The sequence below is a fragment of the Bradyrhizobium sp. SSBR45G genome (assembly GCF_030159255.1).
GTDB lineage: Bacteria > Pseudomonadota > Alphaproteobacteria > Rhizobiales > Xanthobacteraceae > Bradyrhizobium.
On the sequence record NZ_BSCT01000039.1, the window covers coordinates 1 to 56,995 of the forward strand.

At 66.2% G+C, this 56,995-nt stretch carries 50 protein-coding genes and 1 tRNA gene; 21 read left to right on the plus strand and 30 right to left on the minus strand.

Annotation, left to right across the window (positions count from 1 at the left end; translation table 11 throughout):
- Nucleotides 1–177: 177 nt before the first annotated feature.
- Nucleotides 178–1,230 (plus strand): LLM class flavin-dependent oxidoreductase, encoded by a 1,053-nt coding sequence (locus QQL87_RS30955; protein ID WP_284422979.1) that lies wholly within the window; start codon nt 178–180, stop codon nt 1,228–1,230.
- Between the two features lie 182 nt (nt 1,231–1,412).
- Here the strand turns inward: QQL87_RS30955 and QQL87_RS30960 are convergent, their stop codons facing one another.
- The gene (locus tag QQL87_RS30960) at nt 1,413–3,524 is read right to left on the minus strand and encodes a tetratricopeptide repeat protein (RefSeq protein WP_284422978.1); all 2,112 of its coding nucleotides are present in this window, start codon (nt 3,522–3,524) and stop codon (nt 1,413–1,415) included.
- A 421-nt stretch (nt 3,525–3,945) separates the two neighbouring features.
- Here QQL87_RS30960 and QQL87_RS30965 point away from each other — a divergent pair, with 421 nt between their 5' ends.
- A complete protein-coding gene (locus tag QQL87_RS30965; protein ID WP_284422977.1) occupies nt 3,946–7,482 on the plus strand; it encodes an autotransporter domain-containing protein in 3,537 nt (1,178 codons plus the stop codon).
- 172 nt (nt 7,483–7,654) lie between these two features.
- Here the strand turns inward: QQL87_RS30965 and QQL87_RS30970 are convergent.
- A tRNA-Arg gene (locus QQL87_RS30970) sits at nt 7,655–7,731 on the minus strand.
- Between the two features lie 395 nt (nt 7,732–8,126).
- Here QQL87_RS30970 and QQL87_RS30975 point away from each other — a divergent pair.
- From QQL87_RS30975 to QQL87_RS30985, 3 genes are read left to right on the plus strand one after another with little or no spacing between them, the layout of a single operon-like run.
- Complete coding sequence (locus QQL87_RS30975) at nt 8,127–9,050, plus strand: spermidine synthase (RefSeq protein WP_284422976.1); 924 nt, start codon at nt 8,127–8,129, stop codon at nt 9,048–9,050.
- On the plus strand, nt 9,047–9,664 hold the full coding sequence (locus QQL87_RS30980) for a fused MFS/spermidine synthase (RefSeq protein ID WP_284422975.1): 618 nt from the start codon (nt 9,047–9,049) through the stop codon (nt 9,662–9,664). Before QQL87_RS30975 ends, QQL87_RS30980 begins: the two co-directional genes overlap by 4 nt.
- A 25-nt stretch (nt 9,665–9,689) precedes the next feature.
- Complete coding sequence (locus QQL87_RS30985) at nt 9,690–10,634, plus strand: M28 family peptidase (protein ID WP_284422974.1); 945 nt, start codon at nt 9,690–9,692, stop codon at nt 10,632–10,634.
- An 18-nt stretch (nt 10,635–10,652) separates the two neighbouring features.
- On the opposite strand, the gene QQL87_RS30990 is transcribed toward QQL87_RS30985, so the two are convergent.
- Entirely contained in the window at nt 10,653–12,776 is a 2,124-nt protein-coding gene (locus QQL87_RS30990; protein ID WP_284422973.1) for a phytoene desaturase family protein, read from the minus strand.
- A 431-nt stretch (nt 12,777–13,207) separates the two neighbouring features.
- Between QQL87_RS30990 and QQL87_RS30995 the strand changes: the two genes are divergently transcribed.
- The 3 genes from QQL87_RS30995 (at nt 13,208) to QQL87_RS31005 (ending at nt 14,988) form a co-directional block, all read left to right on the plus strand.
- Entirely contained in the window at nt 13,208–13,879 is a 672-nt protein-coding gene (locus QQL87_RS30995) for a hypothetical protein (RefSeq protein WP_284422972.1), read from the plus strand.
- A 192-nt stretch (nt 13,880–14,071) separates the two neighbouring features.
- The gene (locus QQL87_RS31000; RefSeq protein ID WP_284422971.1) at nt 14,072–14,686 is read left to right on the plus strand and encodes a YidB family protein; all 615 of its coding nucleotides are present in this window, start codon (nt 14,072–14,074) and stop codon (nt 14,684–14,686) included.
- Nucleotides 14,687–14,721: 35 nt separating this feature from the next.
- Nucleotides 14,722–14,988, plus strand: coding sequence for a GlsB/YeaQ/YmgE family stress response membrane protein (locus QQL87_RS31005; protein WP_284422970.1), 267 nt, complete (start codon nt 14,722–14,724; stop codon nt 14,986–14,988).
- Nucleotides 14,989–15,080: 92 nt separating this feature from the next.
- Here QQL87_RS31005 and QQL87_RS31010 read toward each other — a convergent pair whose 3' ends face one another.
- Entirely contained in the window at nt 15,081–15,863 is a 783-nt protein-coding gene (locus QQL87_RS31010) for an SDR family NAD(P)-dependent oxidoreductase (RefSeq protein ID WP_284422969.1), read from the minus strand.
- A gap of 235 nt (nt 15,864–16,098) precedes the next feature.
- Here QQL87_RS31010 and QQL87_RS31015 point away from each other — a divergent pair, with 235 nt between their 5' ends.
- From QQL87_RS31015 to QQL87_RS31025, 3 genes are all read left to right on the plus strand, one after another.
- Nucleotides 16,099–17,163 (plus strand): acyl-CoA dehydrogenase family protein, encoded by a 1,065-nt coding sequence (locus QQL87_RS31015; protein ID WP_284422968.1) that lies wholly within the window; start codon nt 16,099–16,101, stop codon nt 17,161–17,163.
- Between the two features lie 22 nt (nt 17,164–17,185).
- Nucleotides 17,186–18,343, plus strand: a complete 1,158-nt coding sequence (locus tag QQL87_RS31020; protein WP_284422967.1) for an acyl-CoA dehydrogenase family protein — start codon at nt 17,186–17,188, stop codon at nt 18,341–18,343.
- Between the two features lie 154 nt (nt 18,344–18,497).
- Nucleotides 18,498–19,316: an enoyl-CoA hydratase/isomerase family protein gene (locus tag QQL87_RS31025; RefSeq protein ID WP_284422966.1), complete on the plus strand. Its 819-nt coding sequence runs from the start codon at nt 18,498–18,500 to the stop codon at nt 19,314–19,316.
- 322 nt (nt 19,317–19,638) lie between these two features.
- On the opposite strand, the gene QQL87_RS31030 is transcribed toward QQL87_RS31025, so the two are convergent.
- From QQL87_RS31030 to QQL87_RS31040, 3 genes are all read right to left on the minus strand, one after another.
- Entirely contained in the window at nt 19,639–20,400 is a 762-nt protein-coding gene (locus QQL87_RS31030) for a VOC family protein (protein WP_284422965.1), read from the minus strand.
- Nucleotides 20,401–20,415: 15 nt separating this feature from the next.
- Nucleotides 20,416–21,210: an enoyl-CoA hydratase gene (locus tag QQL87_RS31035; RefSeq protein ID WP_284422964.1), complete on the minus strand. Its 795-nt coding sequence runs from the start codon at nt 21,208–21,210 to the stop codon at nt 20,416–20,418.
- A gap of 108 nt (nt 21,211–21,318) precedes the next feature.
- On the minus strand, nt 21,319–22,503 hold the full coding sequence (locus QQL87_RS31040) for an ABC transporter substrate-binding protein (protein WP_284422986.1): 1,185 nt from the start codon (nt 22,501–22,503) through the stop codon (nt 21,319–21,321).
- 196 nt (nt 22,504–22,699) lie between these two features.
- Here QQL87_RS31040 and QQL87_RS31045 point away from each other — a divergent pair, with 196 nt between their 5' ends.
- The 4 genes from QQL87_RS31045 to QQL87_RS31060 all read left to right on the plus strand — a co-directional run bounded on the left by QQL87_RS31045 (nt 22,700) and on the right by QQL87_RS31060 (nt 26,223).
- Nucleotides 22,700–23,497, plus strand: coding sequence for a thermonuclease family protein (locus tag QQL87_RS31045; protein WP_284422963.1), 798 nt, complete (start codon nt 22,700–22,702; stop codon nt 23,495–23,497).
- Between the two features lie 48 nt (nt 23,498–23,545).
- Entirely contained in the window at nt 23,546–25,012 is a 1,467-nt protein-coding gene (locus tag QQL87_RS31050; protein ID WP_284422985.1) for a M48 family metalloprotease, read from the plus strand.
- A 206-nt stretch (nt 25,013–25,218) separates the two neighbouring features.
- A complete protein-coding gene (locus tag QQL87_RS31055) occupies nt 25,219–25,524 on the plus strand; it encodes a hypothetical protein (RefSeq protein ID WP_284422962.1) in 306 nt (101 codons plus the stop codon).
- Between the two features lie 9 nt (nt 25,525–25,533).
- Nucleotides 25,534–26,223, plus strand: coding sequence for a hypothetical protein (locus tag QQL87_RS31060; RefSeq protein ID WP_284422961.1), 690 nt, complete (start codon nt 25,534–25,536; stop codon nt 26,221–26,223).
- 23 nt (nt 26,224–26,246) lie between these two features.
- On the opposite strand, the gene QQL87_RS31065 is transcribed toward QQL87_RS31060, so the two are convergent.
- The 6 genes from QQL87_RS31065 to QQL87_RS31090 form a co-directional block, all read right to left on the minus strand.
- Nucleotides 26,247–26,639: a hypothetical protein gene (locus QQL87_RS31065; protein ID WP_284422960.1), complete on the minus strand. Its 393-nt coding sequence runs from the start codon at nt 26,637–26,639 to the stop codon at nt 26,247–26,249.
- A 174-nt stretch (nt 26,640–26,813) separates the two neighbouring features.
- Nucleotides 26,814–27,638, minus strand: a complete 825-nt coding sequence (locus QQL87_RS31070) for a CarD family transcriptional regulator (protein ID WP_284422959.1) — start codon at nt 27,636–27,638, stop codon at nt 26,814–26,816.
- Nucleotides 27,639–28,139: 501 nt separating this feature from the next.
- Nucleotides 28,140–28,478, minus strand: a complete 339-nt coding sequence (gene fdxA / locus QQL87_RS31075) for a ferredoxin FdxA (RefSeq protein WP_284422958.1) — start codon at nt 28,476–28,478, stop codon at nt 28,140–28,142.
- A gap of 114 nt (nt 28,479–28,592) precedes the next feature.
- Entirely contained in the window at nt 28,593–28,901 is a 309-nt protein-coding gene (locus QQL87_RS31080) for an RNA-binding S4 domain-containing protein (RefSeq protein WP_284422984.1), read from the minus strand.
- Entirely contained in the window at nt 28,898–32,422 is a 3,525-nt protein-coding gene (locus QQL87_RS31085) for a helicase-related protein (RefSeq protein WP_284422957.1), read from the minus strand. The genes QQL87_RS31080 and QQL87_RS31085 overlap by 4 nt, the downstream gene beginning before the upstream one ends.
- Before the next feature lie 450 nt (nt 32,423–32,872).
- Nucleotides 32,873–33,682 carry a DUF3108 domain-containing protein gene (locus QQL87_RS31090; RefSeq protein WP_502871239.1) on the minus strand — a complete coding sequence of 270 codons (810 nt, stop codon included), beginning with the start codon at nt 33,680–33,682 and terminating at the stop codon, nt 32,873–32,875.
- Between the two features lie 584 nt (nt 33,683–34,266).
- Between QQL87_RS31090 and rpmB the strand changes: the two genes are divergently transcribed.
- Entirely contained in the window at nt 34,267–34,575 is a 309-nt protein-coding gene (rpmB, locus tag QQL87_RS31095; RefSeq protein ID WP_284422956.1) for a 50S ribosomal protein L28, read from the plus strand.
- 381 nt (nt 34,576–34,956) lie between these two features.
- Nucleotides 34,957–36,219: a T6SS phospholipase effector Tle1-like catalytic domain-containing protein gene (locus QQL87_RS31100; protein WP_284422955.1), complete on the plus strand. Its 1,263-nt coding sequence runs from the start codon at nt 34,957–34,959 to the stop codon at nt 36,217–36,219.
- Between the two features lie 76 nt (nt 36,220–36,295).
- Here QQL87_RS31100 and QQL87_RS31105 read toward each other — a convergent pair whose 3' ends face one another.
- From QQL87_RS31105 to QQL87_RS31115, 3 genes are all read right to left on the minus strand, one after another.
- A complete protein-coding gene (locus tag QQL87_RS31105) occupies nt 36,296–36,544 on the minus strand; it encodes a hypothetical protein (RefSeq protein ID WP_284422954.1) in 249 nt (82 codons plus the stop codon).
- An 86-nt stretch (nt 36,545–36,630) separates the two neighbouring features.
- Nucleotides 36,631–36,873, minus strand: coding sequence for a transcriptional regulator (locus tag QQL87_RS31110; RefSeq protein WP_284422953.1), 243 nt, complete (start codon nt 36,871–36,873; stop codon nt 36,631–36,633).
- A 145-nt stretch (nt 36,874–37,018) separates the two neighbouring features.
- Complete coding sequence (locus tag QQL87_RS31115) at nt 37,019–37,225, minus strand: cold-shock protein (protein ID WP_284422952.1); 207 nt, start codon at nt 37,223–37,225, stop codon at nt 37,019–37,021.
- A 436-nt stretch (nt 37,226–37,661) separates the two neighbouring features.
- Here QQL87_RS31115 and rpsU point away from each other — a divergent pair, with 436 nt between their 5' ends.
- Complete coding sequence (gene rpsU, locus QQL87_RS31120) at nt 37,662–37,985, plus strand: 30S ribosomal protein S21 (protein ID WP_284422951.1); 324 nt, start codon at nt 37,662–37,664, stop codon at nt 37,983–37,985.
- Nucleotides 37,986–38,056: 71 nt separating this feature from the next.
- On the opposite strand, the gene QQL87_RS31125 is transcribed toward rpsU, so the two are convergent.
- The 11 genes from QQL87_RS31125 to cobS form a co-directional block, all read right to left on the minus strand.
- Nucleotides 38,057–38,245 carry a hypothetical protein gene (locus QQL87_RS31125; protein ID WP_284422982.1) on the minus strand — a complete coding sequence of 63 codons (189 nt, stop codon included), beginning with the start codon at nt 38,243–38,245 and terminating at the stop codon, nt 38,057–38,059.
- 282 nt (nt 38,246–38,527) lie between these two features.
- Nucleotides 38,528–40,138: an ABC transporter ATP-binding protein gene (locus QQL87_RS31130; RefSeq protein WP_284422950.1), complete on the minus strand. Its 1,611-nt coding sequence runs from the start codon at nt 40,136–40,138 to the stop codon at nt 38,528–38,530.
- Nucleotides 40,139–40,279: 141 nt separating this feature from the next.
- On the minus strand, nt 40,280–41,119 hold the full coding sequence (locus QQL87_RS31135; protein WP_284422949.1) for an ABC transporter permease: 840 nt from the start codon (nt 41,117–41,119) through the stop codon (nt 40,280–40,282).
- A complete protein-coding gene (locus QQL87_RS31140) occupies nt 41,116–42,087 on the minus strand; it encodes an ABC transporter permease (protein ID WP_284422948.1) in 972 nt (323 codons plus the stop codon). The genes QQL87_RS31135 and QQL87_RS31140 overlap by 4 nt, the downstream gene beginning before the upstream one ends.
- 81 nt (nt 42,088–42,168) lie before the next feature.
- Nucleotides 42,169–43,716 (minus strand): ABC transporter substrate-binding protein, encoded by a 1,548-nt coding sequence (locus QQL87_RS31145; protein ID WP_284422947.1) that lies wholly within the window; start codon nt 43,714–43,716, stop codon nt 42,169–42,171.
- Nucleotides 43,717–44,029: 313 nt separating this feature from the next.
- Nucleotides 44,030–44,455: a hypothetical protein gene (locus QQL87_RS31150; RefSeq protein ID WP_284422946.1), complete on the minus strand. Its 426-nt coding sequence runs from the start codon at nt 44,453–44,455 to the stop codon at nt 44,030–44,032.
- A 54-nt stretch (nt 44,456–44,509) separates the two neighbouring features.
- Nucleotides 44,510–45,598, minus strand: a complete 1,089-nt coding sequence (locus QQL87_RS31155) for an LLM class flavin-dependent oxidoreductase (RefSeq protein WP_284422945.1) — start codon at nt 45,596–45,598, stop codon at nt 44,510–44,512.
- A 210-nt stretch (nt 45,599–45,808) separates the two neighbouring features.
- On the minus strand, nt 45,809–46,921 hold the full coding sequence (locus tag QQL87_RS31160; RefSeq protein WP_284422944.1) for an NADH:flavin oxidoreductase/NADH oxidase: 1,113 nt from the start codon (nt 46,919–46,921) through the stop codon (nt 45,809–45,811).
- 102 nt (nt 46,922–47,023) lie between these two features.
- A complete protein-coding gene (locus QQL87_RS31165; protein WP_284422943.1) occupies nt 47,024–48,100 on the minus strand; it encodes an esterase-like activity of phytase family protein in 1,077 nt (358 codons plus the stop codon).
- Nucleotides 48,101–48,176: 76 nt separating this feature from the next.
- Nucleotides 48,177–50,075, minus strand: coding sequence for a cobaltochelatase subunit CobT (gene cobT / locus QQL87_RS31170; protein ID WP_284422942.1), 1,899 nt, complete (start codon nt 50,073–50,075; stop codon nt 48,177–48,179).
- 143 nt (nt 50,076–50,218) lie between these two features.
- Entirely contained in the window at nt 50,219–51,217 is a 999-nt protein-coding gene (gene cobS / locus QQL87_RS31175) for a cobaltochelatase subunit CobS (RefSeq protein ID WP_284422941.1), read from the minus strand.
- A gap of 294 nt (nt 51,218–51,511) precedes the next feature.
- Here cobS and QQL87_RS31180 point away from each other — a divergent pair, with 294 nt between their 5' ends.
- A complete protein-coding gene (locus QQL87_RS31180; RefSeq protein ID WP_284422940.1) occupies nt 51,512–52,168 on the plus strand; it encodes a DedA family protein in 657 nt (218 codons plus the stop codon).
- An 18-nt stretch (nt 52,169–52,186) separates the two neighbouring features.
- On the opposite strand, the gene QQL87_RS31185 is transcribed toward QQL87_RS31180, so the two are convergent.
- Nucleotides 52,187–53,410, minus strand: a complete 1,224-nt coding sequence (locus QQL87_RS31185) for a citrate synthase family protein (protein ID WP_284422939.1) — start codon at nt 53,408–53,410, stop codon at nt 52,187–52,189.
- 82 nt (nt 53,411–53,492) lie between these two features.
- Here QQL87_RS31185 and QQL87_RS31190 point away from each other — a divergent pair, with 82 nt between their 5' ends.
- Entirely contained in the window at nt 53,493–54,578 is a 1,086-nt protein-coding gene (locus tag QQL87_RS31190) for a citrate synthase/methylcitrate synthase (RefSeq protein WP_284422938.1), read from the plus strand.
- A gap of 54 nt (nt 54,579–54,632) precedes the next feature.
- On the opposite strand, the gene QQL87_RS31195 is transcribed toward QQL87_RS31190, so the two are convergent.
- Nucleotides 54,633–55,274, minus strand: a complete 642-nt coding sequence (locus tag QQL87_RS31195) for a J domain-containing protein (RefSeq protein ID WP_284422937.1) — start codon at nt 55,272–55,274, stop codon at nt 54,633–54,635.
- 110 nt (nt 55,275–55,384) lie between these two features.
- Between QQL87_RS31195 and QQL87_RS31200 the strand changes: the two genes are divergently transcribed.
- A complete protein-coding gene (locus QQL87_RS31200) occupies nt 55,385–55,654 on the plus strand; it encodes a BolA family protein (protein WP_284422936.1) in 270 nt (89 codons plus the stop codon).
- A gap of 19 nt (nt 55,655–55,673) precedes the next feature.
- Here the strand turns inward: QQL87_RS31200 and QQL87_RS31205 are convergent, their stop codons facing one another.
- Nucleotides 55,674–56,978, minus strand: coding sequence for an HlyC/CorC family transporter (locus QQL87_RS31205; RefSeq protein WP_284422935.1), 1,305 nt, complete (start codon nt 56,976–56,978; stop codon nt 55,674–55,676).
- Between the last annotated feature and the right edge of the window lie 17 nt (nt 56,979–56,995).

Below are 56,995 nucleotides of genomic sequence, written 5' to 3' on the forward strand. Positions count from 1 at the left end.
ACCGCCAGTTGAGCCTCAGTATATGTTAAAAGCCTCAACCGGACAGCCGTGGGACAAGCCCGGCCATGACGAGTGCGCGGAAACCCTGTGTTTCGTCTCGGCCTGCTTGCAATCCTGGTCCGGTCTTCCAGTTGAGAGCCAGAGGCCGTAAGACGGCGCGACGCAACGGAATGAGACATGACTTCAGCAATCGAATTCGGCCTGGACACGTTCGGCGACGTCACCCGTGGCGCCGACGGCGCGATGGCCGCGCATGCCCAGGTGATCCGCGACGTGGTCGAGGAGGGCGTGCTGGCCGACCAGCTCGGGCTCGACTTCATCGGGCTCGGCGAGCACCATCGCGGCGATTTCGCGATCTCCGCGCCTGAGGTGGCGCTGGCGGCGATCGCGGCGCGCACCACAACGATCAAGCTGGGCTCGGCGGTGACGGTGCTGAGCTCGGATGATCCGATCCGCGTGTTCCAGCGGTTTTCGACGCTCGATGCGGTCTCCAACGGCCGCGCCGAGGTGATCCTCGGCCGCGGCTCGTTCACCGAATCCTTTCCGCTGTTCGGCTTCGACCTCGGCGATTACGAGAAACTGTTCGAGGAGAAGCTCGATCTGTTCACGAGCCTGCTGCCGCAGCAGCCGCTCACCTGGCAGGGCCATCTGCGCCCGCCGCTGCGCGAGCAGCTGGTCTATCCGCCGGTCGAGCACGGCCGGCTGAGGGCTTGGATCGGCGTCGGCGGCAGCCCCGAGTCTGTCGTGCGCGCGGCGCATTACGAGCTGCCCCTGATGCTTGCGATCATCGGCGGCGATCCGACGCGGTTTGCGCCCTATGTCGAGCTCTATCATCGCGCGCTGAAACAGTTCGGCCGCGAAGCGAAGCCGATCGGCGTGCATTCGCCGGGCTACATCGCCGATACCGACACGCAGGCGCGGGAGGAGCTGTGGCCCGACTACAAGACCATGCGCGATCGCATCGGCCGCGAACGCGGCTGGCCGCCGATGGGCCGCGACGAGTTCGTCCAGGAGGCCGACCACGGCTCGCTCTATGTCGGCTCGCCCGAGACCGTGGCACAGAAGATCGCGGCGACGATCAGGGCGCTCGGCCTGTCGCGCTTCCAGCTCAAGTACTCGGCCGGCCCCCTGCCCCACGCCAAGCTGATGCGCAGCATCGAGCTGTATGGCAAGATGGTGGTGCCGCGGGTGCGGGAGTTGCTGGCGCAAACGTTGGCGCCAGTGTCCTGATCGACGGAGCCATCGCTCGCGCGACACTCACTGCTGTCGTCCCGGCCTCCGCGCCGGGACCCATAACCACCGAACCAAGATTTGCGAAGGCTGGTCGCTCCAGCTTGCGCGAAAACTTCCGCCGCGGAGTATGGGTCCCGGGTCTACGCCCGGGACGACAGCGGAGGTGGACAGAGCATCGCTTACAAAGCAGACGCGCCTGGCAACAGCAGCCGCCTCTCCCCCGCCGCCACTCGCGCCAGCTCCGCCGCGGCCCATGCCAGCACGCCGTCCCACGCCATCGGACGCTCCTGCCGGAACAGCCGCATGGTCGGGTACCACGGGGTGTCCTCGCGGTCACGCAGCCAGCGCCAATCCAGCGCGTAGGGCAAGAGCACCCAGACCGGGCGGCCGAGTGCGCCGGCGAGATGCGCCACTGACGTATCGACGGAAATGACGAGATCGAGCGCGGCGACGGCGGCGGCGGTCTCGGCGAAATCCTTCAGCAGCGGCGCGAGGTCGATGACATCTGGACCGAGATCCAGCAGCGCAGGCGCATCGTCCGGGCGCGGCTCCTTCTGCAGGGCGTAGAGCTGCACGCCCGACATCACCAGCCGCGGCAGCACGTCCCTAGCGGCGAGCGAGCGCTGGCGATCGCCCTTGTGCCTGGGATTGCCGGCCCAGACCACGCCGACCTTGAGCTGCGGCGCGCGGCCGAGCACGTTGCGCCACGCCGCGGTCTTGATGGGATCAGCAGCGAGATAAGGCACCTCGGCCGGGATCGTCTCCAACGTCGTGCCGAAGACGTGCGGCAGGTCCAACAGCGGCAGTTGCAGGTCGAATGGCGGCAGCGGCTCGCCGCGCGCCACCACCATCACCCCCTCCATGCCCCGCAGCAGCGGCGCGAGCGCCGGCTGCACCTGCAGCACGATCGCGCCACCCATCAGGCGCACACGCGCGATATAGCGCACGAATTGCAGCGCATCGCCGATGCCATATTCGGCGAACAGCAGCAGCGTGCGGCCGTCGAGCGGCTCGCCCTGCCAGTCCGGCACATCGAAGCGCGGCATGCCCGCGGAGAGCTCCGGACAATCGCGGCCGCAACGGTGCCCGTCGAAGCCGCGCGCGAGGTCGCCGCACAGCAGCAGCACATGGGCGTGATTGTAGCGGATGAGCGCGTCGTCGGGGGCCAGCGCGACGGCCTGGTGCGAGGCCGCCAGCGCGGCGTCGATGTCGCCGACCTGGCGCAGCGCGACCGCGAGATTGGCGTAGCCCTTGGCGTAGGCCGGATCGGCCGCGATGCTGCGGCGATGCGCCGCGACGGCCTCGTCGATCTCGCCGCGCCGCTCAAGGATGATGCCGAGGTTGGTCTGCGCCGGGGCATGATCGGGCTGCAGCGCCAGCGCATGCTCGCAGGCGGCCATGGCCGCGTCGAGCTGGCCGGTGCCGCACAGGCAGGCGCCGAGATTGCTGAGCACGACGACGTCGGTCGGATCGAGCAGCGCCGCACGGCGATAGGCCTCGATCGCCTCGGCGGGGCGTCCCGCCTCGTGCAGCGCATGACCGAGCTGCCGCGCCGCCGCGGCGTCCTCGGGCGCGAGGTCGCAGGCGCGGCGGTAGTGGATCGCAGCGTCATGGAAGGCGCGCTGCCGGCAGAGCACATCGCCGAGCCTGACATGGAGGCCGGCATCGGCGGGATGCGCGGCGAGCGCGTGCAGATAGGCCGGCACGGCCTCGTCGTGCTTGCCCTGGTCGGCGAGCACATGCGCGAGCGCCCGCCAGCCGTCGGGATGGGACGGATCGCGCGCGAGCAGCCCGCGATAGGCGGCCTCGGCCGCGGCGAGGTCGCCCTGATGGACCAAGACCAGCGCGAGGTTCCAGCTGATCCGCGTCAGCGCCGGATCGAGCGCGAGCGCATGGCGATAGGCGGCCTCGGCCTCGGCGAAGCGCGACAGCTCCAGCAGCGCGCTGCCGAGCTTGCCGTGGATCGCCGCATCGTGCGGCCGCAAGGCTGCGGCGCGCGCGAAGGCATCGGCCGCACCGTCGTGCTCCCCCTTCACCGCCAGCGCGTCGCCGAGCGTCACATAGGCCGGCGCATGGTTGGGATCGCGCGCGAACACCCGTGCCAGCAGCGCGGCCCCCTCCGCCATGCGGCCATCGGCGAAGGCAAGGCTCGCCGACAGATGCAGCGCCGGGAGATGATCGGGCACGACGTCGAGAATGTCGCTGCACAGCGCCTTCGCCGGGCCGGCGCGGCCGGCATTGTAATGATCAGCGGCCTCGATCAGCAGCCGGTCGACAGCAGCAGCCGCCATGATGTCCCCACGTCTTCTACTCAGATGTCCTGAACCCGGATGCTTGCACTCGGATCAAGGCTTGAACGCATGGCGTGACTATTTCAGGCGAGATCGCGCCCGCGGATTCAAGCGCGAACCAGCGACGCATCGCGCGCAAGACGACTGCAACCCAAGCCATCAGTACGGCTCGATTGCATCAAATTGTTGGCGAAACTCGCGCGGCACGACGCGGCGCGATCGGCGCGTCACCTCAAGCTGTGTGTCTTTCCGACGACAGGGCGCACAGAAGGTGCCGGCTTCATGATTTGTTAAGAACCTGAAACAATCGGGCAATAATGGGACCGGCGGGGACGATGATCGTCCACCGCCGGTGCACGGCTGTCCCCGCCGGCCCCACAGGGGTCCGGCATCACTGCTCGTTGTGTGGGGGCACTCGTCGATGTCGTCGTCTGCGTATCTGAAGTTCTGGAAATATACCGCGCTGGGCTCCGCGCTGCTGCCCTTCGCCGCCAGGGCCGGCGACATTCCCACCAGCCCGCCGGTGAACTTCACCAATTCGAGCACGGCCACCGTCGGCTCGACCATGGTCAACGTGGTCGATTCCTATGCCAACCTGATGCTGAACGACCCGGCGCTGACCAACGGCACCGGCGTCATGGAGCAGAACCTCGCGACCGTGATCCGCATGACCAAGGCGCGGACCGCGGCGCAGACGCTGGAGGCGATCCACGACGACCGCACCAACCAGCAATACAGCGTGCTGAACGGCCTCGGCGTGCTCACCGGCTATTTCATGACCGGCACCGGCGCCTCGGCCAGCGGCACCACGCCGAACAGCCTGACGCCCACCACCTACGCGCCGTACACGCTGCAGAACTTCCAGTCCAACATCAACTATCTGAACGGCGCGAGCTGGGGCGCGACGACGTTCGGCAATGGCAGCGCGACGCCGCTCGCCGCGGCCGTCAACTTCGTCAACAACACCGTCCGCGCCAACTCCTCGACCGAGCCGACCAAGCGCACCTTCGAGCGCTACATGGGCTCGACCGCGCCGGTGACCAATCCGGCCGCGTATGGCGCCTCAGTGAACCAGACCACGGTCAGCCCGCTCGCCGCCGCCTTCGGCAACTACAACGCCACCACCAAGACCGGACTGACCACGGCCGACACCGCCAACATCGTGGTTCCCTCCTATTACGGCAATCTCACCATCCCCGCGGTCTATGGCAACGCCACCAACTGGGTGCGCGGCTTCACCGTGACCCAGGCGATGATCGACGCCCAGAACACCGCGAACGGCACCAGCCTCACCTATCTGACCGTGCCGAATGTCGGCACCATCGTGAACGGCGTGCTGCAGCCGACGCAGTTCGCGATCGGCGACTACGTGCCCGGCATCGGCGCGGCCTCGCGGCCGTACCGGCTGTCGACCGACGTCAACGTGCCGACGCCGCTGCTCCAGATCATCAACAGCACCAATCCTTACGCGGATGGCGGCTTCATCAGCGGCCACACCAATTCCGGCTATACGCAGGCGCTCGGGCTCGCCTTCCTGGTGCCGCAGGAATATCAGAGCCTGCTGGCGCGCGCCGCCGACCTCGGCAACAACCGCATCCTCGCCGGCATGCATTCGCCGCTCGACGTGATCGGCGGCCGCGTGTTCGCCACCGCGATCGCGGCGACCAACATCTACAATGCGCTGTACGATTCCAACGGCAACCGGGTCGACTGGACCAATCCCGCCAACACTTCTGCCTACGCGGTCTACCAGGCCTACACCCAGACGCAGTCCTATCTGTCGCAATCCTGCGGCACCGTCAGCGTCCAGGCCTGCATCCTCCAGGCCCAAGGCGGCGCGGCGACGATCGCTGCAGCCTCGAAGGACGTCAATCTCTCGAGCACCGATCCGACGAGCTACACCTACCGCATGACCTACGGCATGCAGCTCGCCGGCGTCAGCACGACGCTGCCGGAGAACGTGCCGGTGCAGGCGCAGGTGCTGCTGCTGACGCGCTTCCCCTATCTCAGCGACGCGCAGCGCACCGAGATCCTGAGGACGACGGCGCTGCCGTCCGGCTACGCGCTGCTCGACGGCAACAGCTGGGACGGCTGGGGCCGCATCAACCTCTACCAGGCCGCCTATGGCTATGGCGCGTTCAACAGCGCGGTCGCGGTGACGATGGATGCCGCGCAGGGCGGCTACAATGCGTTCGACATCTGGAGCAACGACATCTCCGGCACGGGCTCGCTGACCAAGAGCGGCTCGGGCACGCTCGTGCTCGCCGGCAACAACAGCTACAGCGGCGGCACCACGGTCAATGGCGGCGAGCTGGTGGTCGCGGCGGGTGCTACAGTTACGAGCCCCATCAGCGTCAGCGCCGGCGCGACCCTGAGCGGTCTCGGCACGCTCGGCAATGTCAGCGTCGCCGGCACGCTCGCGCCGGGCTATCAGGCGGTGACGGGCCTCACCGGCCAGGCCGGCAAGCTCACCGTGCTCGGCAGCCTCGCCTTCACCAGCGGCGCCACCTACGCGCTGCAGTTCACGCCCGGCAGCTTCAGCACCACGGCGGTGTCCGGCACGGCGACGCTGGCGGGCCAGGTGACGGCGAGTTTTGCCAGCGGCCTCTATGCCGCCGGCAGCAAGGTGGCGATCGTCTCGACCGGCGGCGGGGTGAGCGGCCAGTTCTCCGGCTTGAGCTATACGACGACGGGCATCACCAACGTCACGCCGACGCTGAGCTATGACGGCCAGAACGCCTATCTGATGCTGAAGCAGGCGGCGCTGCCGTCGCTGCCGATCACGGGCGTCAGCGGCAACGGCCGGCAGATCTACGACGTGCTGAGCAATGCCGTGAACAAGGGCGGCACTCTGCCGTTACAGTTGCAGTCGATCTATTTTCAGACCGCCGCCGGCGTCGGCGCGACGTTCAACCAGCTCGCCAGCCAGACCGCGCCGGTCGTGACGCAGAGCGTCGGCCAGAGCATGACCGGCTTCCTCACCACCGTGCTCGACTTCAGCGGCAGCGGCCGCGCCGGCGCCGGATCGGCCAATGGCAATTCACCGATGATGGCCCACGCCGAAGCGAGCGACGGCCCGAGCGCGAAGGCGGCGAGGATCTTCGCCAAGGCGATGCCGGCCGAGCCGAACTGGGCTGTGTGGGGCTCGGCATTCGGCGGCGGCGGCCGCATCGGCGGCGACGTCGCCGCCGGCAGCCAGGACGTCTCGTCGCGGATCTACGGCCTCGCCACCGGCGCCGACTATCGGCTGGCACCGGACCTGACGCTCGGCTTCGCGCTCTCGGGCGGCCAGACCAGCTTCACTGTCGCGCAGGGCGGCGGATATGGCAGCTCGGACTTCGTCCAGGCGGCGGCCTATGCGACGAAGCGCTTCGGCCAGGCCTATGTGTCCGGCAGCCTCGCCGCCGGCGCACATGTCATGTCGACGACGCGCAGCCTGACCGCCGCTGCCGTCGAGACGCTGCGGGCGAGCTACACGGCGCCGACCTTGGCTGCGCGGGCCGAGACCGGCTATCGCTTCGATCTCGGCTGGAGCAGCCTGACGCCCTACGCCGCGCTGCAGGTGCAGCAGGTGTGGAGCCCGTCCTACACCGAGACCAGCTCGCTCGGCGCCGGCGGCTCCGCGCTGACCTTCGCCGCGCGCGACGCGACGCTGCCGCGCACCGAGCTCGGCGTCTGGGCCGACCGCCGGCTGTCCGACAGCTTCCTCGTCCGCGGCCGGGCCGCCTGGGCCCACGACACCAATCGTGACGCCACGGTGAGCGCGACGTTCCAGACCCTGCCCGGCGCCAGCTTCGTCACGACCGGCGCGCGGATCGCGGCGGACTCGGCGCTGCTGTCCGGCGTCGCCGAGGTCGCGCTGACCTCGCATCTGACGCTGTCCGGCCAGGTCGACGGCCAGTTCGCGCCCTCCGCCACGTCCTGGGCCGGAACCGGCCGGATCAAATACCAATGGTGAGGTGACAAGCCGCGTCCGTGAGGGCGCGGCTCAGGCCTCCGTCTCATCCAGGAAGGTTCGTCGAACGGGACGACGCGCTTCCCCCGATGCGCGAAAGCGAATCGAGACCGGGGGGACGTGCGTGCGATCATTCATCTGGATTGAGACTGCGCGCGCCCGAGGCGGCGGCAGATGGCGATCCCGGCATGACTCGAACATGCGACCTACGGTTTAGGAAACCGCCGCTCTATCCAGCTGAGCTACGGGACCGGAGCCTGCACCGGAGTGCATCTGCTTCGGGGGTCTCCATAGCAGACCCGGCCAGCGACCGGAAGCCTCTCCGATCATCGCCGGGATGGCGCGGATCGCCGTGGCACAACGCCGCGCGGCAGGTCCAGCGCGTCCGCCCTGCTGCGGGAACGTCCGCGCGCCGGGTGGTTGAGGGGTATGCGCCCGATCACACCCCCGTTGGGCGGGGGCGGTTTGACTATCCGGGAGGCAGCCAATGGTCTAAGAGAACGGCGCCGATGCGGAACCGGCCTCGGGATCGCCGTATTGGTCGTGCCTGAGCGCAGCTCGGACCGGGGACAGCCGTCCTGCGGCACGGGCCGCCAGGCCGCGCAGGCCTGCCCATCATTTTTCAGCCGAGGGAAACAATTAAGTCGATGCTCATCCGGTCGGTCATTTTCGGCGCGCTCGCGGGCTGCCTCGCCATCTCGTCCAGCCAGGCCCAGGACACCCGCAATCTGCTGGAGTCCAAGGAGTCGCTCTACAACAACATCTATGTCTACGAGCAGGCGCCCTTCCGCAGCATGACCTTCGGTCACAACCGGCGCATCTATACCGAGAGCGTCTACAACACCCGCGACGAGCTCGATCTGCCGGTCGACTATACCCGCTTCATGACCACGAGCGTGATGTACGCCAAGGACGTCCGCTCGATCCTGGAGATCGGCTTCGGCGGCGGCCGCACCGCCTGGTACCTGCACCGCTCCCTGCCCCAGGTGCAGGTGACCTCGGTGGAGCTCGATCCGACCGTGCTGGAGCTCGCCAAGAAATATTTCGGCATCAAGGAGGAGCCGAACTTCCACGTCGCCAACCGCGACGGCCGGCTGTTCGTGCAGGAATCCAAGGATCGCTACGACATCATCCTGATCGACGCCTATCGCGGCCCGTTCGTGCCGTTCCATCTGCTGACCAAGGAATTCTACCAGTTGGTGAAGGATCATCTCGCCGAGGGCGGCGTGGTGGCGCAGAACGTCGAGCCGTCGACGATGCTGTTCGATGCTGCGGTCAAGACCATCCACAGCGTCTTCCCGCAGGTCGACTTCTACGAGGCTGGCGGCAACATCGTCATGGTCGCCTATCCCGGCGAGGAGCGGAAGCCCGAGGATCTCGCCGCCGTGGCGCAGGAGCGCGACAAGGCATACGGCTTTCGCTACAAGCTCGCCGACATGCTGGCGCAGCGCAAGCGCATCGACATCGACAGCGGCCAGGTGATCGACGCCAAGGCCAAGGTGCTGACCGACGACTTCGCCCCCGTCGAGGCGCTGAAGACGATCGAGCGCCACAACAGGAAGCTGCCGTGAGCGAGCCGGTCTCCCGCGGGGGCGTGCTGGCGATCTATATCTGCTCGTTCCTGGTCGGCTGCGTGCTGATGGGCTTCGAGATGCTCGGCAGCCGCTATCTCAATCCGTATTTCGGCAGCGGCATCGGCGCCTGGGCGAGCCTGATCTCGACCGTGCTGTGCGCGCTCGCGATCGGCTATTTCGCCGGCAGCGCCATCGTCGACCGCCAGCCGACGACGCGGACCATCGGCACCATGATCCTGGTCGCCGCCGCCTACATGGCGCTGGTGCCGGCGACCGCCGATGCCGTCATGGCCGACATCCTCGACACCATCGGCGACGGCCCGACGGCCACCCTGATGGCCTCGACCGCGCTGCTGCTGGTGCCGCTGACGCTCCTCGGCACATTCTCGCCGATCGCCGTCAGCCTGCTGACGCGCTCGGCCGGCGAGGCTGGCCGGGTCGCCGGCCTCGTCTACGGCGTCTCGACCATCGGCAACGTGGTCGGCACGCTGGTCACGACCTTCACGCTGATCCCGACGATCGGCTCGCGCGCGATCACCTATTATTTCGCCGTCGCACTGGCCATCTGCGCCGGCATTCTGTTCATTCCGTTCGGCAAGAAGACGTCCTGACATTCATGTGTGAAGAGCTGCCTGGATGACTGAGTTCTGGTCTCGACTCGCCGCCACGACGGTCACGGCCGCCGTCCTTCTGACATCACAGGCCACGCGCGCGGCGGACGCCCAGATCGAGCTGTGGGACGGCCAGCGCGCGATGGCACACATCGTCGACCTCCTGCAATTCACGCCGCGATCGATGGGCGAGCCCGGCCATCAGAAGACCATCGACTACATCAAGGCGGCGATGGCCAAGAGCGCCGCAGACGCGGTGCTGACCCAGAGCTTCACTGCCAAGGGCGACGACGGCAAGGCCATCCCGCTCACCAACATCATCGCCCGCTTCCAGGTGCAGAATCCGCGCCGCGTGATCGTCGCCACCCATTACGACAGCATCATCAGGGCCTATCGCGATCCCAAATCGCCTGACGCGCCGATGCCCGGCGCCAACAATTCGGCCTCTGCGGTTGCGCTGCTGCTGGAGACCGCGCGCGTGCTGTCGCTGTCACCGAAGCCCGACATCGGCATCGACATGATCTTCTTCGACGGCGAGGAGGGCCCGAAATCGCTCGGTGCCGGCGATCCGACCTGGCACGCGCTCGGCTCGCCGCATTTCGCGGCGCGTCTGAAGGACTATTACCCGGCGCGCAAGCCGGAGAAGGCGGTCGATTTCGACATGGTCTGCGACAAGGACCTCAAGCTGCAGCCGGAGCCGTCATCGCTGACTTCCGCCCTGCCCGAGGTCAAGAAGTTCTGGAGCATCGGCAGCCGCATCGCGCCACAGGCGTTCTCGCCGGAGCCGACGCCCTACCCGATCAGCGACGACCACACGGCGCTGCAGCAGGCGGGCATTCCGAGCTTCCTGGTGATCGATTTCGACTACGAGCCCTATTTCAACACCACGCAGGATACGATCGAGCAGTGCTCGGCGCAGAGCCTCGAGATCGTCGGACGCACTTTGCTGCGCTATCTCTACACGCCCTGACCAAAGCGAGCGCGTCGCTCAGGCCAAGGCAAGCTCCGGTTGGGAGCGCTCGACCGCCGCCGGCCTGCGCGCCAGCAGGCCGGGCAGCAGCGCTTCGGCGGCCTCTGCGCCCGAGATAACCACGGCCTCGACGCCCGCACCGGCATTGCCGCCGCCGGCGATGACGAGGTTGCGCAGCGGCGCCTTGGCGCCTTTCAGCCGGTCCGCGCGGGCCACGCCATAGATCGAGCCGCAGCTGGCGAGGTCGTAGCGCGCATAGGTCACGGGGCTGGCATCGGTGCGGTAGACGATGTGCTGCGACAGGCCGGGAATGACTGTCTCCGCCGCGGCGATCATGGCATCGCCGAGCGCCTGCTTGCGCGCCTCGTAGTCCGGCGAGCGGCGCCACGCCTTCCAGTCGTCACCACCCTCGCCCGAGAACCAGCCCTTGGCCTGCTCGTGGGAGACGAGCGTGATGATGGTCATCGTCGCATGCCCCTCGGGCGCTGCCGATGGATCGAGCTTGGACATCACGGCGAGGCCGATGCCCATTGGCGTATCGAGATGAGTCGCCGGCGCGACATCTGGCACGACGTCGAGGCCGAGATGCACCGAGAAGCACGAGTTCGCAGGCTCGATCGCGCTGGCCCGTGCGCGGAAGGCGGCCGGCAGATCTTCGGGCCGCAGCAGTTCGGTGAAGGTGCGTCCGAGATCGGCGTTCGAGACCACCGCCTGGGCCCGGACCGTGCGGCCATTGCCGAGCACGACGCCGACGGCACGGCCGCCTTCGACCAGGATGCGCGTGACCTTGGATTTCAGCTGCACCTCGCCGCCGCGTGCAACGATCGTGTCGGCCAGCACATCGGCCAGCTGGCCGGAACCGCCGACCGGATAGAAGCCGCCTTTGAAATAATAGCCGAAGATCGGGATCATCTGGGCGCAGCTCAGCCGGTCGCGGCCGTCGCCGAGATAGCCCGAGAGCGCATTGAGATAGGCAATCACCTGGGGATCTGAGACATGCGCGGCGACCAGCTCGTCGAACGGGCGGCTCATCCAGCGGAAGGCCTGCGGATGCTGCTTCGGGAAGGCGAGCATCTCCTCGAGTGACTCGGGCATGCCGGGAATGCCGCTGCGATTGCGACCGGTCGCGTACATGCTCTCGAAGATCGCATGGATCGTATCGAACAGCCGGGTGAGGCCGTCCGCGCTGACGGGAAACATCTCGCCGAGCTCGCGGACATAATCGCGCCAGTCCTCGGGGACCTCGATGCGGCGGCCGGCGAGATGATAGCAATGATGGACGCGCTTCCATTGCAGGCGGTCGGCGACGCCGAGCCGGCGCAGCACGCTGTCGACCGGACCGCCCGGCCAGACGCCGGAGAAATCATGCGGGCCGGCATCGAAGCGGTACAGCACCGGCTTGTTGTCGTGATGCGCCTTGCGCAGATAGCTGTGGCAGAAGCCGCCGGGCACGACGTGGTGATCGAACACCTTCACCTTCAGGCCGGACTCGGCCAGCAGCGCCGCCGCCGTGAGGCCGCCGATGCCGGCGCCGATCACCGCGACATCGCAATCGAGGCTCTCGGTGCCGGAGAAGGCCGGCGCCGGCCAATGATGGTCCTCCCGCGATGCCCGCATCCGCTGCAACGCCTGGCGGATGGCGAGGCGCGGGCCGAAGATCGAGATCAGCGCGCCGACGACCACGATCGCCGTGGTGATCCAGGATGACACGCCGGCCCAGCGGCACAGGCCGAGCACCAGGAACAGCACGCCCCACAGCCCGGTCATCAGGAGATTGATCAGCTGGAACTGCGGCGTCGCCGCGCTGTCGGCATAGCTGGCCCGGGAATAGTCGGCGGTCCAGGGACGGCCGACGGCCAGCGACACCAGGCTGATCACGCCCAGGCCCGCGAAGGACAGCCAGAGCGCGTTGGCCGCGGTCCAGTTCGGGGCGAGATCGTTGGCGATGGCCAGCAGGACGAACAGCGCCAGGCCACCGAGCTCGAGGACGGCGATTTCGGACCGAGACGCGCGCCAGAGATTGCCGGCCAGCGCAAGCGCCAGAGCGGACCAGACCGCCCAGGCCGGCTGCTGCCAGCCCAGCAGGGCCCAGAACACGATGAAGGGCAGCAGCGCCAGCTTGACGATGAGGAATACCTTCATACCAGCCTCCTCCGCGCCATCAGAGCGCGTCATATCTTTCCATTGTCAAGATATACATAAGGGCGCCCTCCAGGCTGCGTCAACGATAATCTTTCCATCGTCAAGATTAGATTCGTCAACCACCGCGGGATGAAGATGGTAGAAAGATGCTGCGTATCGCCCGGCGGCCACAGCGTATCGTCTGGGCGCCACAGCAAGGTGCGATTCCCGCACGCGCGCCCGCCAAGGCTGGCCCGACTGTGGCAACGCGATCACGGAACCACGGCAGACAAAGAAGAAAGTCGCAAATTACGCAGCATTGGAGTCACACCCCGCCGCAAAATGGCGACAATCTCCGGTCATCTCAGGCTGGGAGACGCTGAGGATTGCCGTTCGTGTACCGACCCCACCTGCCAGTATTGGTCTTTGCTGCAATCACCTGCTTGCCCGCCATGCAACCTCAACGCGCGCATGCCGAGTGGTGGAGCCGCTCTCCGACGGACTTCGAGGAGTGCGCCGACGCCGCCGAGAAATCAGCGACCAAGGAAGAGAAGACCTCGGCGATGGCGCAGTGCAACGCCAAATTTGCCGGGAGACGGAAGCCGGGCGGCGGCTACGCGTACTACGACTTCATGCAGGACCGCAGCTTCGACATTGCAGGCCCGAACCCGACGCCCGAAGAGCAGAAGTTCATCGATCAGCAGTACACGCAATATCTCGAGCGTCAGCGTCACGCCAATATGAGCGCGGCGATGATGCCGCGGCCGCAGCCGCAGAGCCTGCAGTCGACCTCGCTCCGGGACATGACCGCGCGGGCCGCAATCGAGCCGCCAAAGCCCGTGATGCCTGCGCCGCCGCCGCAACGGCCGATCAAGCCGCCGGCGCCGGCAGCCCAGAGCGCCGCCCTTGCTGCACCACCGCCAGGCGCGAATGCCGAGACGCGGGCCCGCATCAAGGCTGCGCAATGCGCCAAGGACGGCGGGCGGCGTGATTCGTTCTCGTGCAACTTTCCGGTCCTGTCCGAAAAGCTCGACGAGCTGAAGCGCATGTTCACCGGCCCGAGCCAGACCGCTACGGCGCCCTCGGCCGTGAAGCCGCCGAAGCGGGCCGACGCCAAGAACTGATCGCAGCCACGCGGCGACGGCACGTCGCCATTCATCGCGCCGTCATCTGCCCCACGCCATAACAGGATGCACGACCGGCGTTGCGGCAGCGGCCTGTGCGCACGCATTGCGCTGTGCGCCGGCTCGGGCCGCCGCTTGTAACGCCCCGTGCAACGCCATAGCTTTACGCGCGTGGGGCGCAGGAGGCACGTCATGGGTCTACTCGACATTCTCAACGGCATGCAGAACGGCCCGCACGGGCCCAGTCATCCGACCACGCAGAACAACGGCGGCATGTCGCCGATGACCATGGCCATCCTCGCTTTGCTGGCGTGGAAGGCGGTCAAGCACTTCTCGCAACCAGGACAGCAGCCGAATGCGGCGCCGGCCCCGGTTCCGCCGCCGCAGCCGACCGGCCATCAAGGCGGGCCGCTTGGCGGCGCGCTCGGTGGAGGTCTTGGTGGTGGAGGTCTTGGTGGTGGCAATCTCGGGAACATCATCGCCGGTGGGCTCGGCGGCCTGCTGACGGGCGGCGCCGCGGGCAGCGTGCTGTCAGGCGGGCTCGGCGATCTGCTCCGCCAGTTCCAGGACAAAGGCCATGGCGACACCGCCAGCACCTGGGTTTCGCCCGGTGAGAACAAGCCGATCTCACCCGGCGACCTCGCCAATGCGCTCGGCGCCGACCAGATCGATCAGCTCACGGCACAAAGCGGCCTGTCGCGCGACGAGCTGCTGAACGGGCTGAGCCAGTATCTGCCGAAGGTGATCGATCAGCTGACGCCCGACGGGCGGCTGCCGACCGAGCATGAGCTTTCGGGCCGGATCTGACGATCCTCGACGCGTTGACGGGAAGGACGACAAACATGCTGCACATTCTGATCGTTGGGCTGGTCGCCGGCTTCCTGGCGCGGCTCTTATCGCCGGGGCCGAACAATCCGTCCGGATTCATCCTGACCATGGTGCTGGGCATCGTCGGCGCGTTCCTTGCCACCGCCGTCGGACAGGCCATCGGCCACTACAGCCCGGACGAGGGCGCGGGCTACGTGACGGCGACTCTCGGCGCCGTGATCGTCCTGTTCATCTGGAACAGGCTGGTCGCCAGCGGCGCAGTCCGCGACTTCAACCGGTAGCCGACGCCGCATCGTCCTTGCCAACGACGCGGCGCAATTCAGGGCAGACACCGGGTCTGGATTGCGCCGTTGCCGTCAACATGACGACGGCGCTACGGCAGCAGATGCATGCCCGCATCCATGCGCACGACCTCGCCGGTCATGTGGCCCGAAGCCGGGCTTGCCAGAAAGGTCACGAGCTGCGCGATGTCCTCCGCCGTGGACGCCGCACGCAGCGGCACCCGCGCCACCACCGCATCGCGCACCTGCTTGGCGCCGGCTTCGCCGCGGCCCTTGGTGAACCAGGGCGTATCGATATAGCCGGGGCAGACCGTGTTGACGCGGATCGACGGCGCCAGCGCCCGCGACAGCGACAACGTCATGGTGTTGAGCGCGCCTTTGCTCGCGGCATAGGCCACGGACGAGCCGATGCCGCTGATGCCTGCGACCGACGACACGTTGACGACGGCCGAGGCGCGCACGGTCTGCTTCGCCGCCGCTTCGAGCAGCGGCCGCGCGGCGCGGATCATCTGGAACGGGCCGATCGTATTCACCGCGAAGATGCGCTGGAAATCCTCCGCGGAAAGGCCGTCGAGCTGATCATGCGGCACGTGCTTGGTGGTGCCGGCATTGTTGACCAGCACGTCCAGCCGGCCCCACGGATCGGCGGCGGCGACGATCTTCCTGCAGTCCTCGTCGCGCGACACGTCGCCCTGCACCACGACCACCTCGACGCCTTCCTTGCGGCAGAGGTCGGCGGTCTGCTCGGCCTCGCTCTTGCTGTTGGCGTAGTTGACGACGATGCGCATGCCGGCCTTGGCCAGCAGCAGCGCCGTCGCAGCCCCGAGTCCGGAAGCCGACCCCGTCACGATCGCGCACAGACCTTCCACCGCCATTGCCGCATCTCCCTGTTGCAGGCCTCTTCTTAGCGAAGATCATTGCGGCTCGCAAAATCAGCGCAATCTCCGCGGCGCGGAAATCGCCGATCTCCATGCGGCGAGCGGACGGCGCCCTGCAGCGCGCAGCGCTTGTCAGGACCGGCGCTTGCGCTCATCATGAACCGCAAAGCATCGCCGGCGCGCCAATGACATCGCGCGCCGAGACGGGCGAGACGAACGGGCGAGGAACGCTGTGGCGGAAGCTGAGAACATCGTCGTTGCGACTGCGGAGAGGATCTTCGCCGATCTCGCCGACCCGCAGACGATCAATCACGACAAGGATGGACGCTGGAGCGCGCCGCTGTGGCAGGCCCTGAGCGACGCCGGCCTTCCGCTCGCCTGGGTCAGCGATGCGCTCGGCGGCGCCGGCGCCGATGTCGCCGACGGCTTTGCCATCATCAATGCCGCCGGCCGCTTCGCACTGCCGGTGCCGCTCGCCGAGACCCTGCTGGCCGGCTGGCTGCTGCAGCAAGCCGGCATCGCCGCTCCAGAGGGGCCCATGACGATTGCCCCGGCGAGCCCGAGGGACAGGATCGCGCTGAACGCGGATGGCACGCTGTCGGGCCGCGCCCGCGGCGTCCCGTTTGCGACGGGCGCAGGGCACATCGCCGTCCTCGCCCAGGATGACGATGGCCTCTCGATCGCACTGGTCGATGCGGCGCGGCTGCGGATCGACAAAGGGCTGTCGCTCGCCAATGATCCGAGCGACACGGTCACCTTCGAGAAGGTGACACCGCACGCGATCAGCAGAGCGCCAGCCGGCTTTGACAAGGATTCGCTGATGCTGATGGGCGGCGTGGTCCGCAGCCTGCAGATCGCCGGCGCGCTGGATCAGCTGCTCGAGATCAGCGTCCGCTATGCGGGCGAGCGCGTCGCCTTCGAGAAGCCGATCGGCAAATTCCAGGCGGTGCAGCACAACCTCGCCCGGCTCGCCGGCGAATGCGCCGCCGCGGGCGCGGCCGCCACCTCCGCCGCCGACGCGATCGCGCGCGGCGGCGCCTTCGACGACGCCATCTTTCTCGAGGCGGCGTCGGCCAAGATCCGCTCCGCCGAGGCCGCCGAGAAGGGCGCCGCGATCGCGCACCAGGTTCACGGCGCGATCGGCTTCACCACCGAGCACATCCTGCATCGCTTCTCATTGCGCGCGCTGGCCTGGCGCGACGATTTCGGCTCGGAGAGCCATTGGGCCGTCGCGCTCGGCCAGCGCGTCGCCGCCCGCGGCGCCGACGAGCTGTGGCCGCTGGTCGCCTCGCGCTGAAGCGAAACGAAAGGGACAGCCCATGACCGCGCTCCGCTTCGATCCGATCCGCCTGCCGCCGGAATGCGAGGAGCTGCGCAAGCAGGTGCGCGCCTTTCTCGCCGAGGAGATCGCCGCCGGCACCTTCAACCCGTTCCAGCCGCTGCGCGAGGATGCGGACGCGCGCGAATTCTCGCGTCGGGTCGGCGAGCGCGGCTGGATCGGCATGACCTGGCCGAAGCAATATGGCGGCCATGAGCGCTCGTTCCTGGAGCGCTATGTCGTCACCGAGGAGATGCGCGTCGCCAACGCGCCCGTGCGGCGTTTCTTCGTCGCCGACCGCCAGAGCGGTCCGATCCTGCTGCGCTATGCGCCCGAGCATATCAAGATGGATATCCTGCCGCGCATCTGCCGCGGCGAATTGTGCTTTGCCATCGGCATGAGCGAGCCGAATTCCGGCTCCGACCTGTTCGCAGCCAAGACGCGCGCGACGAAGACCGAGGGCGGCTGGCTGATCAACGGTTCGAAGATCTGGACAACGTCGGCGCACATGGCCGACTACATGATCGCGATCTTCCGCACCTCGCCCTCGACCAAGGAGAACCGCCGTCACGGCCTGACGCAGTTCCTGGTGAACATGAAATCGCCCGGCATCAAGGTGAACCCGATCGGCCAGATCACCGGGCAGAAGGAGTTCAACGAGGTCGTGTTCACCGACGCCTTCGTGCCGGACGATCATCAGCTCGGCGAGATCGACGGCGCCTGGAAGCAGGCGACGTCCGAGCTCGCCTATGAGCGCTCGGGACCGGAACGCTTCCTGGAAACCTACTACGTGCTGACCGAGCTGGTGCGCGCGGTCGGCCCCGATCCGGACACCCGCAGCGCCGAGGGCATCGGCCGCCTGGTGGCGCAGCTGCACGCGATGCGGCGGATGTCGGTGTCGGTGGCCGGCATGCTGCAGGCCGGCAAGGAGCCGGTGGTCGAGGCCTCGATCGTCAAGGACGTCGGCACGGTGTGGGAGCAGCAGCTGCCGCACCGCGTCCGGGATCTCGCCGCCTTCGTCGAGCAGGACGCGGGCAACCGCGAGACCCTGGAGAACCAATTGACCTTCGCGATCCGCACCGCGCCGAAGCTGACGATCCAGGGCGGCACCACCGAGGTGCTGCGCGGCATCATCGCGCGCGGGCTGGGGTTGCGGTGAGGCCGGGTCGCATCGCGGCTATTGCGAACTGACGGCATCGACAACACACTCCGTCATTGCGAGCGAAGCGAAGCAATCCAGGACCCAGCAAGGACTCTGGATTGCTTCGCTTCGCTCGCAATGACGCCCTGAGAAGCAGAATCGGAGGACACACATGACCCAATTCCCTGACATCGGCGTCGAGATCCATGGCCATGTCGGCCTGATCGAGATCCGCCGGCCGCCGCTCAACTTCTTCGACATTGCGCTGATCAACCAGATCGCCGATGCGCTGGAAGGATTCGACCGCGACATCGAGATCCGCGCCTCTGTGCTCGCCGCGCAAGGCAAGGCGTTCTGCGCCGGCGCCAATTTCGGCGATCCGGCGCGGCAGGCGCAGGAGGCGGCGGAGGCCAAGGGAACGGCAAAGGGCGATCCCGCCGACAGCCTCGGGCCGATCAACCATCTCTACATGCAGGCGGTGCGCATCTTCCGCTGCAAGAAGCCGGTTGTTGCCGCCGTGCATGGCGCCGCCATCGGCGGCGGGCTGGGCCTCGCGGTCTCAGCCGATTTCCGCGTCACCTGTCCGGAAGCGCGCTTCTCCGCGAATTTCACCAAGCTCGGCTTCCACCCGGGCTTCGGACTGACCGTGACGCTGCCCGAGTTGGTCGGCAAGAACAACGCCGAGCTGATGTTCTACACCAGCCGTCGCGTCAGCGGCGAGGAGGCATTGCAGATGGGCCTCGCCAATGAATGCGTGCCGCAGGACCAGGTCCGCACGGTCGCCATGAAGCTCGCGGCCGAGATCGCCGAATGCTCGCCGCTCGGCCTGCTCTCGACCCGCGCCACGATGCGCGCCGGCCTCGCCGACCGCGTCATGGCCGCCACCGAGCACGAGCTCGCCGAACAGACGAGGCTGCGCGCGACGGAGGACTTTAAGGAGGGTGTGAAAGCGACGGAAGAGCGCCGCTTCGCGAACTTCAAGGGACGGTGACCAGCGTCGACTTGAGGGGCACATTCTCCCGGCACGCGCGCTGCAACCTCGCCCCGCTTGCGGCAGGCTATCGCGTATGGCCAATCTGAGTTTTTCGCGAAACCGTTTCCACATCGTCATGCCCGGGCTCCGTCCCGGGCATCCACGTCGTTCTCAGTATGCCGGACGACGTGGATGGCCGGGACAAGCCCGGCCATGACGACGCGGAGACAGACAAGCGCAACACTTCGACGGTCAAATGCGATAGCCCTGCCGCAAGCGGGGAGAGGGGGCGCAGTGTCGCAGTTGGCCACACTGAACGTCCCACTCGCAGGACCAGGCCTCAAATCGCCACGGCGAATGTGACGCCTGCGATATCGAAGCCATTGCCCGACGCCGCATAGCCTCGTGCTCGGGCCGCATCGAGGACACCAGCGGCGTCCGTCGTTCGGAAGCACAAACAGCTCATGAACTCGCGCTCGCCTTGCGTCACGCGGATCGCGGCGTTTGGCAGCGTCAATCGCCAATCGCCATCGTCGCCCGCGACTGGCGTCAGGTCGAGGATCCGTCCCCAATGCGCGGCGAGCGATGCCGGCTCGCGGCTCTGCAGCACCACCTCGGTCAGCGCCGTCGTGACATCGCTGCGGATGGCGCGCGTCCAGTCCGGCCCCGCCGGCGGGTACGGCCCGAGCACATCGTCGCTGCCCGCGGTGTGGTTGAGCTCGATGAAGGCGGCGCGGCAGTCGCGGGGATGCAGTTGCACGCCGTGATAGGATTCGTGATTGATGACGTTGGCGGTGCGCACGCCCATGGCGTTGGCCCGGGCGGCGCGGCCGTCCGGATCGTCGCAGGAGAAGATCGCCATGTAGCCGCCGCGACCGCCGCTCTTGTCCAGAAAGCGTCCCGCCGCGGTGCCCTCGCGCGTCGGCGCGATCACCTCCAGCAGGATCGGCCCGACCGGCAGCAGCGCATTCTCAAGACCGTATTTGCCGACATGCGGATCGCGGTAGCAGACCTCGAGACCCATGATCGCGGCGATGTCGGAGACGACCGGTTCGAGCGTCGGGGCGACCAAACAGATCTGGCGCAGATGGAGATAGCTCATGATGACGCTCGCGGGCTAGCGCCCCTGAAACACCGGCGCGCGCTTCTCGACGAAGGCCTTCGCCGCCTCCTTGTGATCCTCGGTGTCGCTGCAGCGCGAGTGATGCACCGCTTCGGCGTCAAAGCAGGCTTCCAGCGTCATCGTCTCGGCATTGTTGATGTTGCGCTTGATGTAGCCGAGCGTGACGCTCGGCCCTTGCGCCAGCGACATCGCCAGCTCACGCGCCGCCGCCTCGACCTCGGCGTCGGGCACCACTCTGGTCACCATGCCCAGAGCGAGCGCCTCCTGCGCGCTCAGGATCGGCGAGGTGAGATAGAGCTCGCGCGCCCTGGCGCTGCCGAGCAGCTGGGTGAGGAAATAGGTGCCGCCGAAATCGCCTGACAATCCCACCTTGGCGAAGGCCGTCGTGATCTTGGCCGATGCGCCGGCGACGCGGAGATCGCAGGCCAGCGCGATCGACAGGCCGGCGCCGGCCGCTGCGCCGTCGATCTGTGCCACGACCGGCTTCTGCATCTGGTGCAGCAGCCGCGACACCTCCATGCGCTCGCGCAGGGTCGTCACCTTGGTCTCGAACGACGGCGCGGTCCTGGCCTCGGCCATCGCCTTGACGTCGCCGCCGACGCAGAAGGTGCCGCCGGCGCCCTTCAGCAGCACGGCACGGACATCGGGATCATTCGCCGCGCGCTGTGCGGCTTCGACCAGGCCCTTCGTCATGTCGCTGTTGAGCGCATTGCGCCGCTCCGGGCGATTCATCGTGATCGTGAGCAGGCCGGAGTCGAGATGCTGCAGAACGGTGGTGTTGGTGGTCATGTCGGAGGTTCTCCGGTTTTTCCGGTCATTGCGAGGAGCGAAGCTGCGACGCAATCCAGAATCCTCGCGGAGCCCTGGATTGCGTCGCTCCGCTCGCAATGACGACTGTTACTTCTTCACCAATGGGCAGCGCGACAGCTCCAGCGACTGGAACGCCTCGTTGCCCGGCACGGTGGCGAGCAGCTTGTAGTCGTCGGACTTGCCCTTCGACTCCGACGGCTTCTTGACCTCGAACAGGTACATGTCGTGCACCATGCGGCCATCGTCGCGGATGCGGCCGCCCTTGGCGAACATGTCGTTGATCGGGGTGGCGCGCATCAGCTTCATGACGGCATCGGGATCCGTGGTCCCTGCGGCCTTCACGGCCTTGAGATAGTGCGTCACCGATGAGTACACGCCGGCCTGCGCCGATGTCGGCACGCGCTTGGTGCGCTCCATGAAGCGCTTGGTGAAGGCGCGGGTGTCGTCGTTGAGATCCCAGTAGAACGCCTCCGCCACCAGCAGGCCCTGCGCGGTCTCCAGCCCGACGCTGTCGATGTCGGAGACGAAGGCGAGCAGCGGCGACAGCTTCTGCCCGCCCTTGGTGAGGCCGAATTCGGCGGCCTGCTTGATGGCGTTGATGGTGTCACCGCCGGCATTGGCCAGCCCGATCACCTTGGCCTTGGAGGACTGCGCCTGCAGCAGGAAGGACGAGAAGTCCGAGGTGTTGAGCGGATGGCGGACGCTGCCGAGCACCTTGCCGCCGGACTTGACGACCACGTTGGTGGTGTCCTTTTCGAGGTCCTGACCGAACGCGTAGTCCGCGGTGAGGAAGAACCAGCTGTCGAGGCCGGACTTCACCGCCGCCAGTCCGGTCACATTGGCCTGCGCGAAGGTGTCGAACACGTAGTGCACGGTATACGGCCCGCAGGCCTCGTTGGAGAGGCGCACCGAGCCGGGGCCGTTGAAGATGATGATCTTGTTGCGCGCCTTGGCAATCTCGCCGGCCGCGAGGGCGGTGGCGGAGGCGGCGACGTCCCAGATCATCTCGACGCCCTGGTTGTCGAGCATGTCGCGGGCGATGTTGGCGGAGAGATCGGCCTTGTTGAGATGGTCGGCCGCGAGCACCTCGATCTTGCGCCCCAGCACCTCGCCGCCGAAATCCTCGACCGCCATCTTCGCCGCGGTCTCGCTGCCGGGGCCGGTGATGTCGGCATAGAGGCTCGACATGTCGAGGATGCCGCCGATCTTCAGCGGCGGCTTGGCTTGCGCCTGCGCGGCGGTTGCTGACAGCGTAAGCGCTGACGCCAGCATGACCAGCGACGCGGCTGCGCCGCAGACGGATCTGCTCATCGAATACCTCCCTGCCGGGTCCGCCGCTACATGGCGACGGCCTCGTTGATAGTTCGCATCATGACGCACGCAAACGCATGCGGCAAGCGGTGTGCAGGGCCGTCACGTGCCGCTGTTTTCCGCTGAGTGGAACGGAAATTTCGTGCGATGATGCAGCATGGCGCGTGCACGCATGATCACCTGCAGACGCTGGCTCCATGGCGTGAGCCTGACGCTGATCGCGGCGTGCGCGGCGGCGTCGATCAGCCATGCCGCGCCCTGCATGTTCGCCGAGCTCGGCGACGGGCATGTCAGCGAGATCGTCGACGCGCGCAGCGTCCGCCTGAGCGATGGCCGCGAGATCAGGCTCTCCGGCATCGAGGCGCCGCCACCGGAGCAGCAGGCGGCGGCGATGGAGGCGCTCGCCGCGCTGCTGCGCGATCGCGACGTCGTGCTCCGCGGCGAGGACGACGCGCCGGACCGCTACGGCCGGCAGCGCGCCTTTGCCTTCATCGCCGGTGCGGACGAGCCGGCGCAGAGCGAACTGCTCCGGCAGGGGGCCGTGCTCCGCGGCATCGACCTGCCGGACGGGAACTGCGCCCTCAGCCTGGCGGCCGCCGAGGCCGAGGCGCGGTCCGCGCGGCGCGGCCTCTGGAAGATTGGGACCGTCATAAAAAACACCGAAAGTCCAGACGATATTTTGGCTGGCGTCGGGCTATTTACGGTTGTCGAGGGGAAGGTGTTGTCCGTACGACAGACGGGGACAACAACTTATCTGAACTTCGCTCGTAGCTGGACACGGGGCTTCGCTGTGATTATTCCAAAGCGTATGATGGCGGTATTGGAAGGTGCCGGCATCGACGTCAAATCACTTGCGAATCGGCAGGTTCGTGTGCGCGGTTGGATCGAGGCGCATGCGGGGCCGAGGCTGGAGCTGACGCAGATCGCGCAGATCGAGATTTTGAGCGGAAATTGACCGCGTAGGTACGTGAGTAGCGACGTGAACCTGTCTGTTCGAAGGCGCATGACGGTGGTGAGCTGCGGTTCGCGGATCGCACCAGTTTTGCTGTGCCTGGGGCTGGTCCTCTCCGGCTGCAGCGACATGGGCAAGCTCCAGCAGGCGACGGCGCCGATGCCGACGCCGCGGCCGAAGCCCGCGATGGTGCAGACCACGCCGGCCAGCGATCGCGAGCATGAACGCATCCTCGCAACCTACGGCGGCGCCTATGAGGACCCCCAGCTCGAAGGGCTGATCGGAAAGATCGTCGACCGGCTGGTGGCGGTGTCCGACCGTCCCGACCAGGGCTACAAGGTCACGATTCTGAACTCCGGTGCGGTCAACGCCTTCGCGCTGCCGACCGGTCAGCTCTACGTCACGCGCGGCCTGATTGCGCTGGCCAACGACACGTCGGAATTGTCCTCGGTGCTGAGCCACGAGATGGCGCATGTTCTCGCCCGCCATGCCGCGATCCGCGAGGATCAGGCGCGCCAGGCGGCGGTGGTGACGCGCGTCGTCTCCGACATGGGCAACGACCCCGACCTCACGGCGCTGGCGCTGGCCAAGACCAAGCTGACGATGGCGAGCTTCTCGCGCACCCAGGAGTTCGAAGCCGACGGCATCGGCGTCGGAATCTCGGCGAAGGCCAAGTTCGACCCCTATGGCGCGGCGCGGTTCCTGTCCTCGATGGAGCGCAATGCCGAGCTGAAGGCCGGCAAGGTCGCGATCGATCCGCGGGCGCAGGACTTCCTGTCGTCGCATCCGGCGACACCGGAGCGGGTGCAGAACGCCGCGGCGATCGCCAAGCAGTATGTCTCGGCGGAAGCCAAGGAGCACGATCGCGAGTCCTATTTGGCCGCCGTCGACAACATCGTCTACGGCGAGGACCCGAGCGAAGGCTTTGTCCGCGGCCGGCGCTTCCTGCATCCGAAGCTCGGCTTCACCTTCCAGGCGCCGGAGAATTTCACGCTCGACAATACCGCCCAGGCCGTGATCGGCGTGCGCGAGGGCGGCGCCCAGGCGATGCGCTTCGACGTCGTGCGCGTCCCGGCCCAGCAGACGCTCGGCGACTACCTCAATTCAGGCTGGATGGAGAATGTCGACAAATCGGCGACTGAGGAGCTGACCATCAACGGCTTCCCGGCGGCCTCGACCAACGCCAGCGGCGATCCCTGGCAGTTCAAGGTCTATGCGCTGCGCGTCGGCAGCGACGTCTACCGCTTCATCTTCGCATCGCGCCAGAAGACCACCGAGAGCGAGCGCAATGCGCGGGAGACCGTGAACTCGTTCCGCCGGCTCAGCCTGGAGGAGATTCAATCCGCCCGGCCGCTGCGCATCAAGGTGATCACGGTACAGCCCGGCGACACGGTCGAATCGCTCGCGCACCGCATGACCGGCGTCGACCGCCCGATCGAACGCTTCCGTGTCCTCAACGGCCTCGACGCCCGCGCCCAGGTCAAGGTCCGCGACCGCGTGAAGATCGTGGTGGAGTGACGAGCCCGGGCTCGCGCGGTCGTCACGCGTCTGCTCGCGAGCAGGCACCGACCAGTCGGACGATCGTTGGACCGGTGTTGACGGCATTCATGGCCTGAACTCTCAAGGCTCCACAAGTCCCTTGGCAAGTCCCTTGGCAAGTCCCTTGGCAAGTCCCTTGGCAAGTCCCTTGGCGCCTGAGCGGCCGCTCTGCAAAGCTCCGCATCATGGTTGCCCGCACCCCAGCCGACCTCTTCCTGTTGTCCCTGTTCGACCGCGAGCAATGGTGCCCGGTGCTGCAGGCCCGATTTGCGGTCACCGATCGCCCCCAGCTTTGCGCCCTGCTCGGCACCACTGACGAGGCTGACCTCGATCGGAAGATCTTCCATCTCGATGATTCCGAGGCGATGAGGCTATGCAGCGCGTTCGGGATCAGTCTCGACTGGGCCGCCCTCGACGTCCCCGACCGCGAGTTCATCGTCGACCGCGTTCATCCCATCCAGGCCGCCCCTTACCTGATCCATACCGGCTAAGAGCTGCCGTTGCTGCTCGACGGCCGCAAGAAGCTGGCACGTTTCACAGAGCCTTATCCGCCGATGAGCTTCCCGGGCGAGGAGCGGTTCGATGAATGGGTGGCGGCCGGCCGGCTGCACAAGGAAGTCGAGCAGGAGCCATTTGGCGACGGAATGACTCACTCGCGCGTCTGGCAGGGCACCAGGCGCGTCTACTTCACGGCCAAGGGCGAGGAGTGGCGTGTTCCGGCGATGAAGCTGATCGGGGACGCTGCGCTCAAGTCCCATGGCGGCTGGAACGAACATTTCGAACGGCTGGAAGGCATGCTGTTCGGCTATGAGGACTGGCAGAACGACTGGTGGATCGAGCGAGGACTGCGCGGCGGCGGCTTCGGCGGCATGCCGCACTGCTGTGCCGTCACGGATCAAGGGTTGTCCTGGATCAAGCAGGCGGGATACCGGGCGCTACCTCCGATCGCAGAGCTTGAGCTCGTTCTCGATGATTATGATCCTCGGCGGCCGCGCGACGAGCAGATGTCCCGGCTCGAACGGACCGACGCCGTGGCACTGGCGGTCTTCAGCGTCGATTGGCGCGCCTTGGCGCTCTGGGGCACGGAGGCGGGACCACATCGCCTCCCCGCATCGCGCATTCCCGAGCTGAACCGGTTGCTGCTGCGGCCGATCACGATCGAGGTGGTGCGTGCCGAGACCGAGGGCTGATCTCGCGCCTCTCCGCGGGCCGCTCAGTTCGGCCAGCCGGGCGGCGGCGACCGTGCAGACTGCATCCCTGGGAACAGCGGCTCCCGGCGCTCAATGCAAGCGATCATCTGCCTGAGACGCGCCAATTCATCGGGATCGCAGTCCTGGCCACGCCGCGCAACGAAGTCGGCGAGGCGCTGAAGCAGGTCCTGCTCCTCGCGACTGCCTGTGGTCAGGAGCCGCGGATGCGGGGTGAACCCACCGTCCTCATGGAGGAAAAGCTCACGGTGATGCATTCCGTCGGCATCGGGCATTGCCGAGCGTTGCAGCCACAGCGCCATCAGGCGACCGTCCTTCGTCGCGAAACGCGCTTCGTAGGACCCGCCATCGCGGAAGACGTCGACTGACATCAGTCTGGCCAGCGCATCTGATGACATCACGGGCTCCTGACATCGGCATGGAGTGGAAAGCCCGCCGCGATAGCGGCGTATCTCGCTGAGCGCTACTCGGCAGGCTCCATGCCGTGCGATTGCAGTCAACCCCAAACAAAAAGCCCGACCTCGCGGCCGGGCTCTCGTAAGCAACTAATTGGAAAACGAGCTAACGGTCGATCAGGCAGCTTCATCCGCCACGGCGGTGTCGTCGCCGTCGATGTCATCGCCCTCGGCGTCGGCCTCACCCTCGGCGACCGCATCGGCCTCGGTCTTGGCACCGCGGCGCGGGCTCTTGGCGAGCTGCGTCTCGATCTCCTTGACGGCCTCGGTCTCGGTCGAGTGCTGCACCACCGCGATCTCGCGCGACAGCCGGTCGAGCGCCGCTTCGTAGAGCTGGCGTTCGCTGTAGGACTGCTCCGGCTGCGACTCCGAGCGGTAGAGATCGCGCACGACCTCGGCGATCGCAACGATGTCGCCCGAATTGATCTTCGCTTCGTATTCCTGGGCGCGGCGCGACCACATCGTGCGCTTGACGCGGGCACGGCCCTTCAGGGTCTCCAGCGCCTTCTTGACCAGCGCCGGGTCGGACAGCTTGCGCATGCCGACATTGGCGACCTTGGCGGTCGGCACGCGCAGCGTCATCTTGTCCTTGATGAAGTTGATGACGAACAGCTCGAGCTTGGCACCCGCGATCTCCTGCTCCTCGATGGCCAGGATCTGGCCGACGCCGTGAGCCGGGTAGACGACGAATTCATTGGTCTTGAAGCCCTGGCGCTGGGTCGGCAGCTTCTTCTCCTCGACGCGCGGCGCGGCCGCGGCGGGAGCAGCCGGCTTGGCGGCAGGAGCCGCAGCCGCAGGGAGGGCCGTCTTGGTGGCCTTCGGCGCAGCCGCCGCCTTGGCAGTCACGGTCTTCGCAACAGAGTCCTTGGCAACCGAGTCCTTTGCAAGAGTGGTCTTCGCGGCGGATGCTTTCGCGGCAGTCTTGGCAGTCTTTTCAGGCATTGCGCTTCTTTTGTTCTTGGTGGACTTGGCAGCCGAGGCCTTTGCGGCAGCCCGAATCTCCTTTACAGGAGCCCGAGCACGGCCCTTCGAAACGCTGCGGCTCGCCGCGGCGGCTTTTTTTGTACTCTTGGAAGCACTCTTTTTACGCGTTTTCTGTGACACAGCCTGCGCGCGGAACTGCCACGCCCCTGTTTTGATGTTGCGGGAACCTAAAAGGGCGGCCAACAAAATCGACGCATGGCCGGGTTCGGCTCTGAGAATGTGCTATATATAGCACATTTCCCGCAAAAATCAATTATTTAGAGGCTCCAGGGGCGGTATTGTGACGGATCCGCGAAGTTAGGGTTAAGTGAAGCGTGCCAGAATCGAACACTCCCGCGGAGTTCGTTTCTGCATCGCAACAATTGGCCTAGGCCATTGTTTCCGCGCGGCGATTTCAGTCGCCGGGGTGTATGCATCAACCCCGCCGGCGGTGGCTCGGCGGGGGTCGCAGCGGATCCCTCAGTCGCCGGCGCCGGCCTTAGACGAAAAATATTTGTCGAATTTTCCGTCCTCGCCGTCATGCTCCTTGGCGTCGGCGGGCGGATCCTTCTTCTGGGTGATGTTGGGCCAGGACTTGGCGTATTCGGCGTTGACGCCGAGCCACTTCTCGAGCCCCGGCTCGGTGTCGGGCTTGATCGCGTCGGCCGGGCACTCGGGTTCGCACACGCCGCAATCAATGCATTCGTCCGGATGAATGACGAGCATGTTGTCGCCCTCGTAGAAGCAGTCTACCGGGCAGACCTCAACGCAATCGGTGTATTTGCATTTGATGCAGTTTTCGGTGACGACGTAAGTCATCCAGGGCTCCGGAACGGATCAATAAATCGGCAGGCCTGCACTAGCGCAGGACGTGGTGTGTCGCAAGTCGAGCGGGGCGAAGAACTGAAGCGGAGTTGCGCCTGCGCCACCTGCTCAGCTTCGTCCGCCGCCATCGAGATCATCATACAGTCCGCGCGCTGAGGCAGCGTCGCCACGGCGTTCGGCAAACCCCGTTACCTTGAGCACACGCACGCTGCGATCGAGCGCGATGGTCAGCACGTCGCCGGTCTTCACGCCATGTCCCGGCGAGGTCTCACGCACGCCGTTGACGCGGACGTGGCCGGACGAGACCAGCGCCGCGGCGCTGGTGCGGGCCTTGACCACCCGCGCATGCCACAGCCATTTATCGAGACGCTGGCGCTCTGACGGGGTGTCGGACGTGGGCGTTGTCCTTCCGGTCAGTCCTTGCGGTTGTTGGCCGCGAGCTGCTCCTTGAGCGCCGCCAGCTTGGCGAACGGCGAATTCGGATCGACCGGCCGGTCACGATCGCGACCGCCGCCGCTCGACGCGTAGGGCCGCAGCGCCGGGCCGCTGTCGCGCTTGTCGCGACCACCCTTGCCGAAGTCGCGGCCGCCGCGCCCTTCGCGGTCGCCGCCGAACTTGCCGCCCTTGTTGCGATCGCGGTTCTGGTCGCGCCCCTTGTTGGCGTCGTTGTCGCGGCGCGGGCCGCGATCCTCGCGCGCCGGCGGCGCAGCCGCGGCCGGAGCCTCGCCACCTTCCCGCGGCGGGCCCTTGCGGAAGTCCTTGCCGAACTCCTTCATCCGGTCACGACGGCCATGGCCGCGATGATGACGCTCGCGTGCCTCGCCCTCGGCTGGCGCGGCGGTTGCGGCACCCTGCTCGCCAGCGGCAGCCTGACCGCGCTCCTGCTGCGGACGATGCTGCCGGTTGCGCTGATGGTGCTCGTGTCGGGGACGACGCTCCTCTGAACGTCCACCGGGCCGCCAGACCTCGACCAGAACCGGCTCCGCCGCCGGCGCGGCTTCGGCCGGCTCGGCAGCGACGACCTCAGAAGAAACGACCTCAGAAGAAACGGCCTCGGAAGAGACCGCCTCGGCCGTCGTTTCGACAACCGCAGCAGCGTCCGGCTCGGCCTCCGCAGCCTCGGGCTGGGGCGCGTCCGCAGCGACGGATTCGGCGGCGACGGGCTCCGCGGCCTCGGCATGATCGGGCTCTCCGGCCGTCTCCACGACGGGCGTGATCTCGGCCGAGGTCGGCGTCACGAAATCGACGGTCGGCAACGACGCCAGGGTCGACGCCGGCTCGGTCACCGCCTCCGGCGCGGCGACGATCTGCTCGGTCACCGGCGCAACGGCCGCTTCCGCAACCGTCGGAACCTGCTCGCTGCCGTCGGACTCGGCGGGCTGCGCCGGGGCAGCTTCTTCAGCCGGGGCGACGTCCGACACTGCGTCGACGGGCTTCTCCACCGGCTTGGGCGCCAGCGGCGGCCGCTTCTCCATGCGGTAGCCAAGCGCGCGCAGAATCGAGGCGAAATCCTCGCCGGCCGAGCCGGTCAGCGAGGTCATCGCCTGCGTCACCACGAAGCCGCGGCCATCGAAGGCACCGGCCGGCTTGTCGCCTTGCGCGTTCTCGCGCCAGGCCAAAGCGGGACGAATCAGATCGGCCAGCCGCTCCAGGATATCGACGCGCACCGCGCGCTCGCCCGCCTGCTTGTAGCCGAGCACACGATAGGCATCGCGCGGCAGCACCTTGTCGACCGGGAACGAGGTCCGGCCCGAGCTCGCCAGATGCTGCGCGCCGGTCAGCGCCGACATGTCGACATTGCCCTGCTTCTCCGCCCACAGCAGCGCCGCGAGCGCACGCGCGGCAGGCTTGAGCAGCGCCGGGACGTAGATGTGATAGGCACCGAACCGCACGCCATATTTGCGCAAGGTCGCGCGCGACGGCTGGTCGAGATCCTTCATCTCGTTGGCGATCTTAGCGCGCTCGATGACGCCGAGCGCCTCTACCAGCTGGAAGGCGATGCCGCGCGCAATGCCGGTGATGTCCTCGGCCTTGGACAATTCGAACAGCGGCCCGAGCAGCTTCTCGATATGGGTCTTCAGCCACAGATCGAGCCGGGCCTGCACCTTGTCGCGCGCCGCACCGGTCAGCCGCTCATCGGCAATGATGCGCAGGCGCGGGTGCAGGGCGTCGTCGGCGGCGACCAGCTTGGCGACGGCGTCGCCGGTCCAGCGCACCGTGCCGTCGGCGGTCAGCACGATGTGCTCGTCGGGCGCATTGGACAGCTTCTCGGCGCGCGCCTCGATCTCGCCGGCCAGGGCTTTCTGGGCAGCAGCCTGCAAGGCCTTGGCCTCGGAGCCGGCTTCGGCGGCGTCGGGCGCAAAGGTGAATCCGTCCAGGCGGCCGATCGCGTGCCCTTCAACGATCACTTCGCCGGTCTTGCCGATTTCCGTATTCAAAACACTGTTCTCCCGCAGGCGCCGCATCAATACACTGGTACGACGATCAACGAAACGCTCCGTGAGCCGTTCATGAAGGGCGTCTGACAATTTATTTTCGAGTTCGCGGGTAATCCCCTGCCAATGGTCGGGATCACGCAGCCAATCTGGCCGGTTGGCCACGAAGGTCCAGGTGCGAATCTGTGCAATCCGCCCCGACAGCGTGTCGATATCGCCGTCGACGCGGTCGGCCTGATCGATCTGGGCCGCATACCAGGCGTCCGGGATCCGTCCCTTCTGCATCAGGAAGCCGAACACGGTGGTCACGAGCTCGGCGTGCGCCGCCGGCGACAGCCGGCGATAGTCCGGAATCTGGCAGGTTTCCCATAGACGCTCGACGGCGGCGGCGCCATGCGCCATGTCGCGCACCTCGGCGTCGCGCGCCGCGTGGTCGAGCACGCGCAGATCCTCCGCGATCGGCGCGCGCGTCAGCACCTCGTGCCCCGGCGTCAGCGCCAGCGACACTTGCAGCGCGCTCAGCGACGCGAAATCCAGCTTCGAATTGCGCCATTGCAGCATCTTCACGCTGTCGAAGGTGTGGTTCTGCAGCGCGTTGACGAGCTCGGGCTCGAACGGCCCACAACGCCCGGTGGTGCCGAAGGTGCCATTGCGCGTTGCGCGGCCCGCCCGGCCCGCGATCTGGGCGAATTCCGACGGCGTCAGCCGACGGAACTGATAGCCGTCATATTTGCGGTCGGACGCGAACGCGACGTGGTCGACGTCGAGATTGAGGCCCATGCCGATGGCGTCGGTGGCGACGAGATAATCGACGTCGCCGTTCTGGAACATCGCCACCTGCGCGTTGCGGGTGCGTGGCGACAGCGAGCCGAGCACGACGGCGGCGCCGCCATGCTGGCGGCGGATCAATTCTGCGATCGCGTAGACCTCGTCGGCAGAAAACGCGACGATTGCGGTTCGGCGCGGCTGCCGCGTGATCTTGCGGTCGCCCGCGAATTCGAGCTGCGACAGCCGCGGCCGCGTCACCATCGAGGCGCCCGGCAGCAGACGCTCGATGATCGGGCGCATCGTGGCCGCGCCGAGCAGCAGCGTTTCGTCACGCCCGCGCCGGTTCAGGATGCGGTCGGTGAAGACGTGGCCGCGCTCGAGGTCGGACGCGATCTGGATCTCGTCGACGGCGAGGAAGGACACGTCGAGATCTCGCGGCATCGCCTCGACGGTGGAGACCCAATAGCGCGGATTCTTCGGCTTGATCTTCTCCTCGCCGGTGATCAGCGCGACGGCGTCGCTGCCGACCCGATCGGCGATCTTGTTATAGACCTCGCGCGCAAGCAGCCGGAGCGGCAGGCCGATGATTCCCGACGAATGCGCGAGCATGCGCTCGATCGCCAGATGGGTCTTGCCGGTGTTGGTGGGACCGAGCACGGCGGTGACGCCGCTTCCAGGAGCACGGTCGGACGTGCGCTCGAAGGGCGAGGCAGCCGAAGAAGACGAAAAAGCCATTCGTTAAATTGGGTCTCGATGCCGGCGTTGCAGGCGCGCGGGTCAGGCGCGATGGATGCTGGATTTATCGTCTTTCACAGAGGCTGCGATCCTCACACTGTGTCACATTGCTACGCATATAGGGACGCAGCTTAAGCTTCGGAACGCCTTGAGAACGAATCACGAAGGAATCGCTGACTCCATCGTCTTTCCGGCTTCGTTCACCGCAACATCTCGCGCCGCGCGATCAAGGCAGCACTAGATCAAGTTTTCACGGTCTCGACAAGCAACGCTTTTGCGACGGAACCGGCGCTGCTTTTGCCTGCCCCTGAGTCGAATCAGAATCGGTGAAGAGTCAAACGGATTCACGCGAGCCATCGTCCAGGCCGCGCGCCACATCAAAGGTGATGGCTGTCCGGACGGCCTCGGAATGACGGCGCCCGCCGGACGACGAGGAGATGCCGCCGCGCGCTACTGCGTCTTCGCGACGTGCGGCGAGGCCTGGGTGATGAAGGAGGTCGCCTCGAGCATCGCCGTGCCGAAAGAGGTCGGAATCACGACCCGGAACGGCACCAGGATGCGCGTACCCGCGAGCGGCACGAAGAAGATCTCCATGTTGCGCGCCTGGGTGAGATATTTGATCACCGGCCGATCCGGGATGTAGCCCGCGACCGGCGTGAAATAGACCGCGCAGACCAGCGCGGGGCCGCGATAGCCCTTGTCCGCCTTGACGTTCTCCATGCGCTTGTAGTCGAGCTTCAGCTCATAGCGCATCCGGCCGTCGAACACCGGCGCAGCACCGCGGCAGGAGTCCGGCGACAGCAGCTCGCCGTTGCCCGGCACCCGCACCAGCGACGCGGTCATCGGATCGAGCACGCCGCGCTTGTGCGCGTCCGTCACCGGAATGCGGTCCGGATCGACCGGCGGGGTCGGCTCGATGGCAAAATCCTTCACATTGCCGTTCAGCAGATTGATGCGGATCTGCTCGGATTTCTTTCCCGTGGTGGTCGAGGCCTGGTAGCTCTGGCCGACCAGCACGCCGTTGACGACGCGCCCCTGCACGGAGCCGGTGCCCGACCCTTGCGAGAAGCTCTTGAGCAAGCCGGCCGTGCCGCCCTGCGCGGAGGCGCCATATTGATCGTCGCCGATCTCGATCGCCCAGGTGCCTCTGCCCACCGGAATACCCGCCAACGACGCCTCATACTGGGCGTCGAGCCGCGCCTGAGCCTGGGCACTCTGCGCCAGCAGCAGCAGGCCGAGGGCCGTCCCGGCCGCGACCAGGCGACGGGACACGAAGGTTGGAACCGAAATGATGGTCACGTGAGGGTTGATCCTGCCGATCCGCCTGCCTGAACGCCGGAGCAATCCGGCGCGCCGTCCTCGTTACTTAAGCCAAAAACGCCCTCGAACAACGCGAACCGTCCGATAATGACGGCTTGTCCAGCGCTTTGCGCCGGGACGATGCCCCGAGACAGCCATCCGAAACCGCGCCGGGGCCCCGTGTGACCCCAATCGGACCGCGTCAGCCTGCCGCCATTCTGGCCTCCGCGGCTGTACGCAGGACACCATCCATCACGCCCGAATACGCCCTTTATATGGTCTAAGCTTCCTGCTATACCCTTGATTATACGCCGGCTTTTCTGCTGATCGGGCGTTGTGACCTGGTCCGCCCGCGGCCCCGGCCGCAAACACCCGCCATGGCCCGCCGATACACTGCGCAATTGCCGCGGTCCTCAAAACCTTGACGAAAAGCCGCATCCCCCCTATACGACCGCATCTCCCAGAGACGAGCTGGACGAGTTTGGACCCCCGCGGCACGCCGACAGGCGGACGAAGGGTGCGGGGATGAAAGAGGATTTATTGCCATGTCGCGGCGCTGTGAACTGACGGCCAAGGGCCCCCAGGTTGGCCACAAGGTCAGCCACTCGAACATCAAGACCAAGCGGCGCTTCCTGCCGAACCTGTGCAACGTGACCTTCATCTCGGATGTGCTCGGCCGGAACGTGCGCCTGCGCGTCTCGACCAACGCGCTCAAGAGCGTTGACCACAATGGTGGTCTCGACGCCTACCTGATCAAGGCCAATGCCGCGGTGCTGTCGCCGCGCGCGCTCGAACTGAAACGCGCGATCGAGAAGAAGGCGGCCGACGCCGCCCCGGTTGCCAAGGCCAGCTGATCTTAGAGGCCAGCTGAGCCTGGAGGCGGGCTGAGCCTCAAGGCAATGACCCAAGCCTGGCGCATGGCGCAGGGCTTGATGCGCAAGAGATCACAGAACGGCCGGATCGCGAGGTCCGGCCGTTTCGTATTTGGCCCTGATGTGGCCGCTCGGAGCGTGCAGCCTCGTGCACAATCCGCCCGTTCTCGCTGACGGCGCCCCACACCACGGACGATATCCGACAAGGTGCCGCGCCAGCGACCAGGAATGCCCGCGGGCGAAACATCCGCGACAACGCGGCAAGAGCGACTGAGACGAAGTGCCAGGGAGAACCGATCTCCCCATCGCCAGCCGGATGCTCTACACTCGCTGCGGTAGCATTATCTCGGACATTCCTTTGCCATGAAAAATATTGTCATCTGCTGCGACGGCACCGGCAACGAGATCAGCGAGAACATCTCGAACGTCCTCAAGCTTTATCGCTGCCTGCGCAAGACCGACAAGACGACGCCGCATCAGGCGGTGTTCTACGATCCCGGCGTCGGCACCTTGACGCAGCCCGACAGCTGGCACCGCTTCAAGACGAACTTCAACCTCGTGCTCGGGCTCGCGACCGGCTACGGGCTCGACGACAATGTCATCAACGCCTACTGCTTCCTGGCCACGCATTATCAGGACGGCGACCGCATCTTTCTGTTTGGCTTCTCGCGCGGCGCCTACACCGTGCGCGTGCTCGCTGGCCTGATTCATAAGGTCGGGCTGATCTCGCCGGATCAGGTCAATCTGGCCGGCTCGGGCGTGATCGCCTACAAGACATACTCCTCCGACAATCCGAAGGCCGGGCGCGGCGTCACGACCGAGCAGGAGAGCACCGAGGAGGAAGGCCCGATTCCGGAAAGCCGCGACGATCAGGCCGCGCAGTTCGCGCGCATCACTTCGACGCGCTGGCCGACCATCCATTTCGTCGGCGTATGGGACACGGTGGCGAGCGTGATCGTGCCGCGCACCGATCGGCTGTTCGCACTGCCGAGCCTCGAGGAGCTCGCCTTCACCATCCAGAATCCGAGCGTGAGGATCTTCCGCCAGGCGGCGGCGATGGACGAGCGACGCTGCATGTTCCGGCTGAAGGCGTGGGACATGCCGCAGACCTTCACGCCGAACCGCTTCAACAAGGCGAAGGCCGGGCCGCAGGATTCAAAGCAGGTCTGGTTCGCCGGCGTGCACTCCGACGTCGGCGGCGGCTATCCCGAGCTACAGTCGGCCGCCTCGAAATATCCGCTGCTGTGGATGATCGACGAGGCCGTCGAGGCCGGGCTGGCGGTCAATCCGCGCACGGTCAACCAGCTGGCCTGGGGCGTCCAGCGCAAGAACAGCCCGTTCTCCTATGTGGCGCCGAGCATCCAGGGTCCGCTGCACAATTCGATGACACCGGCCTGGCGGCTGCTGGAATTTCTGCCGAAGAGCGCGACGTACAAGGAGTGGCCGGAGCGCAAGGTGCATTTCGGCGTCTACATTCCGAATTGCGAGCCCCGCTTCATCCCCGATGGCGCCTTCATCCATGAGAGCGTGCTGATGCGGATCGCGGAATCGAAGGACTACCGGCCGGTCAATCTGCCGCTGACCTATGAGCGCGTGCCGCTGCCTGTCAAGCAGAGGACGGAATAGCAGCGCCGACGCATCCGACGATCGCCGCCGGCAAGCCCGCGCGCCCGGTCGCAAAGCGTTGGGATCAGTGGCGCCGTCAGATCATCGTCAGATGAATGATGCCGTCCGTGACCTCCCCGCGGGCGAACAGCTCGCGAGCGCGCTGCTCGAACGCGGTTCGATTTCTTTGCAGGTAGGCGAACGCCTGATTGCGGGTGCCGAAGCTCGTCTCGAGCTGGCAGACTTGGCGGGTGGCGCCGATCGCGAGCGCAAACACGATCATCTTGCCTCCCTGCCCGGCATCGTCTCTTGCAATACGCACGTCTGTCGCGACGGATTTGGCCACGTCAGCCTCCTCGGCAGGAAGGTGGAACCTGTACGCGGAACAACACGAGTCGGCAGCGATCGAACGTCCTCGCTGCAATGATCAGGCTATCGGGCAACCTTCTTGCGCTTTTTTGCGGCGGGCGCAGCCGGGGCATCGGCGGCGGCCTTGGCGTCCTCGGCCTGCTTGGCGAGCCTGAGAGCGCGCAGCCGCTCCATGTTCTTGCGGATGGCAACGGCGCGCTGATCGGACTCGGCCATCGCCTTGGCGCCTTCCTCGGCGGCACTTTGCCGTCGTTGCGCGCGCGCGACACTTTCAGCCGAAGGCACCAATGCTCGCTTCGTTGCCATCGACCAATCCCTTCTCAAGAACTACAAGCCGTAGCTCAAACACGAACAGCCCGCTCAATCATGAGATCGAGCGGGCAGACCAGCCATTTCAGTACATCCGTGAAATGGCCTCATGCGATCAGATCAGCGCGATCGGATCAGACGATCAAACCAGCGAGAGATTTTCCGCGCTGGTCTTGCCGCGCATCTTGTCGGTCTTGACTTCGTAATTGACCTTCTGGCCCTCGGCCAGACCGGCCAGACCCGCGCGCTCAACGGCGCTGATGTGAACGAACACATCGCTGCCGCCGTCCTGCGGCTGAATGAAACCGAAGCCCTTCTGGCCGTTGAACCACTTCACGGTACCCTGCATGTCTCTTCTCCAAAGCATTCATCGCGCGAACACCGCGCGATCTCATTCAACTGAGCGATGTCTTTGGAAATAGCCCACGGGCACATTCAGAAAGGCACAGCGGCTAATCGAACACCGCCAAGGTAGAGACTTTCCGGGGGATTACAAGGCCGCGCGCCAAATATAGTTTGCGGACGATGATGCTACCGGCCAACGCGCTGGCAATATCGGCATTTCGCGCCTATCTTTACGGGACCATCGGTAACGACCCGGCCATCGATGGCTGAGAGACACCTCGTGCTCCCGCCTTCCCACGAAGGGGATCACCATGTCTCATGGCGTCGAGCTCAGCTTATTTCGTTGAACCCGCCTGTTGCACGTGACGCCTTCGCGCGCGCCGCGTCAATTTGGCTCGCCCACATAATTTCATCTTCAGATGAAGACAAGGAGGACGCTTTTGCAGGTTCTTGTTCGTGACAATGACGTCGACAAGGCGTTGCGCATCCTGAAACGGAAGATGCAGCGCGAGGGCGTCTTCCGCGAGATGAAGCGCCGCCGGTCCTATGAGAAGCCATCGGAGCGCAAGACGCGCGAGAAATCCGACGCGATCCGGCGCCAGCGCAAGGTCGCGCGCAAGCAGTTGATCCGCGAAGGACTGCTGCCGGCGCCAGTCAAGAAAGTGCCTGCAGCACGGCCCGGCGCCCTCCCCTCAACGACCTCACCGCGGACCGAGCGTGACCGACCGCAGGGCCAGCTGGCCACTGCAACGCCGCGCAGCTAAGCCAGGGAACTGAGAGGGAACTGAGCAGGGGCCGAAAGGCCCGGCGCGGTCGTCGTGAACGAAGCTGGCGCTCACGCCAGCTTTTTCGGCTGTTTGCCGTTGCAAACAGCCGCTTCGCGCGCCAAGCGTTCGGCCTTCAGCCGCTCACGGTTCTGATTGAACGCGTCCTGCGACTTTTCATAGTCAGTCGTCGTCGCCGCAGCCGGTTTGAAGACCTTGTTGGCTTCGAGCTCGGCGGTCGTTGGCCTTCGCTCTGACATGATGAGCTTCCTCATTAGAGTAGTTAACAGGGTAGTTAACGCTGCTGCGACATCCTGGCGAGACTGGCACAGGATCACCGCAATTCAATGACGGCCTCGGACCAGCCAGCCGCGATCTCGCTGTCAGCAGCGGACGCTGTCGGCACGGGCGCGGGACGATGTTCCCAGCGTCGTCGTCGAGGCGACATCGGTTATAATCGGAATACGCCGATTATGTTGCAAGCAATTTGTGTCGACGGGGCCGCACCTAGCCATCCCGAGCGCCGCCTGCGAATCATGACGTCAAGCCGGCAGCGGCTTCCGACCCGGTACGGCGGCGAGCAGCTCGCGCGTGTAGGAGTGTTCGGGGTTGGCGAACAGCGCCGCGGTCGGCTTCAGCTCGACGATCTCGCCCCTCTGCATCACCGCGATACGATCGCAGATCTGCGCCGCCACGCGCAAATCATGGGTGATGAACAGCATCGACAGGCCGAGCCGAGCCTTCAGGTCTTCCAGCAGGCGCAGCACCTGCGCCTGCACGGAGACGTCGAGCGCCGACACCGCCTCGTCGGCGACGATGATTTCGGGATCCAGCGCCAGCGCGCGGGCAATGCCGATGCGCTGGCGTTGCCCGCCCGAGAATTCATGCGGGTAGCGGCCGATGGCCCCCGCATCGAGCCCGACCAGACCCAACAACTCCTGCGCGCGCTTCAGCGCAGCCTCGAGCGGCGTGCCGCGCGCGGCCATGCCGTCGGCGATGATGCGGCCGACCTTGCGGCGCGGATTGAGCGAGGCGAACGGATCCTGGAAGATCATCTGGATACGATGCCGCTGCGCCCGCAGCGCGCGGCCGGACAGCCGCGTGAGATCGACGTCGCCAATCCGCACCGTACCGCGATCCGCTTCGATCAGACGCACCACCAGACGTGCGACTGATGACTTTCCCGAGCCGGATTCGCCGACGAGACCGAGCGTCTCGCCCTGGTGGATCGTGAAGTTCACCGCATGCGCGGCGCGCGTCGTCCGCTTCGGGCGGAACCAGCCGCTCGGGGTCACATAGGTCTTGTCGAGGCCAATCACCTCCACCGCCCGTGGCGCATCCTCGCGCGTCAGACGTGGCGGCGGATCGAACGACGGCACGGCCGCGAGCAGCGCCTTGGTGTAGTCGTGCTGCGGATGGCCGAGCACGGCCTCGGCCGCGCCCTCCTCCACCACCTTGCCGTGGCGCAGCACCACGACCTGATCGGCGATATCGGCGACGACGCCGAAATCATGGGTGATGAACATGACAGCCATGTTGTGGCTTTGCTGCAAATTGCGGATCAGCTTCAGGATCTGCGCCTGCGTGGTGACGTCGAGCGCGGTGGTCGGCTCGTCGGCAACGAGCACCGCGGGCTCGAGCGCGAGCGCCATCGCGATCATCGCGCGCTGGCGCTGGCCGCCGGAGAGCTGATGCGGATAGGCGCGGATGATGCGCTCGGGATCGGGCAGGCCGACCTCGCGCACCAGCGCCAGCGCCTTGGCGCGGCGCTCCCGCGGCGTCAGCAGGTCGTGCGCCTCGAACACCTCCATCAGCTGGTCGCCGATCCGCATCAACGGATTGAGCGCGGTCATCGGCTCCTGGAACACCATCGCGATGCGCCGCCCGCGCAGATCGCGCCAGCCATCTTCATCGACGGTGAGCAGGTCGCGGCCCTCGAAGCGGATCTCGCCGCTGTCGACCGTCACCGTGTCCGGCAGCAGGCCGAGCAGCGCATGCGCGCACATCGATTTTCCGGAGCCGGACTCGCCGACGACGCAGACGATCTTGCCGGCGGTGAGATCGAACGAGACGCCATCGACGGCATGTGCGCGCTCGGCGCCCTTGGGCAGGGCGATGCGGAGATTCCTGATGGCAACGACGGGATCAGACATGGCTCTGTGCCCGCCCAGTTCAGCGCCGCCGTAGGGTGGGCAAAGCGAAGCGTGCCCACCATCAGCAGACGAGGATGACAATCGGTGGGCACGGCGCGTTGCGCCTTTGCCCACCCTACGGAAGTCATGCTTCATCATCGCTCACCTGCCTTCGCGCGACAGACGCGGGTTGAGTGCGTCGTTCAATCCCTCGCCAATCAGATTGAGGCCGAGCACCGACAGCAGGATCGCGACGCCCGGGAACACCGTGATCCACCACGCCTGGCGGATGACGGTGCGGCCGGCGCCGACCATGTAGCCCCAGGAGATCAGATTGGGGTCGCCGAGGCCGAGGAACGACAGCGAGGATTCCAAGAGGATCGCGGTCGCGACCATCAGCGAGGCCAGCACAATGACCGGCGACAGCGCATTGGGCAGGATCTCGCGCCAGATGATCCAGGCGTTGCTCTGGCCGGTGACCATCGCCGCCTGGACGTATTCGCGGGTACGCAAGGACAGCACCTCGCCGCGCACCAGACGCGCCACCGGCGGCCAGCTGACGAGGCCGATGGCGGCGACGATGGAATAAATCGAAGGCTGCAGGATCGCCACCAGCACGATGGCCAGCGCGAAGCTCGGGATGGTCTGGAAGAACTCGGTGAAGCGCATCAAGGCGTCATCGACGCGGCCGCCGAAATAGCCGGCGATGGCGCCGAGCGGCACGCCGACGATCAATGCGACGAGCGTCGAGACCAGGCCGACCAGCAGCGAGACACGGGCTCCGAAGATCAGCCCGGCCAGGACGTCGCGTCCGAGCGCATCGGTGCCGAGCGGAACCTTCGCCAGCGTGAACGGCGGCACGAACGGCCGCTGCACCATGCGCCACGGCGAGTTGGGAAAATACAACGGCCCAGCCACGGCGATCACGATCGCCAGCACGAGAATGACCAGCCCGATGATTCCGCTCGGGCTGCGCAGCATGGTGCGCCAGAACTGCCTCATGAGGCGTACTCGATGCGCGGGTCGACCAGGCGATAGACGAGGTCGGTGACGAGATTGAAGATCAGCACCATGGCCGAGGACACCACGAACACGCCGAGCAGCAGATTGTAGTCGCGCTGGATCAGCGCGTCATACATCAGCCGGCCGATGCCCGGCCAGGCGAACACGGTCTCGGTCAACACGGCGCCGCCGACCAGCGTGCCGGCATGGACGCCGGCCAAGGTCACCACCGGCAGCAGCGCATTGCGCAGCACATGGCGGCGCTGGATGACGCCGTCGCGCAGGCCCTTGGCACGCGCGGTCTTGACGAAGTCGAGCCGCTTGACCTCGAGCATCGAGGCGCGGGTCATGCGGGTGTAGGTCGCCATGAAGAACAGGCCGAGCGTCGCGGCCGGCATCACCAGATGCGCGCCGACATCGAGCGCATGGCGCAAGCCGGTGTAGCCGGCGCCGACCGTCTCGTAGCCGAAGCTCGGCAGCCAGTCGGCCCAGACCGAGAACAGCAGGATCGCGATCAGCGCGATCCAGAACAGCGGCGTCGCATAGAAGATCAGCGCCAGCACCGTGATCGCCGTGTCGAGGATGGTGCCGGCAAAGCGCGCGGCCAGCACGCCGAACAGGATGCCGAGACCGAGCGAGATCGCGAACGCCGTGAGCGTCAGCAGCAGGGTCGCCGGCAGCCGCTCGGCGATCAGCTTGGCGACCGGCGCCTGCTGGCGGAAGGAGAAGCCGAGATCGAACGTCGCGATGCCCTTGACGTAGATGAGCAGCTGCTCCGGCAACGGGCGGTCGAGGCCGAACTTCTCGCGCAACTGGGCGACGAAGATCTGGTCGGAGGCGCCGGCTTCTCCGGCCATGACCACGGCAGGATCGCCCGGGGCCAGCCGGATCAGGAAGAAGTTCAGCACGATGATGGCAAGAAGGACGATGACGCCCTTCACGACGCGCTGGGCGATGAAGGAGAGCATGAAGGGCCCGTGGAGGTCAGCTGGGCAGGAGGGTGAGGCGCCGGAGCGCGGCACTTGTGGACCGCGCTCCGAACGACACCATCATTTGTCGAGCCAGGCGTCGCGAAAGCCGTCGTTCACGCCGATGCCGGTGGTGATGAGGTTCTTCACCTTGCACTTGGTGATGGTCGGGAACTGCAATTCGAGCAGCCAGGCCACGGGAACGTCCTCGACCAGGATCTTCTGCACCTTGTCGTAGGCTTCCTTGCGCTTGGCATCCGTCGGCGCCGTCGCGCCTTCGGCGAACAGCTTGTCGACCTCGGGGTTGGAATAGCCCTCGACATTGTTGAACAGCTGGCCCTTGGCGATCGCCGAGGTGATGTAGTTGCGGGAGACGCCGAGCGCCGGATCGCCATACTGGTAGAGATAGGTGAAGGCGATGTCGTAGTCCCATTCCATGATCTTCTGGTTGCCGCCGGGCACGTCGGTCGCGATCGTCTCGATCGTCATGCCGACGTCCTGCAGATTCTGCTTCACCGCCTCGCCCCAGCGCTGCCAGGTCTCGCCATAGGCCAGCGGCAGCATGCGGATCTTCTCGCCCTTGTAGCCGGCCTCCTTGAGCAGCGCCTTGGCCTTGGCCGGGTCGTAGGCATATTTCGGCACGTCGTCGCTGTAGAACTTGATGGTCGAGGCCGACGGACCGGTCGCGACCTTGCCGAGGCCGTTCCAGATTACGTCCTTGGCGAAGTCGCGATCGACGGCGTACATGATCGCCTGCCGTACCTTCTTGTTGGCCAGGATCGGATTGCGCAGGTTCAGCCACATCCAGGACAGCGGCGAGAAGAACTCCCAGCCGGCACCGGTGACGCAGGCGCCCGGCAGCTTGGACACCCGCGGAACGTCGAAATTCTCGATCGAGCCGCCGGGCAGCACGTCGACCTTGCCGGTCTCGAACGCCACCGAGCGCGCCGCCGCGTCGGGAATGATCTGCCAGTAGACCTCGTCGAGATAGGGCTTGCCCTTCTCGTGATAGTTCGGATTTTTCACCATCCGGATGAAGGAGCCCTTCTGCCATTCCTTGAACATGAAGGGGCCGGTGCCGATGGGCGCGTTGTTGTTCGGATTGGTCTTGTAGTCGGTGCCTTCATAGAGATGCTTCGGCACCATCGGCATCGAGCCGACCTCGAAGATGCCGATGAACGGACCGAACGGCTCTTTCAGCGTGAACACCACGGTGAGATCATCGGGCGCCTCGACCTTCTCGACCATCACGAGATTGTTGCGGGCGCGCGCGTGCGTCTGCTTCAGCATCTCGATCGAGAACAGCACGTCGGCCGAGGTGAACGGCTTGCCGTCATGCCAAGTCACGCCGGGCTTGAGCTTGAAGGTGTAGACCTTGGCATCCGGGCTGATGGTCCAGGATTCGGCCAGGCCGGGCAGCGGCTCAAGCTTCGGGCTGTAGCGCAGCAGGCCTTCGAAGATGTTGCCCGATACCATCTGTACCGGGCCGTTCTGGACCATCGCCAGCATCAGCCCGGGCGGCTCGGGCTGGATCACCGCATTCACCACCCCGCCGATTTTCGGCTCCTCCGCCTGCGCCGCGGACAATCCGCAGCCGACGACGATACCCAGCAACACCCGTTTCAACATGATGAACTTCCCAACTGTTTCGGCTCATCGCGATGCATCAAGCGCGCCAATATGCTGGAGAGCGTCATGCGGCGTTTCGATGCGGCGCCTGCCCAGGGTGCATGGGGCCGCCAGCCTGCTCCAACAGGTGTTCAGGCGAAAGCCTATGGCTCCCGGCTGGCAGACGCGGGACCGTGCGCCGATCCGAGGCCGCGCCGGCCGCGCCGGACCGCTTAGTTCCGCTAAACAGAACTCAATCGAACGCTCGCGCGGCCGCGCTCACGCCGTCCCGGATGAAAGTCGCGACAGCCTCAGCACAAAAAATCACCAAGCATCAATGCCGCATGCGCGCGATCGCGCCGGCCACGATCTGCATGATGACGCCGACCACCCAGCCCGCCATGATCAGCGACGTCCAGACGATGTGCGGGTCCTCGCGCAGGATGATGATGCCGACCGCGAAGAACGCCGTCAGCGTCGCCAGAAAGGTGCCGACGGCACTGAGGAACTCGGCCGCGTCGATCTTTTTCGCGGCCGGAGTGCCCTCTTCGTGCGGGTGAAACGGTATCTGGGGCGTGTCGATGCCGAGATAGAAGCCGAAGGCGCCGGACAGCATCATGACCACCAGGAACCCCTGCGTGGTGAGCCACGGCACGCTGGAGCCGACATGCGCGCCGACGAACACGCCGCAGGCTGCGCCTGCCAAGGCAAGTCCGGAACGTTCGAGCACATGGGCGGACTGACGGACACGAATGCGCATGGCGATGACCTCACTGACCGGACCGGCGCCTTGACGCCGGTCCGACCATGAATGCTAGGCCGCCTTGGTCATGTCGGCATTGAGATGGCGCAACCTCGGCAGCACCTCCTGCTTCAACAACCGCAGCGAGTTGTGCCACGCTTCCGGCTTGTGCTTGTAGTCGAAGCCGAACACGCAAAGCGTGCCGAAGCCGCCGACCTCATGCCAGATCTTCTCGATCTTCTCAGTGACCGTCGCCGGCGAGCCGATGATCCAGTTGCGCCTGGCGCAATAGTCCACCGTCACATCGGAATCCGGTACGTCGGGTGCGTGCTTCAGATAGTCCTTGAAGCCGAAATGGCCGAGCAAAGGCAGGAAGTACTCGCCCATCATCCGGCCCATCATGTCGCCGGAGGACAGGCGCCAGGCCTCCTCGTCGGTCTCGGCGACGAACACCTCGCGCACCAGCCGCCAATCGTTGCGATTGGCCTTGCGGCCTGACTTGGCGGCGCCTGCTTCCACTGAATCCCAGTGCGACGACACATAGGCCGGGTTGAGGTTGAGGCTCATCGGAATGAAGCCGCGCTCGCCGGCGAGCTTGAGCGTGTCGGAGTTCTTCGACAGGCCGGCGACGCCGATCGGCGGATGCGGCGCCTGGATCGGCTTGAGGAAGTCGAACATCACGTCGGGCTTGGTGACCGTCCAGTATTTGCCCTTGTGCGTGAACGGGGCCGGCTCGCTCCACAGCCGCAGGATGATCTCCAGCGCCTCGCGCGTCATCTCGCGGTTCTGGCCGCTCATGCCGTCGACATTGAACATCGCCCAGTCGCTCGGCAGGCCGGATGCGGCAATGCCGAAATTGAGCCGGCCTTCGGACAGATGATCGAGCATCGCGACGCGGTTGGCGAGTTCGGCCGGATGATGATAGGGCAGCAGGAAACCGCCAGGCCCGAGCCGGATGGTCTTGGTCTCGCGGAAGGCCTGCGCAAGGAGCAGATCGGGCGACGGGTGCGGCTCCCAAGGCGCGGTGTGATGCTCGCCGATCCAGGCTTCCTGATAGCCGAGCTCATCGAGCCAGCGCAGGACCTGCAGGTCCCAATCGTGGCCCTCCTTCAATCCGCACTCCGGCGGATGCGAAGGCATCGTGAAATATCCGATCTCCATGGCTTCCTCTCGCGCTTGTTTTGCGGCGCACCTTTGCGGTGCGCTCATCGTCACGCGAGACGAAACACGACCAACCGAGTCGGCAACGCCGCACGTGGTCTGCGAAGACTAGCACTTCGTTCGACAGCGACAATCGTCGGCTGTGTCGCTGGCGGAATAATGACCGCAGATTTTTGCAACGCTCATCTGCGGCATTGCCGCGATTGCACGTCAGCGTGCGCCGAACGTCGTCTTGCCGAACAGCTCCTTCTGCGTCGACGGCTGCGAGCGCCAGTATTGCGGAGGCACAGACACCTGTCCGCCAAGTTCGGCGGCGGCATGCCAGCCCCAGCGCGGATCGTAGAGCATGCCGCGGGCCAGCGCGACGATGTCGGCCTTGCCGGTTGCGACGATCTCTTCCGCTTGCTGCGCCTGCGTGATGAGGCCGACGGCCATGGTGGGAAGTCCCGTCGCCTGCTTCACGGCTGCGGCAAACGGCACCTGATAGCCGGGGCCGAGCGTGATCTTCTGCAACGGCGACACGCCGCCCGAGGAGACGTCGATCCAGTCCGCGCCGCGGCGCTTCACCTCTTGCGCAAAGGCGATGGTCTGGTCGAGATCCCAGCCGCCATCCACCCAGTCGGTCGCCGAGACACGCATCCCGACCGGCTTGTCCGCAGGAAAGGCGCCGCGGACGGTATCGAACACTTCGAGCGGAAAGCGCATGCGGTTCTCCAGCGAGCTGCCATAGGCGTCGCTGCGCTGGTTGGCGATCGGCGACAGGAACTGGTGCAGCAGATAGCCGTGCGCGCCGTGAACCTCGATCGCATCGATGCCGAGGTGTGCAGCGCGCTTCGCTGCAGAAGCGAATGCGTCGCGGATGCGTGCCAGGCCCGCGGCATCGAGCGCCTCGGGCGCGAGCTCGCCCGCCTTGTGCGCAATGGCCGACGGCGCGACCGTCTGCCATCCGCCGTCGGCGAGCGGAATCTGCTGGCCGCCATCCCACGGTTTGTGGCTGGAGCCCTTGCGTCCGGCATGGGCGAGCTGCATCGCAATCGCGGTGCTCGAATGTTTGCGCACCGAGGCCAGGATCGGCGCGAGCGCCGCCTCGGTCGCGTCGTCCCAGAGCCCGAGACAGCCGGGCGTGATACGACCGATCGGCTCCACATGCGTCGCTTCGATGCAGAACATCGCCGCGCCTGATAGCGCCAACGTGTTGATGTGGGTGAAGTGCCAATCATTGGCTGCGCCATTCTCGGCCGAATACTGGCACATCGGCGACACCACGACACGGTTGGCAAGTTCGAGGCTGCGCAGCTTGATCGGGGTAAACAGGGCGCTCATGCTGGGTTCCAGGCTGGGACGGTTGATGGCCATGATCTGACGCCGGCAAGTGTCCGCCATGGCAGGGCAGTGGTCAACGCGGCCGCCATGGGATGTTGCGCCTCATTCCATCAATGTGAACTGCAGCAGCAGCGTCCGCTGGATCATCGAGAAATTGTCGTCCGACACCAGCGTCAGCACGGTGTCGCCCTCGGGCGTGACGTGCGCGTCGATGCCTTCGAGATTGTCGATCTCCTGGCCGAGATCGGCGGAAAAGATCGCGGGACCATCGACCAGCGCACCCGGCGCAATATCGGCGAGCCTGACGCGGCGGATGCGGATGCCGACCCCGTTGAACAACGAAAACTTCCGTTCCAGGACCAGCAGATCACCTGACGGCAGCAGCACGGCATCGCTGACGTCGAAATCGTTGCTTCTGACGATGCTGAACTGTCCCGCCGAGGGGCCACCGAGCAGGAACGCCAGCAGGTTGCCGTTCGCATCCAGGCCGCGCTCGGAGATCGCGATCAGGGTTCCGGCGAGCGGCAGGCCCTTGGGCACGATGACGAGCGCTTCGAGCCCCTTGTTGTTGGGAAGCCGCCTGGCAGCGGGCGGCAGCGGCATGATCTCGCTGCGCGCGCTTGTGCCGCCCTTGGCGAAGTCGTAGCGCAGCAGCTGATTGACGCGTTCGAGGCCGACATAGGCAATGTCGCCGTCACGCGCGAGCGACTCGGAATCATACCAGCCGCGGTCCGTGATCGGCCGTCCGTCCGGTCCGAGCAGCGGCGCTGCCTCGACATCCGCAAGTCCCGCGATGTCGCGGCCGGAATAGGCGATGCGGCCGGTGAACCAGCCGCCCTTGTCGCTGATCGCAAGAAAGCGCTCGCCCGTGGCGTCGAGCCGGATGCCGGACAGCCCACCGAAGCCCGGATAGGCCGAGGTCAGCGCCACACCGCTGCGATATTGCAGCATCCCGAAACGGGTATGAGTCCGATCGCGCAGATCGAAGGACGGCAACGGCCGCGCCTTGACCTCGATACGGACCGCCGAGGTGACCGAGTGCTCGTCAATGGCGGCGCGCCTCCGGGCTGGAGGCGGCACCGATTGCGCCGGAGCGCGACTGGACCATGCGAGAGCCGACACTCCGCCGAGGGTCAGCGCAAGAAAGCGCCTGCGGTCGGAGATCGCCTGCAGCGACATCGGCGGCGGGGCCCCCTCCCCCACACCTCCTCCGAGACGGAGGAGGACGCTTCCGATCGAACGACCGGTCTTTCTATTAATGCAGCTTGCGCTTTGGCCCGCGCGAAGGTTGTGGCGCCGCGTGGGTCTCGGTGAACAGTTCGGCGAGCTTCTCGGTGATCGCGCCGCCGAGCTCCTCGGCGTCGACAATCGTCACCGCGCGGCGATAGTAGCGCGTGACGTCGTGACCGATACCGATCGCGATCAGCTCGACCGGCGAGCGGGTCTCGATCTCCTCAATGATGTGGCGCAGATGGCGCTCGAGATAGTTGCCGGGGTTCACCGACAGCGTGGAGTCGTCAACCGGCGCGCCGTCCGAGATCATCATCAGGATCTTGCGCTGCTCGGGCCGGCCGAGCAGGCGCTTGTGCGCCCAGTCGAGCGCCTCGCCGTCGATATTCTCCTTCAGGAGACCTTCGCGCATCATCAGGCCGAGATTCTTGCGCGCCCGGCGCCATGGGGCGTCGGCGGCCTTGTAGATGATGTGCCTGAGATCGTTGAGGCGGCCGGGATTGGCCGGCTTGCCGGCGGCGAGCCAGGCCTCGCGCGACTGACCGCCCTTCCAGGCCCGCGTCGTGAAGCCGAGGATCTCGACCTTGACGCCGCAACGCTCGAGCGTACGGGCGAGAATGTCAGCGCAGGTCGCGGCCACCGTGATCGGGCGGCCGCGCATCGAGCCGGAATTGTCCAGCAGCAGCGTCACCACCGTGTCGCGGAAGGTGGCCTCCTTCTCGCGCATGAACGAGAGCGGCTGGTAGGGATCGATGACCACGCGCGACAGCCGCGCCGGATCGAGGATGCCCTCCTCGAGATCGAACTCCCAGGCGCGGTTCTGCTGCGCCATCAGCCGGCGCTGCAGCCGGTTGGCGAGCCGCGCCACGATGCCCTGGAGGTGCGCGAGCTGCTTGTCGAGATAGGAGCGCAACCGCTCCAGCTCGTCATGGTCGCACAGGTCCTCGGCCGCGATGACCTCGTCGAATTTCGGCGCGAAGGCGTGATATTCCGGCCCGCGCGGCTCGTTGGCGCCGCCGCGGTTCGGCCGTGTCGCCTCGCCCGGGGTCTCGTCGTCGCCGAGCTCGCCGTCATCGAGCGTGTCGGAGGCCGACGCCTGCGCCGCCTCCATCGCGCTCTCCGACATCTCGTCCGAGGTCGTCTGCGCCTGGTCGGCGCTCATCTCCTGCGCGGCATCGGATTCCGGCGAGCCCTCGGCGCCGGACTGATCATTGTCGCCGTCGCGGTTGTCGTCGTTGTCCTCGTCCTCTTCCGAATCGGCGTTGCGTTCGTCACCGAGATCCAGCGCCGACAGCAGATCATGCACGAGGTCGCCGAACTTGGCCTGGTTCTCGGCGAAGCGGCCGAGCTCATCGAGGCGCGAGCCGATCCTGTCCTCCAGGAACGGGCGCCAGAGATCGACCACCTTTCGCGCAGCATTCGGCGGCGCCATGCCGGTGAGACGCTCGCGCACCATCATCGCCAGCGCGTCCGACAGCGGTGCGTCGGCGCGGTCGGTGATCTCGTCATATTTGCCGCGATGGAAGTGATCGTCGAGCATCGCCGTGAGGTTCTTGGCGACGCCGGCCATGCGCTTGGCGCCGATCGCCTCGACGCGGGCCTGCTCGACGGCCTCGAACACGCCGCGCGCCTGCGGATTGCCGGGGATCAGCTTGCGGTGAATTTTTGGGTCGTGACAGGCGATCTTGAGCGCGATCGAGTCGGCGTGGCCGCGCACCACGGCAGCATCACGCTTGGTCATCTTGCGCGCCGGCTCCGGCAGCCGCGCCTTGCCCGGTGAAAGGCCCGGCCGTTCGGCGGCGAAGGACACTTCGAGCTCAGGGGCCCGGGCAATGGCGCGCAGGCACCCGGTCACCGACCGCTTGAACGGTTCGGTCGGTGCTTCCTTGACGCCGGGACGGGGTTTGTTGCTCGGTGTGGTCATCTGTTTCCTGCGGCTATCGTCCCGGCGAACGCCGGGCCCGATAACCACCGGCGTTCGTTGTTTCGCACTCGCTTTCCCACATCACCCGACGGGAGATGCCGCGGGGCATGGGTCCCGGCTCGAAGGCCGGGACGACACCGGTATCAGCTCAGCGCCACGTTGATGGCGGATTCCGGCAGCTCCGCGTTGAAGCAGCGCTGATAGAACTCCGCGACCAGCGGACGCTCGAGCTCGTCGCATTTGTTGAGGAACGTCACGCGGAAGGCGAAGCCGATGTCGCCGAAGATCTCGGCATTCTCGGCCCAGGTGATGACCGTGCGCGGGCTCATCACCGTCGACAGATCGCCGTTGGCGAAAGCGTTGCGCGTGAGGTCGGCGAGCCGCACCATCTTGTTGACGGTGTCGCGGCCCTGCGCGTTCTGATAGTGCTTGGCCTTCGCCAGCACGATCTCGACCTCCTCGTCATGCGCGAGGTAGTTCAGCGTCGTGACGATCGACCAGCGGTCCATCTGGCCCTGGTTGATCTGCTGCGTGCCGTGATAGAGGCCCGAGGTGTCGCCGAGACCGATGGTGTTGGCGGTCGCGAACAGGCGGAACGACGGGTGCGGCTTGATGACCTTGTTCTGGTCGAGCAAGGTCAGACGGCCCGAGACTTCGAGCACGCGCTGGATCACGAACATCACGTCCGGACGGCCGGCATCGTACTCGTCGAACACCAGCGCGACGTTGTGCTGCAGCGCCCAGGGGAGGATGCCGTCACGAAACTCGGTGACCTGCTTGCCATCCCGGACCACGATCGCGTCCTTGCCGACGAGGTCAATACGGCTGATGTGGCTGTCGAGGTTGACGCGCACGCAGGGCCAGTTGAGGCGCGCCGCGACCTGCTCGATATGGGTCGATTTACCCGTTCCGTGGTAACCGGTCACCATCACACGGCGGTTCTTGGCGAAGCCGGCCAGGATCGCAAGCGTGGTGGCACGGTCGAAGCGGTAGTCGGCGTCGACTTCGGGGACATGCGGGTCGCTTGCGGAAAAGGCCGGCACCTCAAGGTCGCTGTCGATCCCGAACACCTGACGCACCGACACCTTCATGTCGGGCACACCGGTCATCTCCTGCGCATTGGTCGTAGCGGCGGTCGTCATTCATCCTCCGAGGTCCCGGGCATTCCCGAAACCAGATTTCATGTTTGGCTGCGGTTGAAGGGCTTCAGGCCGTAGCCTAGCAGAGTGCACGCACGGGCAGAAGCCTAAGCCTTGATCAAAGTTCCGTCGTTATATCATCACGATAAGCCTGACTGACCGTTTTCGAAAGGCTGCCCTGCGTATCACGCCACCTTTTCGCCCCATCGGGTGTTTGTCGACCGACGTGGCACTTGGGGCCGGGGTTCCTACTTATCGACAAGCTCAGCCACGACCCTCTCCACCAGCAGGAACCGCGTGACCCATCTGCTCGACCCCCTCATCGCCTTCGTCTCCGCGCATGCGGGACTGGCCTATCTCACCCTGTTCCTGGCCGCGCTGCTGGAGGCCGTTCCGATCGTCGGTTCGGTGGTTCCGGGCACGACCATCATCCTGGCGCTGAGCGCGCTCATTCCGGGCGGCGAATTGACTCTGCAATGGGTGCTGGCGGCGGCCATCCTCGGCGCGATCCTCGGGGACGGCACGGCCTTCTGGGTCGGCCACCGCAGCCAGCGCGAGATCCTGACGGGCTGGCCGTTCTCGAACTATCCGCGCCTGGTGGCGCAGAGCGAAGCCTTCTTCCACCGCTTCGGCACCTTGGCGATCTTCTTCGCCCGATTCGTGGCGCCGATCCGCGCCGTGGTGCCGATCACGGCGGGTGCGCTCGACATCCCGCCGGCCCGGTTCTACGCCGTGAACATCCCCGCGATCGTCTTGTGGGCCTGCGCCCACGTGCTGCCGGGCGTCTTCGCGGTGCAGCTGCTGCACCGCTACGGCGGCATCCCGCATCACAGCCACATCGCCAAGTCCACCTGGATCATCGCGGCGATCGCAGGCACGATTGCGGTCTGGCTGGTGCTTTGGCTGCTGCGGAAGCGGCGCGAGACCCAGTTGGCGGCGGGCGCGGCAGATTGAGGCGGCGGCTGACGCCGCTCAAAGCGACTCCAGCAGCGCGCCGCGGCCGGGAATCGGTCCCGTGTATCGGGCGCGCGGACGGATCAACCGGCCGTGCTGCAGCTGTTCGCAGGCATGCGCGATCCAACCGACGCAGCGCGCCATCGCAAACAGCGCCAGCTCGCTGCCCGGCGGCAGCCGCAGGCTGTGCACCAGAACGGCCAGCGCATAGTCGATATTCACGAACTCGCCGGTCGCCTCCGCGATTCGCTCCGGCACCTCGCGGGTGAATTTGCGCGGCGCGCCGGCGCGCGTCAGTGCCTCCAGCAGCGAGATCGCGCGCGGGTCGCCGCGCCTGTAGACGCCGTGCCCAAAGCCGGCGAAGCGTTCGCCCAGCGCCACGCGCTCGCGGATCAGCGGCGCGACGTCACGGTCGACCAGCGTTTTCACCAGTTGCGACGCCAGCACGCCGGCGCCGCCATGCTGCGGCCCCTTCAGCGCCGCCAGTCCGGCAATGACGGCATCGTAGAGGCTCAGTCCGGTCGAGGCCGCACAGCGGACGGTGAAGGTCGACGCGTTCAGCTCGTGATCGGCCAGCAGCACCAGGGTGCGGCGGATCAGGTCCGGCGCATGCTTGTGATCGGGCGCCCACGCATGGGCGACCTGGATATGCAGCGGCTCGGCCGACGGCGGCTGGTTCAGCATGGTCGTGACGACCAGCCGCACGATGCGGGCGCCTACCATCGCACGACCGTCCGGCGCGCGATTGAAGGCCGCGGGGTCCGCATTGGCCGCCAGCGCGAGCACGGCAATGGCGCGGTCGATCGGTGCCGCGCGGCGCGCGGCATCGGCGATCAGGCGCATCTCGTCCGATATGGCCGGCAGGTTGTCGGGCGCGAACGGGTCGATGGCGGTCACGTCCCACAGCAGCGTCGCAGCGTGCTCCAGCGAATCGCGCTCGGCGAGGTCGACGCAATTGACGCCCCGGTAGATCGGACCGGCCTCGGTGATGGTCGACACCGCGGAATCGAACACGGGCAAGTCCGCGTCGAAGCTACGGAAGGCCCGCGGCTCGGGCGTCGGGACACGCCGCTCCTTCAGCGCCCGAATGTCCTCGGCGCGATAGCGGTTGCTGCGGGAATTCGGCGATGGCTCGGAGCGAACGAGGCCGCGGCTCACATAGGCATAAAGCGTCGCCGGAGAGATCGCGAGCTCTGCTGAAGCCTCTCGGGCCGAAAGGTAAAGGCCACTGTCTTTTTTCATATTGATCAGCTTAATCAAGATTGATCAAGTTGTCGACGGGACCGATCTTTGCGCCGTGACCATTCACGCAGGAGATCCCGCCATGACCATTCACCTCGGCAAGACCCCCGTCGGCCTCGATGGCATCGCTGCGGCTGAGACCGTGCTCAGCCATGTCGACGGCCAGCAGGGCGAGCTCATCATCGCAGGCAGCCGGGTGGCCGATCTCGCCGCCACCAGCTTCGAGGGCGTGACGGCCCGGCTGTGGAGCGCGGCGACGAAGCACACCGTCAGCGAAGCGGACGTCCGTGCCCGCCTCGGCCTCGCCCGTCAGCGCGCCTTTGCCCGGCTGCCCGAGTTGCTCGCCGCGACCGCCGGCCTGTCGATCATCGACGGCTTCCGCGCCGCCGTCGCGGCGCTGCGTCCCGAAGCCGGGCTCGACGACGAGGCGACGATCGTCGGCGCCTGCCCTGTGATCGCCGGCGCATTGGTCCAGCGCGCACGAGGAGCGCAGCCGGTCGCGCCCCACCCCGACCTCGGCCACGCCGCCGACACGCTGCGCATGGTGCGCGGCGACACGCCCGGCAGCGGCGAGGTAGCCGCGCTCGACACCTATCTTGTGACGGTCAGCGACCACGGCATGAACGCCTCGACCTTTGCCGCACGCGTCGTCGCCTCGACCCAGGCCGACCTGTTCGCATCCATCACCGCCGGCTACTGCGCCCTGACCGGGCCGCTGCATGGCGGGGCGCCGGAGCCGGTGCTGGAGATGCTGAACGCGATCGGCACGCGCGACAACATCAGGCCGTGGGTTGATGCGGCACTGAGCCGGGGCGAGCGGCTGATGGGTTTCGGCCACCGCATCTACCGGGTGCGCGATCCGCGCGCCGACGTGCTCAAGGGCGCGATCGAGCGGCTGGCGGGCAGCGGGGCCGATCTGCCATTCGCGAGCGAGGTGGAGGCCTATATCCGCGCAGCGCTGCGGCAGAAGAATCCGGAGCGTGTGCTCGACACCAATGTCGAGTTCTTCACCGCCATCCTGCTCGATGCGCTGAAGATTCCGCGCCAGGCGTTCACGCCGATCTTCGCGGTGGCGCGGGCTGCCGGCTGGACGGCGCATGCAAGGGAGCAGCAGCGCACGGGACGGCTGATCCGGCCGAGCTCGGCCTATATCGGGCCGAAGCCCTGAGCAGTTGGCTCAACGAACGGTCGGGCGCCGTGTGGCAAACGATGTCGCGCGGCGTCAGCCCTTCACGACCGTCTTCAGATAGTTGTAGGCCTTGATGATCTCGATCAGGCGATCCTCGGTGGAGCGGTCGCCGCCATTGGCGTCGGGATGGTGCTGCTTCACCAGCGCCTTATATTTGGCCTTCACATCTTCCAGCGTGACGTCGGGACCGAGGCCCATCACCTGCAACGCCTTGCGCTCGGCGTTGAACACCTTGCGCGTCTCGGCCTTCGGCGCCGACTGCGGATCCGGGCGCCAGCTGCCGCGGCCGTTGATCTCGGCGAACACGCTGAACGGATCCGACGCATCGCCGAGATCACCCTCGGGGGTACCGGTGCCGCGCTTGGCGGATGTATTCGCACCCATCTTCCAGGTCGGGCGATGTCCGGTCAGCGCATCCTTCTGGTAGCGCGCGACCGCCTCGGCGTTCATGCCCGAAAAGAAATTATAGGACTGGTTGTACTCGCGCACATGGTCGAGACAGAAGTGCCAATATTCGCGCTGGTTCTCGCGCCCCTTGGGCGCGCGGTGCGAACCCCGGTTCGTGCAGTCCGGCCATTGGCAGGGCTGGACCTCCTCGCGCACCGGCTGCCGCGAAGCCTGCTTCTTGGGCTTGATGCGGATGGAGTCGAAGAATTTGGATGAATCGATCGGCATGGCGGACTTTGACTACGCAACGCCAAAAGCTTCAAGTCTTGACATTCCGAATACCTCAGGCGGGGACCGCCGATTGACGAAAAATAATTTGATGCGTATTTCCAGAGACCATGCGAACGCGAGATGCTATCATCGAAAAGTTGCGCGAAGCTTTCACGCCGGAAAGCCTCGACGTCCAGGACGAATCACATCTGCATGAAGGCCATATGGGCCATCAGCCGAGTGGTGAGACCCATTTCCGCGTGTATATTGTGTCGCAGGCCTTCTCCGGCAAGAGCCGCGTCGATCGGCATCGCCTGATCAACGCCGCGTTGGCGGCGGAACTGGCCGGCTCCGTACATGCACTGGCGCTACATGCGAAGGCGCCGGGCGAAGCCTAACACCAACAACTCCGTCCCGTCAGAATGCCGTGCCCGCACGGCGCGGCCGCGTCTCCTCGGTTTCACCGCGCGGCACCGGGACGATGCGCAGCGCGGTGATGCGATTGCGCTCCCGGCGCAGCACGCGAAAACGAAAGCCGTGGAAGGTGAAGCTCTGGCCGCGCTCGGGGATCGAGCGCGCCTCGTGAATCACGAGACCTGCAACGGTCGTCGCCTCTTCATCCGGCAGCGTCCAGTCCATCGCGCGATTGAGATCGCGGATCGGCACTGAGCCATCGACCACGACCGATCCATCCGGCTGCACGCGCACGCCAGCGACCTGCACGTCCTGCTCGTCGGAAATGTCGCCGACGATCTCTTCCAGGATGTCCTCGAGCGTGACGATGCCTTCGACCTCGCCATACTCGTCGACAACGAGCGCGAAATGCGTCTTGCGGCGGCGGAACGCCTTCAGCTGTTCCGACACCGAGCGCATCTCCGGCACGAACCACGGCGGCAGCGCCAGCGAGGCAACGTCGATATGCGACACATCGCCCTCGGCTGAGCGGATCGCACGCAACAGGTCCTTCGCATGCAGCACGCCGACGATGTTCTCGGGCGTGCCGCGCCACAACGGGATGCGCGTGTATTCCGAGGCCAGCACCTCGCGCACCAGCTCCTCCTGCGGCAGGTCCGCGTTCACCATCACCATCTCGGTGCGATGGATCATGACGTCGGACACCTGCAGCTCGCTCAGGTCGAGCAGGCCGCCCAGCATGTCGCGGTCCTGCTTCTCGACCTTGCCTTCATGATGCAGGAGATCGACGGCGCCGCGCAGCCGTTCGGTCGGCGACAGGATCGGCTGGTTGGCGCCGACCTTGAAGCCGATCAGCCGCATCAAGACGCGCACGATCGCCTCGATCACCGCGAGCACCGGTCCGAGCACGATCACGGTGCCACGCATCGGCCGGGCCACCGCAAGCGAGACACGATCCGGCGCGTTGATCGCGATGGTCTTCGGCAGCACCTCGGCAAAGATCACGACCAGCGCGGTCATCACGCCGGTCGCGTAGAGCACGCCGACCTCGCCGAACCAGGCGGTGAAAACGCCGGTCGCCAGCGCCGAGGCGGCGATATTGGCGATGTTGTTGCCGAGCAGCAGTGCGCCGATCAGCCGTTCGCGCATGTCGAACAGGCTCGACACCACGTCGGCCTCGCGATTGCCCTGCTTCGACAGGCGCAACATGCTGGCGCGGGAGGCGCCGGTCAGGGCGGTCTCGCTCAGCGCGAAGAAGGCCGAGGCGGCGAGACAGATGATGACGACGGTGAGTGTGATCCAGTCCATGACGCCGATGTCACTCT

What these genes read in the sequence shown, in the direction of transcription:
- QQL87_RS30955 (WP_284422979.1), top strand. Translation starts at nt 178, where the DNA reads ATGACTTCAGCAATCGAATTCGGCCTGGACACGTTCGGCGACGTCACC.
- QQL87_RS30960 (WP_284422978.1), bottom strand. Translation starts at nt 3,524, where the DNA reads ATGGCGGCTGCTGCTGTCGACCGGCTGCTGATCGAGGCCGCTGATCAT.
- QQL87_RS30965 (WP_284422977.1), top strand. Translation starts at nt 3,946, where the DNA reads ATGTCGTCGTCTGCGTATCTGAAGTTCTGGAAATATACCGCGCTGGGC.
- QQL87_RS30975 (WP_284422976.1), top strand. Translation starts at nt 8,127, where the DNA reads ATGCTCATCCGGTCGGTCATTTTCGGCGCGCTCGCGGGCTGCCTCGCC.
- QQL87_RS30985 (WP_284422974.1), top strand. Translation starts at nt 9,690, where the DNA reads ATGACTGAGTTCTGGTCTCGACTCGCCGCCACGACGGTCACGGCCGCC.
- QQL87_RS30990 (WP_284422973.1), bottom strand. Translation starts at nt 12,776, where the DNA reads ATGAAGGTATTCCTCATCGTCAAGCTGGCGCTGCTGCCCTTCATCGTG.
- QQL87_RS30995 (WP_284422972.1), top strand. Translation starts at nt 13,208, where the DNA reads ATGCAACCTCAACGCGCGCATGCCGAGTGGTGGAGCCGCTCTCCGACG.
- QQL87_RS31000 (WP_284422971.1), top strand. Translation starts at nt 14,072, where the DNA reads ATGGGTCTACTCGACATTCTCAACGGCATGCAGAACGGCCCGCACGGG.
- QQL87_RS31005 (WP_284422970.1), top strand. Translation starts at nt 14,722, where the DNA reads ATGCTGCACATTCTGATCGTTGGGCTGGTCGCCGGCTTCCTGGCGCGG.
- QQL87_RS31010 (WP_284422969.1), bottom strand. Translation starts at nt 15,863, where the DNA reads ATGGCGGTGGAAGGTCTGTGCGCGATCGTGACGGGGTCGGCTTCCGGA.
- QQL87_RS31020 (WP_284422967.1), top strand. Translation starts at nt 17,186, where the DNA reads ATGACCGCGCTCCGCTTCGATCCGATCCGCCTGCCGCCGGAATGCGAG.
- QQL87_RS31025 (WP_284422966.1), top strand. Translation starts at nt 18,498, where the DNA reads ATGACCCAATTCCCTGACATCGGCGTCGAGATCCATGGCCATGTCGGC.
- QQL87_RS31030 (WP_284422965.1), bottom strand. Translation starts at nt 20,400, where the DNA reads ATGAGCTATCTCCATCTGCGCCAGATCTGTTTGGTCGCCCCGACGCTC.
- QQL87_RS31035 (WP_284422964.1), bottom strand. Translation starts at nt 21,210, where the DNA reads ATGACCACCAACACCACCGTTCTGCAGCATCTCGACTCCGGCCTGCTC.
- QQL87_RS31040 (WP_284422986.1), bottom strand. Translation starts at nt 22,503, where the DNA reads ATGCTGGCGTCAGCGCTTACGCTGTCAGCAACCGCCGCGCAGGCGCAA.
- QQL87_RS31045 (WP_284422963.1), top strand. Translation starts at nt 22,700, where the DNA reads ATGGCGCGTGCACGCATGATCACCTGCAGACGCTGGCTCCATGGCGTG.
- QQL87_RS31050 (WP_284422985.1), top strand. Translation starts at nt 23,546, where the DNA reads ATGACGGTGGTGAGCTGCGGTTCGCGGATCGCACCAGTTTTGCTGTGC.
- QQL87_RS31055 (WP_284422962.1), top strand. Translation starts at nt 25,219, where the DNA reads ATGGTTGCCCGCACCCCAGCCGACCTCTTCCTGTTGTCCCTGTTCGAC.
- QQL87_RS31065 (WP_284422960.1), bottom strand. Translation starts at nt 26,639, where the DNA reads ATGTCATCAGATGCGCTGGCCAGACTGATGTCAGTCGACGTCTTCCGC.
- QQL87_RS31070 (WP_284422959.1), bottom strand. Translation starts at nt 27,638, where the DNA reads ATGCCTGAAAAGACTGCCAAGACTGCCGCGAAAGCATCCGCCGCGAAG.
- fdxA (WP_284422958.1), bottom strand. Translation starts at nt 28,478, where the DNA reads ATGACTTACGTCGTCACCGAAAACTGCATCAAATGCAAATACACCGAT.
- QQL87_RS31085 (WP_284422957.1), bottom strand. Translation starts at nt 32,422, where the DNA reads ATGGCTTTTTCGTCTTCTTCGGCTGCCTCGCCCTTCGAGCGCACGTCC.
- rpmB (WP_284422956.1), top strand. Translation starts at nt 34,267, where the DNA reads ATGTCGCGGCGCTGTGAACTGACGGCCAAGGGCCCCCAGGTTGGCCAC.
- QQL87_RS31100 (WP_284422955.1), top strand. Translation starts at nt 34,957, where the DNA reads ATGAAAAATATTGTCATCTGCTGCGACGGCACCGGCAACGAGATCAGC.
- QQL87_RS31110 (WP_284422953.1), bottom strand. Translation starts at nt 36,873, where the DNA reads ATGGCAACGAAGCGAGCATTGGTGCCTTCGGCTGAAAGTGTCGCGCGC.
- QQL87_RS31115 (WP_284422952.1), bottom strand. Translation starts at nt 37,225, where the DNA reads ATGCAGGGTACCGTGAAGTGGTTCAACGGCCAGAAGGGCTTCGGTTTC.
- QQL87_RS31125 (WP_284422982.1), bottom strand. Translation starts at nt 38,245, where the DNA reads ATGTCAGAGCGAAGGCCAACGACCGCCGAGCTCGAAGCCAACAAGGTC.
- QQL87_RS31130 (WP_284422950.1), bottom strand. Translation starts at nt 40,138, where the DNA reads ATGTCTGATCCCGTCGTTGCCATCAGGAATCTCCGCATCGCCCTGCCC.
- QQL87_RS31135 (WP_284422949.1), bottom strand. Translation starts at nt 41,119, where the DNA reads ATGAGGCAGTTCTGGCGCACCATGCTGCGCAGCCCGAGCGGAATCATC.
- QQL87_RS31140 (WP_284422948.1), bottom strand. Translation starts at nt 42,087, where the DNA reads ATGCTCTCCTTCATCGCCCAGCGCGTCGTGAAGGGCGTCATCGTCCTT.
- QQL87_RS31145 (WP_284422947.1), bottom strand. Translation starts at nt 43,716, where the DNA reads ATGTTGAAACGGGTGTTGCTGGGTATCGTCGTCGGCTGCGGATTGTCC.
- QQL87_RS31150 (WP_284422946.1), bottom strand. Translation starts at nt 44,455, where the DNA reads ATGCGCATTCGTGTCCGTCAGTCCGCCCATGTGCTCGAACGTTCCGGA.
- QQL87_RS31155 (WP_284422945.1), bottom strand. Translation starts at nt 45,598, where the DNA reads ATGGAGATCGGATATTTCACGATGCCTTCGCATCCGCCGGAGTGCGGA.
- QQL87_RS31160 (WP_284422944.1), bottom strand. Translation starts at nt 46,921, where the DNA reads ATGAGCGCCCTGTTTACCCCGATCAAGCTGCGCAGCCTCGAACTTGCC.
- QQL87_RS31165 (WP_284422943.1), bottom strand. Translation starts at nt 48,100, where the DNA reads ATGTCGCTGCAGGCGATCTCCGACCGCAGGCGCTTTCTTGCGCTGACC.
- cobT (WP_284422942.1), bottom strand. Translation starts at nt 50,075, where the DNA reads ATGACCACACCGAGCAACAAACCCCGTCCCGGCGTCAAGGAAGCACCG.
- cobS (WP_284422941.1), bottom strand. Translation starts at nt 51,217, where the DNA reads ATGACGACCGCCGCTACGACCAATGCGCAGGAGATGACCGGTGTGCCC.
- QQL87_RS31185 (WP_284422939.1), bottom strand. Translation starts at nt 53,410, where the DNA reads ATGAAAAAAGACAGTGGCCTTTACCTTTCGGCCCGAGAGGCTTCAGCA.
- QQL87_RS31190 (WP_284422938.1), top strand. Translation starts at nt 53,493, where the DNA reads ATGACCATTCACCTCGGCAAGACCCCCGTCGGCCTCGATGGCATCGCT.
- QQL87_RS31195 (WP_284422937.1), bottom strand. Translation starts at nt 55,274, where the DNA reads ATGCCGATCGATTCATCCAAATTCTTCGACTCCATCCGCATCAAGCCC.
- QQL87_RS31200 (WP_284422936.1), top strand. Translation starts at nt 55,385, where the DNA reads ATGCGAACGCGAGATGCTATCATCGAAAAGTTGCGCGAAGCTTTCACG.
- QQL87_RS31205 (WP_284422935.1), bottom strand. Translation starts at nt 56,978, where the DNA reads ATGGACTGGATCACACTCACCGTCGTCATCATCTGTCTCGCCGCCTCG.